Source organism: Chromobacterium sp. CCUG 30098, from assembly GCF_059916605.1.
Genome location: NZ_JAUCGS010000003.1, coordinates 55,692 through 111,072, shown reverse-complemented (window position 1 = coordinate 111,072; position 55,381 = coordinate 55,692). Strand labels below are relative to the sequence as shown.

At 63.5% G+C, this 55,381-nt stretch carries 56 protein-coding genes (2 of these 56 only partly in view); 21 read left to right on the top strand and 35 right to left on the bottom strand.

The genetic code is table 11. From position 1 onward, the window contains the following. Both ubiG and QUG03_RS08680 read left to right on the top strand, forming a co-directional pair. Window positions 1-694: the 3' portion of a bifunctional 2-polyprenyl-6-hydroxyphenol methylase/3-demethylubiquinol 3-O-methyltransferase UbiG gene (gene ubiG, locus QUG03_RS08685; protein WP_107798156.1), read on the top strand. It extends 5 nt beyond the left edge of the window; the window shows 694 of its 699 coding nt (coding positions 6-699); its start codon lies beyond the left edge, outside the window; its stop codon occupies window positions 692-694. 497 nt (window positions 695-1,191) lie between these two features. Next, window positions 1,192-1,860 (top strand): GntR family transcriptional regulator, encoded by a 669-nt coding sequence (locus QUG03_RS08680; protein ID WP_107798155.1) that lies wholly within the window; start codon window positions 1,192-1,194, stop codon window positions 1,858-1,860. Here the strand turns inward: QUG03_RS08680 and QUG03_RS08675 are convergent. Beyond that, window positions 1,843-2,748 carry a LysR family transcriptional regulator gene (locus QUG03_RS08675; RefSeq protein WP_500819850.1) on the bottom strand — a complete coding sequence of 302 codons (906 nt, stop codon included), beginning with the start codon at window positions 2,746-2,748 and terminating at the stop codon, window positions 1,843-1,845. The two genes, QUG03_RS08680 and QUG03_RS08675, sit on opposite strands and share 18 nt — an antisense overlap. Window positions 2,749-2,835: 87 nt before the next feature. Between QUG03_RS08675 and mdtH the strand changes: the two genes are divergently transcribed. Then, window positions 2,836-4,038 (top strand): multidrug efflux MFS transporter MdtH, encoded by a 1,203-nt coding sequence (gene mdtH / locus QUG03_RS08670; protein ID WP_500819849.1) that lies wholly within the window; start codon window positions 2,836-2,838, stop codon window positions 4,036-4,038. Window positions 4,039-4,123: 85 nt separating this feature from the next. Here mdtH and QUG03_RS08665 read toward each other — a convergent pair whose 3' ends face one another. After that, window positions 4,124-4,327, bottom strand: coding sequence for a cold-shock protein (locus QUG03_RS08665; RefSeq protein ID WP_019101271.1), 204 nt, complete (start codon window positions 4,325-4,327; stop codon window positions 4,124-4,126). A 231-nt stretch (window positions 4,328-4,558) separates the two neighbouring features. Here QUG03_RS08665 and clpS point away from each other — a divergent pair, with 231 nt between their 5' ends. Further along, window positions 4,559-4,867: an ATP-dependent Clp protease adapter ClpS gene (clpS, locus tag QUG03_RS08660; protein WP_019101854.1), complete on the top strand. Its 309-nt coding sequence runs from the start codon at window positions 4,559-4,561 to the stop codon at window positions 4,865-4,867. Further along, window positions 4,867-7,143, top strand: coding sequence for an ATP-dependent Clp protease ATP-binding subunit ClpA (gene clpA / locus QUG03_RS08655; RefSeq protein WP_227106924.1), 2,277 nt, complete (start codon window positions 4,867-4,869; stop codon window positions 7,141-7,143). Before clpS ends, clpA begins: the two co-directional genes overlap by 1 nt. A gap of 53 nt (window positions 7,144-7,196) precedes the next feature. Here the strand turns inward: clpA and xerD are convergent, their stop codons facing one another. The 8 genes from xerD to QUG03_RS08615 all read right to left on the bottom strand — a co-directional run bounded on the left by xerD (window position 7,197) and on the right by QUG03_RS08615 (window position 14,573). Continuing rightward, window positions 7,197-8,105, bottom strand: coding sequence for a site-specific tyrosine recombinase XerD (gene xerD, locus QUG03_RS08650; protein ID WP_486636544.1), 909 nt, complete (start codon window positions 8,103-8,105; stop codon window positions 7,197-7,199). Window positions 8,106-8,301: 196 nt separating this feature from the next. Continuing rightward, window positions 8,302-8,769 (bottom strand): methylated-DNA--[protein]-cysteine S-methyltransferase, encoded by a 468-nt coding sequence (locus QUG03_RS08645; protein ID WP_107798150.1) that lies wholly within the window; start codon window positions 8,767-8,769, stop codon window positions 8,302-8,304. An 85-nt stretch (window positions 8,770-8,854) separates the two neighbouring features. Next, on the bottom strand, window positions 8,855-9,223 hold the full coding sequence (gene rplS / locus QUG03_RS08640) for a 50S ribosomal protein L19 (protein WP_019102875.1): 369 nt from the start codon (window positions 9,221-9,223) through the stop codon (window positions 8,855-8,857). Between the two features lie 3 nt (window positions 9,224-9,226). Continuing rightward, window positions 9,227-9,994, bottom strand: coding sequence for a tRNA (guanosine(37)-N1)-methyltransferase TrmD (gene trmD / locus QUG03_RS08635; RefSeq protein ID WP_048415670.1), 768 nt, complete (start codon window positions 9,992-9,994; stop codon window positions 9,227-9,229). Beyond that, a complete protein-coding gene (rimM, locus tag QUG03_RS08630; protein ID WP_253313803.1) occupies window positions 9,994-10,500 on the bottom strand; it encodes a ribosome maturation factor RimM in 507 nt (168 codons plus the stop codon). Before rimM ends, trmD begins: the two co-directional genes overlap by 1 nt. A 35-nt stretch (window positions 10,501-10,535) precedes the next feature. Continuing rightward, on the bottom strand, window positions 10,536-10,784 hold the full coding sequence (rpsP, locus tag QUG03_RS08625; RefSeq protein WP_019102878.1) for a 30S ribosomal protein S16: 249 nt from the start codon (window positions 10,782-10,784) through the stop codon (window positions 10,536-10,538). Window positions 10,785-10,890: 106 nt separating this feature from the next. Further along, on the bottom strand, window positions 10,891-13,566 hold the full coding sequence (locus QUG03_RS08620; RefSeq protein WP_500819848.1) for a bifunctional acetate--CoA ligase family protein/GNAT family N-acetyltransferase: 2,676 nt from the start codon (window positions 13,564-13,566) through the stop codon (window positions 10,891-10,893). Continuing rightward, on the bottom strand, window positions 13,563-14,573 hold the full coding sequence (locus QUG03_RS08615) for a cation diffusion facilitator family transporter (RefSeq protein ID WP_227106919.1): 1,011 nt from the start codon (window positions 14,571-14,573) through the stop codon (window positions 13,563-13,565). Before QUG03_RS08615 ends, QUG03_RS08620 begins: the two co-directional genes overlap by 4 nt. A gap of 188 nt (window positions 14,574-14,761) precedes the next feature. Here QUG03_RS08615 and nadA point away from each other — a divergent pair, with 188 nt between their 5' ends. From nadA to rpoS, 5 genes are all read left to right on the top strand, one after another. Continuing rightward, window positions 14,762-15,679, top strand: coding sequence for a quinolinate synthase NadA (gene nadA, locus QUG03_RS08610; protein ID WP_107798147.1), 918 nt, complete (start codon window positions 14,762-14,764; stop codon window positions 15,677-15,679). A gap of 130 nt (window positions 15,680-15,809) precedes the next feature. Continuing rightward, window positions 15,810-16,556 carry a 5'/3'-nucleotidase SurE gene (gene surE, locus QUG03_RS08605; protein ID WP_500819847.1) on the top strand — a complete coding sequence of 249 codons (747 nt, stop codon included), beginning with the start codon at window positions 15,810-15,812 and terminating at the stop codon, window positions 16,554-16,556. Beyond that, the gene (locus QUG03_RS08600) at window positions 16,538-17,209 is read left to right on the top strand and encodes a protein-L-isoaspartate(D-aspartate) O-methyltransferase (RefSeq protein ID WP_019102883.1); all 672 of its coding nucleotides are present in this window, start codon (window positions 16,538-16,540) and stop codon (window positions 17,207-17,209) included. Before surE ends, QUG03_RS08600 begins: the two co-directional genes overlap by 19 nt. After that, window positions 17,122-18,381 carry a peptidoglycan DD-metalloendopeptidase family protein gene (locus QUG03_RS08595; protein ID WP_227106917.1) on the top strand — a complete coding sequence of 420 codons (1,260 nt, stop codon included), beginning with the start codon at window positions 17,122-17,124 and terminating at the stop codon, window positions 18,379-18,381. Before QUG03_RS08600 ends, QUG03_RS08595 begins: the two co-directional genes overlap by 88 nt. A 49-nt stretch (window positions 18,382-18,430) precedes the next feature. Then, a complete protein-coding gene (gene rpoS / locus QUG03_RS08590) occupies window positions 18,431-19,378 on the top strand; it encodes an RNA polymerase sigma factor RpoS (RefSeq protein WP_019102885.1) in 948 nt (315 codons plus the stop codon). A 52-nt stretch (window positions 19,379-19,430) separates the two neighbouring features. Here the strand turns inward: rpoS and QUG03_RS08585 are convergent, their stop codons facing one another. Genes QUG03_RS08585 through QUG03_RS08575 form a run of 3 tightly spaced genes read right to left on the bottom strand, consistent with a single transcriptional unit; the run spans window position 19,431 to window position 23,203 of the window. Then, a complete protein-coding gene (locus QUG03_RS08585) occupies window positions 19,431-21,368 on the bottom strand; it encodes a transglutaminase TgpA family protein (protein ID WP_500819846.1) in 1,938 nt (645 codons plus the stop codon). After that, a complete protein-coding gene (locus QUG03_RS08580; RefSeq protein ID WP_500819845.1) occupies window positions 21,355-22,323 on the bottom strand; it encodes a DUF58 domain-containing protein in 969 nt (322 codons plus the stop codon). The genes QUG03_RS08585 and QUG03_RS08580 overlap by 14 nt, the downstream gene beginning before the upstream one ends. Beyond that, entirely contained in the window at window positions 22,307-23,203 is an 897-nt protein-coding gene (locus QUG03_RS08575) for an AAA family ATPase (RefSeq protein WP_500819844.1), read from the bottom strand. Before QUG03_RS08575 ends, QUG03_RS08580 begins: the two co-directional genes overlap by 17 nt. A 73-nt stretch (window positions 23,204-23,276) precedes the next feature. Here QUG03_RS08575 and QUG03_RS08570 point away from each other — a divergent pair, with 73 nt between their 5' ends. Then, window positions 23,277-24,236 (top strand): histone deacetylase family protein, encoded by a 960-nt coding sequence (locus tag QUG03_RS08570; protein ID WP_107798142.1) that lies wholly within the window; start codon window positions 23,277-23,279, stop codon window positions 24,234-24,236. A gap of 62 nt (window positions 24,237-24,298) precedes the next feature. On the opposite strand, the gene plsY is transcribed toward QUG03_RS08570, so the two are convergent. After that, entirely contained in the window at window positions 24,299-24,928 is a 630-nt protein-coding gene (gene plsY, locus QUG03_RS08565) for a glycerol-3-phosphate 1-O-acyltransferase PlsY (protein ID WP_500819843.1), read from the bottom strand. Window positions 24,929-25,001: 73 nt separating this feature from the next. Between plsY and QUG03_RS08560 the strand changes: the two genes are divergently transcribed. Beyond that, complete coding sequence (locus QUG03_RS08560) at window positions 25,002-25,361, top strand: dihydroneopterin aldolase (protein ID WP_048415680.1); 360 nt, start codon at window positions 25,002-25,004, stop codon at window positions 25,359-25,361. A 73-nt stretch (window positions 25,362-25,434) separates the two neighbouring features. Beyond that, window positions 25,435-25,860 (top strand): PaaI family thioesterase, encoded by a 426-nt coding sequence (locus QUG03_RS08555; protein ID WP_488905118.1) that lies wholly within the window; start codon window positions 25,435-25,437, stop codon window positions 25,858-25,860. 62 nt (window positions 25,861-25,922) lie between these two features. Here the strand turns inward: QUG03_RS08555 and QUG03_RS08550 are convergent, their stop codons facing one another. The 15 genes from QUG03_RS08550 to mutY form a co-directional block, all read right to left on the bottom strand. Beyond that, the gene (locus QUG03_RS08550) at window positions 25,923-26,213 is read right to left on the bottom strand and encodes a hypothetical protein (RefSeq protein ID WP_488905117.1); all 291 of its coding nucleotides are present in this window, start codon (window positions 26,211-26,213) and stop codon (window positions 25,923-25,925) included. A gap of 74 nt (window positions 26,214-26,287) precedes the next feature. After that, window positions 26,288-26,680 carry a group II truncated hemoglobin gene (locus QUG03_RS08545; protein ID WP_227106904.1) on the bottom strand — a complete coding sequence of 131 codons (393 nt, stop codon included), beginning with the start codon at window positions 26,678-26,680 and terminating at the stop codon, window positions 26,288-26,290. Continuing rightward, the gene (purT, locus tag QUG03_RS08540) at window positions 26,677-27,885 is read right to left on the bottom strand and encodes a formate-dependent phosphoribosylglycinamide formyltransferase (protein WP_253313797.1); all 1,209 of its coding nucleotides are present in this window, start codon (window positions 27,883-27,885) and stop codon (window positions 26,677-26,679) included. The genes QUG03_RS08545 and purT overlap by 4 nt, the downstream gene beginning before the upstream one ends. A 115-nt stretch (window positions 27,886-28,000) precedes the next feature. Next, the gene (locus tag QUG03_RS08535) at window positions 28,001-29,257 is read right to left on the bottom strand and encodes a D-amino acid dehydrogenase (RefSeq protein WP_500819842.1); all 1,257 of its coding nucleotides are present in this window, start codon (window positions 29,255-29,257) and stop codon (window positions 28,001-28,003) included. Between the two features lie 67 nt (window positions 29,258-29,324). After that, window positions 29,325-30,176 (bottom strand): CheR family methyltransferase, encoded by an 852-nt coding sequence (locus QUG03_RS08530; protein WP_107798136.1) that lies wholly within the window; start codon window positions 30,174-30,176, stop codon window positions 29,325-29,327. A gap of 62 nt (window positions 30,177-30,238) precedes the next feature. Further along, complete coding sequence (gene erpA, locus QUG03_RS08525; protein ID WP_197083112.1) at window positions 30,239-30,571, bottom strand: iron-sulfur cluster insertion protein ErpA; 333 nt, start codon at window positions 30,569-30,571, stop codon at window positions 30,239-30,241. Between the two features lie 219 nt (window positions 30,572-30,790). After that, on the bottom strand, window positions 30,791-31,819 hold the full coding sequence (argC, locus tag QUG03_RS08520) for an N-acetyl-gamma-glutamyl-phosphate reductase (RefSeq protein ID WP_488905116.1): 1,029 nt from the start codon (window positions 31,817-31,819) through the stop codon (window positions 30,791-30,793). A 156-nt stretch (window positions 31,820-31,975) separates the two neighbouring features. After that, on the bottom strand, window positions 31,976-32,368 hold the full coding sequence (gene rpsI, locus QUG03_RS08515; RefSeq protein ID WP_019102900.1) for a 30S ribosomal protein S9: 393 nt from the start codon (window positions 32,366-32,368) through the stop codon (window positions 31,976-31,978). A gap of 15 nt (window positions 32,369-32,383) precedes the next feature. Further along, window positions 32,384-32,812, bottom strand: a complete 429-nt coding sequence (gene rplM / locus QUG03_RS08510; RefSeq protein ID WP_019102901.1) for a 50S ribosomal protein L13 — start codon at window positions 32,810-32,812, stop codon at window positions 32,384-32,386. Between the two features lie 499 nt (window positions 32,813-33,311). Beyond that, window positions 33,312-34,022 (bottom strand): purine-nucleoside phosphorylase, encoded by a 711-nt coding sequence (gene deoD / locus QUG03_RS08505; protein ID WP_043632219.1) that lies wholly within the window; start codon window positions 34,020-34,022, stop codon window positions 33,312-33,314. A 70-nt stretch (window positions 34,023-34,092) separates the two neighbouring features. Beyond that, window positions 34,093-35,307: a phosphopentomutase gene (locus QUG03_RS08500; RefSeq protein WP_107798134.1), complete on the bottom strand. Its 1,215-nt coding sequence runs from the start codon at window positions 35,305-35,307 to the stop codon at window positions 34,093-34,095. A 15-nt stretch (window positions 35,308-35,322) separates the two neighbouring features. After that, window positions 35,323-36,648, bottom strand: coding sequence for a thymidine phosphorylase (deoA, locus tag QUG03_RS08495; RefSeq protein ID WP_500819841.1), 1,326 nt, complete (start codon window positions 36,646-36,648; stop codon window positions 35,323-35,325). A 100-nt stretch (window positions 36,649-36,748) separates the two neighbouring features. Continuing rightward, window positions 36,749-37,516, bottom strand: coding sequence for a deoxyribose-phosphate aldolase (gene deoC / locus QUG03_RS08490; protein WP_107798132.1), 768 nt, complete (start codon window positions 37,514-37,516; stop codon window positions 36,749-36,751). Between the two features lie 318 nt (window positions 37,517-37,834). Further along, the gene (locus QUG03_RS08485) at window positions 37,835-40,039 is read right to left on the bottom strand and encodes a RelA/SpoT family protein (protein ID WP_107798131.1); all 2,205 of its coding nucleotides are present in this window, start codon (window positions 40,037-40,039) and stop codon (window positions 37,835-37,837) included. 44 nt (window positions 40,040-40,083) lie between these two features. Beyond that, on the bottom strand, window positions 40,084-41,124 hold the full coding sequence (mutY, locus tag QUG03_RS08480) for an A/G-specific adenine glycosylase (protein WP_500819943.1): 1,041 nt from the start codon (window positions 41,122-41,124) through the stop codon (window positions 40,084-40,086). A 126-nt stretch (window positions 41,125-41,250) separates the two neighbouring features. Here mutY and QUG03_RS08475 point away from each other — a divergent pair, with 126 nt between their 5' ends. Then, window positions 41,251-43,986, top strand: a complete 2,736-nt coding sequence (locus QUG03_RS08475; protein ID WP_500819840.1) for a THUMP domain-containing class I SAM-dependent RNA methyltransferase — start codon at window positions 41,251-41,253, stop codon at window positions 43,984-43,986. 91 nt (window positions 43,987-44,077) lie between these two features. Here the strand turns inward: QUG03_RS08475 and QUG03_RS08470 are convergent, their stop codons facing one another. Then, window positions 44,078-44,431 carry a type II toxin-antitoxin system HicB family antitoxin gene (locus QUG03_RS08470; protein WP_081544270.1) on the bottom strand — a complete coding sequence of 118 codons (354 nt, stop codon included), beginning with the start codon at window positions 44,429-44,431 and terminating at the stop codon, window positions 44,078-44,080. Then, entirely contained in the window at window positions 44,428-44,667 is a 240-nt protein-coding gene (locus tag QUG03_RS08465; protein WP_254894453.1) for a type II toxin-antitoxin system HicA family toxin, read from the bottom strand. Before QUG03_RS08465 ends, QUG03_RS08470 begins: the two co-directional genes overlap by 4 nt. A gap of 439 nt (window positions 44,668-45,106) precedes the next feature. Here QUG03_RS08465 and QUG03_RS08460 point away from each other — a divergent pair, with 439 nt between their 5' ends. After that, complete coding sequence (locus QUG03_RS08460) at window positions 45,107-45,400, top strand: DUF1484 family protein (protein WP_500819839.1); 294 nt, start codon at window positions 45,107-45,109, stop codon at window positions 45,398-45,400. A gap of 196 nt (window positions 45,401-45,596) precedes the next feature. Beyond that, entirely contained in the window at window positions 45,597-46,199 is a 603-nt protein-coding gene (locus QUG03_RS08455; RefSeq protein ID WP_019100349.1) for a MarC family protein, read from the top strand. A gap of 25 nt (window positions 46,200-46,224) precedes the next feature. On the opposite strand, the gene QUG03_RS08450 is transcribed toward QUG03_RS08455, so the two are convergent. Continuing rightward, window positions 46,225-46,950, bottom strand: coding sequence for a substrate-binding periplasmic protein (locus QUG03_RS08450; RefSeq protein WP_107798129.1), 726 nt, complete (start codon window positions 46,948-46,950; stop codon window positions 46,225-46,227). Window positions 46,951-47,189: 239 nt separating this feature from the next. Here QUG03_RS08450 and QUG03_RS08445 point away from each other — a divergent pair, with 239 nt between their 5' ends. Beyond that, window positions 47,190-48,524 (top strand): dicarboxylate/amino acid:cation symporter, encoded by a 1,335-nt coding sequence (locus QUG03_RS08445; protein WP_227106888.1) that lies wholly within the window; start codon window positions 47,190-47,192, stop codon window positions 48,522-48,524. Window positions 48,525-48,649: 125 nt separating this feature from the next. Further along, entirely contained in the window at window positions 48,650-49,240 is a 591-nt protein-coding gene (locus QUG03_RS08440) for a thiol peroxidase (protein WP_199225794.1), read from the top strand. A gap of 73 nt (window positions 49,241-49,313) precedes the next feature. Here QUG03_RS08440 and QUG03_RS08435 read toward each other — a convergent pair whose 3' ends face one another. From QUG03_RS08435 to ppsA, 3 genes are all read right to left on the bottom strand, one after another. Next, window positions 49,314-49,661, bottom strand: a complete 348-nt coding sequence (locus QUG03_RS08435) for a NirD/YgiW/YdeI family stress tolerance protein (RefSeq protein ID WP_235084381.1) — start codon at window positions 49,659-49,661, stop codon at window positions 49,314-49,316. Between the two features lie 49 nt (window positions 49,662-49,710). Continuing rightward, complete coding sequence (locus QUG03_RS08430; RefSeq protein WP_146176563.1) at window positions 49,711-50,133, bottom strand: hypothetical protein; 423 nt, start codon at window positions 50,131-50,133, stop codon at window positions 49,711-49,713. Window positions 50,134-50,268: 135 nt separating this feature from the next. Next, a complete protein-coding gene (gene ppsA / locus QUG03_RS08425; protein WP_107798125.1) occupies window positions 50,269-52,656 on the bottom strand; it encodes a phosphoenolpyruvate synthase in 2,388 nt (795 codons plus the stop codon). 322 nt (window positions 52,657-52,978) lie between these two features. Between ppsA and ppsR the strand changes: the two genes are divergently transcribed. From ppsR to trpS, 3 genes are all read left to right on the top strand, one after another. Continuing rightward, on the top strand, window positions 52,979-53,803 hold the full coding sequence (gene ppsR, locus QUG03_RS08420) for a posphoenolpyruvate synthetase regulatory kinase/phosphorylase PpsR (protein WP_048415701.1): 825 nt from the start codon (window positions 52,979-52,981) through the stop codon (window positions 53,801-53,803). A 332-nt stretch (window positions 53,804-54,135) separates the two neighbouring features. Next, complete coding sequence (locus QUG03_RS08415) at window positions 54,136-54,435, top strand: hypothetical protein (RefSeq protein WP_486636534.1); 300 nt, start codon at window positions 54,136-54,138, stop codon at window positions 54,433-54,435. A 227-nt stretch (window positions 54,436-54,662) separates the two neighbouring features. Beyond that, window positions 54,663-55,381 carry the 5' portion of a tryptophan--tRNA ligase gene (gene trpS, locus QUG03_RS08410; protein ID WP_227106884.1) on the top strand. It continues 304 nt past the right edge of the window, so the window shows 719 of its 1,023 coding nt (coding positions 1-719); it begins with the start codon at window positions 54,663-54,665; its stop codon lies off the right edge, out of view.

Genomic DNA, 55,381 nt, shown 5'->3' with positions numbered 1-55,381 from the left:
TAATGTAGACGAAACCGAAATCGACAAATTCAGCCAGCTGGCGCACAAGTGGTGGGACATGAGCGGCGAGTTCAAGCCGCTGCATGAAATCAATCCGCTGCGCCTGGACTTCATCGACGCGCGCGCGGCCATCGCCGGCAAGCAAGTGCTGGACGTGGGCTGCGGCGGCGGCATCCTGGCGGAAAGCATGGCCGCGCGCGGCGCCGGCGTCACCGGCATCGACCTGGCCAAGAAATCGCTGAAAGTGGCTCAGCTGCACAGCCTGGAGTCCGGCGTGGCGGTGGATTACCGCTGCGTGGCGGTGGAAGAACTGGCGGAGGAAGCGCCGGCCAGCTTCGACGTGGTCACCTGCATGGAAATGCTGGAACACGTGCCGGACCCGCAAAGCGTGGTGCGCAGCTGCGCCAGCCTGGTCAAACCCGGCGGCTGGGTGTTTTTCTCCACGCTCAACCGCAACGCCAAGTCCTATCTGCTGGCGGTGATCGGCGCCGAATACGTGCTGAACATGCTGCCGCGCGGCACCCATGAATACGCGCGCTTCCTCAAGCCTTCGGAATTGTCGCGCATGGCCCGCAACGCCGGTCTGGAGCTGGATGTCGTCCGCGGCATGAGTTACAACCCGCTGACGCGCATCTACGCGCTGGGCGACGACACCGCCGTCAATTATCTGATGGCCTGCCGTCGTCCCGAATAAGCGGCAAGAAAAAAGGCCTTCGCCATGGGCGAAGGCCTGAATCACACTCCCGGTTCCACACCGGACACAACCCGCTAAAGTTCGCAAACGCCGCGCCGGCTTCGACGCCCTCACGGGACGGCCCGCTTACGGCGGCGTTCGGCTTGCGCCGCTCGTCGCCTGCGAGGCTACTGTTCCCGCTCGGGCCGGCCGCCGGCCGGGTCCGCAAGACGGCGGAAATGCCTCTCCGTCGCCTCTCGCCTATTTTGATAGCCCCTCTCGTGTCAGCCATTTCAAACAAGCGTTTTAATCGTATGATTGATATGATGAATGCGCAAGTAAAACCTTCGCAACGCTTGTCTAGTGCGGCAAGTTGACAACAGTCGACGCCAAAACCGCTGATAATGTTTTGATAACAACAATCTGTCGGACAAACTACTGCCAGACAAACGTTGCAGTTTGATTGCCGGCGCATATCAAACATAGGAAAATAATAATATTCTATTCCGGAGAGCAAGATGACGTTCAAAGCGAACGACTCACTGACCGAACAAATTGCCCAATACCTGGGCAAACAAATCATACAAGGCACGATGCAAGCCGGAGAGCGCATCCAGGAATTGCGCATTGCGTCGGAACTGGAAGTCAGCCGCGGGTCCGTACGCGAAGCTTTATTGATTTTGCAACGCCGCCATCTGGTGGAGATTTTCCCGCGTCGCGGCGCGGTGGTGTCCAGCATCACCGGCCAAGATGTGCGCCATTTCTTCGAACTGTGGTTCCTGCTGCTGGATCAAGCGGTCTGTAACCTCGCCACTTCCTGGCAAAACGACGACCTGGCCCACTTCTTCGAAGTCACCACCCAGTTGGCCGAATGCAACCGCAAAGACGATTTGCACGGCTTTTACGACCACGGCGTCGATTTTCTCGACACCCTGTACCGCTACGCCGGCAACCGCTATCTGGAACACACGCTGAAGGACTTACTGCCGCTGACTCAGCGCTGCCTGTTCGCCATTCTGCGCGCCGGCAAGAGCCAGATGGACCAGACCCAACTCTTCCTGGAAAACCTGCTCAAGACCATCATCGCCCGCGACACCGCCAGATTGCGCCAGATGGTGGCCGAATTCGGTCAGCAATACAGCCAACTGGCGCAAAGCGCCGCCGAATCGCTAGCCGGACGCCATTGAGGCCCACCGCCCGGCCAAAGCCCGGGCGGCGTCCAGCACCAGCTCCTTCCCCGCATCCCTGCGCTTGCCGGCGCGCCAGGCCATGGTGACCTCCCACTGCCAGGCCGGCAGGTCGGCAATGCTCAGCCGTCGCAAAACCCCGTCGGCCAGATCGGACTGAATCGACAGCTCCGGCATGAAACACAGAAAACCGTGACGCAAGGCCAACTCCCTGGCCGCCGACGCCGGCTGGATCGCATGGATGGGCTGGGCCACGGTGCGCGCCAGCCGCAGCCGGCGTATCAACTCATCGCACTCCACGCCCCAGTATTGGGGCGCGATCCGGTAGGCCGCCACCTCCTCCAGACTCAGCGGCTGCTCCCGCTCCGCCAAGGGATGCCCGGCCGCCGCCACCGCCACGATGGGAGAGCGCCACAGCGTTTCCATCTGAATGCCCGCCATCGCCGGACACCGCAACACAAAGCCGACCTGCACCAGGCCGGACAACAGGTTCTGCATGATCAGCGGCGAGTGATCGGTGTCGCAGCGGATTTCCAGCGGCGCCTCGGCCAGGTCCAGCAATAAAGGGCCGAAAACCGCCGAAGTCAGCGACGGCAGGCAAGACAGCCGCAGGCAGGGCAAGGCCGGCGTGCCCTGCAGGATCTCCCTCCCCTGCTCCAAGGCCGACACCGCCTGCTGCGCCGATGGCAAAAAGGCCAGGCAGGCCGCTGTGGGTTCCGCGCCACGACGGTGGCGATGAAACAGGCAAGTCCCCAGCTCCTGCTCCAGCAATTGCACCCGCTGACTGACCTGGGGCTGCGACCAGCCGCGCTTGGCGGCGGCCTGGCTGAAGCTGCCCAGCTCGGCGATATCCAGCAATAGGCGCAAATCGGAGAGCGCGATAGACATAAGAAAATCCAATATTAACTATTACGGATTAGTCAGTTTCAGAATATCAGGAGCCTTCATAGAATGACATGAAAATAAGGAGATTTCATGGCGCTGCTAAAGCGGGCCCGGACCTTGGGCAAAGGCTTCATCCTGCTGGACAACTTGATCGTGGTATTTGGTTTCTTCATGGTCTTTCCGCTGATCAGCCTGCATTTCGTCGATCAACTGGGCTGGACCGCGGCCGCGGTGGGCTTTGGGTTGGGTTTGCGCCAGTTCACCCAGCAAGGACTGGGCTTGTTCGGCGGCTCCCTGGCCGACCGTTTCGGCGCCAAACCGCTGATCGTGGCCGGCATGCTGCTGCGAGCCGCCGGCTTTGCCGCCATGGCGCTGGCGAACGCGCCGTGGCAGCTCTGGCTGTCCTGCCTGCTCTCCGGCCTGGGCGGCACGCTGTTCGATCCGCCGCGCTCCGCGCTGGTGGCCAAATTGACGCGGCCGCGCGAACGCAACCGCTTCTATTCGCTGCTGATGATGCAGGACAGCGCCGGCGCGGTGGGCGGCGCCTTGTTCGGCTCCTGGCTGCTGCAATTCGACTTCCGCTGGGTATGCCTGGGCGGCGCCGTCGCATTTTTGGCGGCGGCGGCGGCAAACGCCTGCCTGCTGCCGAACTACCGCGTCGCCGCCCGGCGGGCACCCGCGCTGGCCTCCATCCGCATCGTGCTGAACGATCATCGTTTCCTGAAGCTGGTGCTCACGCTCAGCGGTTATTACCTGCTCAGCGTGCAGATCATGCTGTTGCTGCCCATCGCCATCAAGCAATTGACCGGCACCGCCCAGGCCGTGGGCTGGATGTACGGCCTGGAAACCGCCTTGTCGCTGAGCCTGCTCTATCCTTTGGCGCGGCTGGGCGAACGCCATTTCCGCCTGGAAACCCGGGTACTGGCCGGCATCGCGTTGATGAGCCTCAGCCTCGCCTGCATGGCCGTGGCGCGGCAGCCGCTGACCGCCTTCCTCATCCTGGCCGCCTTCTTTCTCGGCACCCTCATCACCGAACCGGCGCGGGAAACCCTGGTGGCCAGCCTGGCCCGTCCGGAAGCCAGAGCCAGCTATATGGGCGCCAGCCGGCTGGGCCTGGCCCTGGGCGGCGGCGGCGGCTTTCTCGCCGGCGGCTGGCTCTACGACTTTGCCCAAAGCCGGCATCAAGCCGGCCTGCCCTGGCTGCTGCTGGCCGCCGCGGGCGCGCTCACCTTCATCGCGCTGGCGCGCCAGTTTGGCCCCGCCGCGCCGCGGACGCTCAAACAAGCGGCCTGACAACAACAAAAGCCCGCCGGATGGCGGGCTTTTCATCAATCAGCTGGGCTGTTTGCCTTGCGACAAACAGACAGTAAAACCGGTGTTACGCGTTCTGAATATTGGACGCTTGCTTGCCCTTCGGACCGGACACCACTTCAAAGCTTACACGTTGCCCTTCTTTCAGGGTTTTGAAGCCTTGCATGTTGATGGCCGAGAAGTGAGCGAACAAATCCTCGCCGCCTTCATCCGGAGTAATGAAGCCAAAGCCTTTAGCGTCATTGAACCACTTAACGGTACCTAATGCCATTCTTACTTCCTTGCAAAAAAAGGCTGGTGAAGCCGACCAACTTAGAGCTTAATAAGAGTTGTCTGGCTTGCCTAGCGCAAAAAAATGCCAAACAGTTAAGCCAAGCACCAGCTGCATTTCTACGCAACCCGCCGCTCATCGTCAAGTCGTAGAGGAAAAGTGCCAGTCCCCTTGAAAAAAACTCTCGGGGAACCCAAATTGAAGTAAGACGCAGATTCCACGAAAGCCGACATGTCTACGCAGTTCAAGGACGATGCCATACAAGAGGCGTCCCGGGTTAGGGAAAACCCACCCCCGATGTATAAGGTCTTGTTATTGAACGATGATTTTACCCCGATGGATTTTGTGATCCAGGTCCTCCAGCAGTTCTTCTACATGAACCGCGAAAAGGCCACTCACATCATGCTGCAAGTCCACACGCAAGGTCACGGCGTGTGTGGCGTTTATACCAAAGACGTGGCTGCAACAAAGGTCGAGCAGGTGTTGCAATATGCGAAAGCGCACCAGCATCCGCTCCAGTGCGTTATGGAGGAAAACTGATGATTGCCCAGGAGCTTGAAGTAAGCCTGCACATGGCGTTCATGGACGCAAGGCGCAAGCGCCACGAGTTCATCAGCGTGGAGCATCTGTTACTCGCGATGACCGACAACCCGTCGGCCGCCGAAGTACTGCGCGCATGTGGAGCCAACATCGACCAGCTGAAAAAACAGCTGGGCGATTTCATCGATGAGCACACCCCCACCGTGCCCGGGGAGGCGGAGGTGGAAACTCAACCCACTCTCGGCTTCCAGCGCGTGATACAGCGCGCGATCCTGCACGTGCAGTCTTCCGGCAAAAAAGAGGTGACCGGGGCTAACATCCTGGTGGCCATCTTCGGCGAGAAGGACTCCCACGCGGTGTACTATCTGCACCAGCAAGGCATTTCGCGGCTGGACGTGGTGAATTTCATTTCTCACGGAATCACCAAGCAGCGCTCGCAGCAGCAGCCGCAGGAGCCGCGCGACAGCAGCGGCGAAGCGGAGAGCGAGGAGCAGGCCACCGGTCCGGGCGGCGCGCTGGAAAACTACACGCTGAACCTCAACCAGCAGGCGCGCGACGGCAGGATAGATCCGCTGATCGGCCGCGAGTCCGAGCTGGAGCGCACCGTGCAGATTCTGTGCCGTCGCCGCAAGAACAACCCCTTGCTGGTGGGCGAGGCCGGCGTGGGCAAGACAGCCATCGCCGAAGGCCTGGCGCGCCGCATCGTCAACGGCGAAGTGCCGGAGATTCTGGGCAAGTCCACCGTCTACGCGCTGGACATGGGGGCGCTGCTGGCCGGCACCAAATACCGCGGCGATTTCGAACAGCGGCTGAAGGCGGTGATCAAGCAATTGACCGAGGACAGCAACGCCATTCTGTTCATCGACGAGATTCACACGCTGATCGGCGCCGGGGCGGCCTCGGGCGGCACGCTGGACGCGTCCAACCTGCTGAAGCCGGCCTTGTCCAACGGCAGCCTGCGCTGTATCGGGGCGACCACCTACAACGAATACCGCAGCATCTTCGAGAAGGACAACGCGCTGTCGCGTCGTTTCCAGAAGATCGACGTCAACGAGCCGACGGTGGAGCAGACCGTGGAAATCCTCAAGGGGCTGAAATCCCGCTTCGAGGCCCACCACGGCGTCAAGTACACCCAGTCCGCGCTGTCCACCGCGGCGGAGCTGTCGGCGCGCTTCATCAACGACCGCCATCTGCCGGACAAGGCCATCGACGTGATCGACGAGGCCGGCGCCGCGCAGAAGATTCTGCCCAAGTCCAAGCAGAAGAAGGTCATCAACAAGACCGAGATCGAGGACATCGTCGCCAAGATCGCGCGCATTCCGCCCAAGACCGTGTCGTCCGACGACAAGAACGTGCTGAAGAACCTGGAGCGCGATCTGAAAAACGTGGTCTTCGGTCAGGAAAAAGCCATCGAAGGGCTGGCCAGCGCCATCAAGATGACGCGTTCCGGCCTGGGCAATCCGCAAAAGCCGATCGGTTCCTTCCTGTTCTCCGGTCCCACCGGTGTCGGCAAGACCGAAGTGGCGCGGCAGCTGGCCTATATCCTGGGCGTGGAGCTGATCCGCTTCGACATGTCCGAGTACATGGAGCGCCATGCGGTGTCTCGGCTGATCGGCGCGCCTCCGGGCTATGTCGGCTTCGAACAGGGCGGCCAGCTGACCGAGGCGGTCAACAAGCATCCGTACGCGGTGGTCTTGCTAGATGAGATCGAAAAAGCGCATCCGGACATCTACAACGTGCTGTTGCAGGTGATGGACCACGGCACCCTGACCGACAACAACGGCCGCAAGGCGGACTTCCGCAACGTGGTGATCATCATGACCACCAACGCGGGCGCGGAGTCCCTGTCCAAGCCGACGCTGGGCTTCACCCAGACCAAGGCGGCCGGCGACGAGATGGGCGACATCAAGAAACAGTTCAGTCCGGAATTCCGCAACCGCCTGGACGCCATCATCCCGTTCAAGATGCTGGACGAGCAGATCATCCTGCAAGTGGTGGACAAGTTCCTGATGCAGCTGGAGCAGCAGTTGGCGGAGAAGCGGGTGGACATCCACTTCACCGACGAGCTGCGGCGCTACCTGGCGAAGAACGGCTTCGACCCGCTGATGGGCGCCCGCCCGATGGCGCGTCTAATCCAGGACACGCTGCGCAAGGCGCTGGCCGACGAGTTGCTGTTCGGCCGTCTGGTCACCGGCGGCGAAGTCACCGTCACCGTGGTGGACGACAAGGTGGAGCTGCAGTTCGACCACCAGGCCTTAGCGCCCGAACCGGCCTGATCTTGATACGGCAATACGCAACGCCCGCTGACGCGGGCGTTTTTCTTTTCATCTCAACCGCGAGGATGATGTTTGGCGTGCAGCTGTTTCAAGCGCTCGCGCGCCACATGGGTATAGATCTGCGTGGTGGAAATGTCAGAATGCCCCAGCAGCAGCTGCACCACGCGCAAATCCGCGCCGTGGTTGACCAGATGAGTGGCGAAGGCATGACGCAACACGTGCGGGCTCACCGCCGGCAAGCCCTGGCGCTTGGCGTACTGCGAGATCAGATGCCAGGCCATCTGTCGCGTCATGCCCGCCTTGCGCTGGGTCACGAACACCGTGTCGCAGACCGCGCCCGCCAGCAAAACCGGCCTCGCCTCGGCCAGATAACGCTGCAGCCACTCCTGGGCCAGCTCGCCCAAGGGCACCAGTCTCTCCTTATTGCCCTTGCCCATGGTCTTGACCAGGCCGTCCAGCAAATTCACTTGTTGCAGAGTCAAGCCCACCAGCTCCGACACGCGCAAGCCGCTGGCGTAAAGCAGCTCCAGCATCGCGCGGTCGCGCAGGCCCAGCGGCGTGCCCACGTCCGGCGCTTCCAGCAAAGCTTCCACATGCCGCTCGGACAGGGATTTGGGCAAGCGCGGCCCCTGTTTGGGCGCGCGCAAGCGCGCGCATGGGTCGTCGTCGCGCAAACCCGCCTGCGCCAGATATTGATAAAAGCGCTTCATCGCCGACACCATCCGCGCCCGGGTCGCCGGCTTCTCTCGGTCCACGCCCAGCAAAAGCGCCTGCTCCAGGTGCCCAGAAGCGGCCTCCGTCAGGCTAACGCCCTCGTCTCCCAGTCTCGCTGCCAGCTTGCCCAGATCGCGCCGATACGCGGCCAGGGTGTTCTTGGACAGGCCGTCGCTCAACCATAGCTGGTCCAGAAACGCGTCGATGGCCTCCTCGGCCGCCTTTACTGCTTCGCTGCTCGCATCCATTATTGTCGTCGTCCGCCGATATGCGCGTCAGGCCGCCGCCCGCGCGAAACATCCATACTGAATAATCCTCAGTCTTTGTCCGCCTCGCGGGCAAAACATTCCCCTGCTCCCCTTAAAGGCGAGCCCGGGCCTCGCGCAATGACCTCGACTCGCGCCTCAACAGACGCAAAGCGGCGCCTTGCGCGCGTCCCTCCGCTCAACAACCGAACTCATGCGCCAGCAGCCACTGCTTGATGTCCACGGTTTCCCGGCCCAAGGAGCGATTGAAGCCGCCCAGGCTGTTGCGGGCCACCACGCGGTGGCAAGGCACGATGATGGGCACCGGATTGCGCCCGCAGGCATTGCCCACCGCCCGCGCCGACGAGCCCAGCGCCGTGGCGATATCCTGATAGCGCGCCATCTGCCCGCAGGGAATCCGTTCTATCTCGCGCCAGACGCGCTGCTGGTGCTCGCTGCCCCGCAAACGATAAGGCAGGCTGAAGCCAAAGCGCGGATCGACGAAATAAGCGCGCAGCTGTTCCGCCACCTCCTGCTCCAGACTGCGCGGCTCCGGCGGCCTGAGGGCTTGCCGCTCGGCCAGGAATTCCAGATTCACCAGCGCGCCGTCGAGACATACCATGCCCAACTGCCCGAACGGCGCGTCGATCACCGCGCTGTATTCCATGTGTCCGCCTCCGGATAATAAAAAAGCGCAAGGCATCGCCTTGCGCTTTGAACTGTCATCAAGCCTAAGCCTGACTCGACAAGGCTTAGCCTTGCTTGCGAGCCGGCAGTTTTTCCTTGATGCGTGCGGATTTGCCGGTACGGCCGCGCAGGTAGTACAGCTTGGCGCGACGCACGTCACCACGGCGCTTCACTTCAACGGAAGCCACCAGCGGGGAGTAGGTTTGGAAAGTACGCTCTACGCCTTCGCCGGCGGACATCTTGCGCACGGTGAAAGCGCTGTTCAGGCCAGCGTTTTTCTTGGCGATAACCACGCCTTCGTAAGCCTGCAGACGTTCGCGGTTGCCTTCCTTAACCTTCACCTGAACGACGATGGTGTCGCCCGGGGCGAATTCCGGCAGGGTTTTGCCCAGGCGGGCGATTTCTTCTTGCTCGAGTTTCTGGATCAGATCCATGATTCACTCCTGGTTTTTCTGGAGATCTTGTTCCTGCTGGTACTCCGCCAGCAGCCGAGATTCCTGTTTTGTCAAAATACGGCCTTGCAGCAAATCCGGGCGACGTTGCATCGTCCTGCCCAGAGCCTGTTTCAGCCGCCATTTAGCGATCAGCGCATGATTACCGGACAACAGCACGTCCGGCACCCGCATGCCCTGATAGTCTTCGGGTCGGGTATAGTGCGGACAATCAAGAAGCCCGTCCACAAATGAATCTTCGTAAGCCGACTGCGCGTCGTTCAGGACGCCGGGCAGCAAACGCACCACCGCGTCCATCAGCACCATGGCCGGCAGCTCGCCGCCGGACAGCACGTAGTCGCCGATGGAAATCTCCTCGTCGACCTCGCGCTGGATCAACCTCTCGTCCACGCCCTCGTAGCGGCCGCACAGCAGGATCAGGCCCGCTCTTTGCGACAGCTCCGCCGCCTTCGCATGCGTCAGCGGACGGCCTTGCGGCGAAAGATAAATCACATGGCTGCGCTCGGCTCCGGCTTGCGCCTGCCTCGCCCTGGCCGCCGCGATGGACTGCGCCAGGGGCTCGATCTGCATCACCATGCCGGGGCCGCCGCCATAAGGCCGGTCGTCTACCCGGCGGTAGTTGTCATGCGTGAAATCGCGAGGATTCCAAGCCTGAAAACCCCAAATGCCCAAATCAAGCGCCCGCTGGCTAACGCCAAAGCGGGCGATGGAATCGAACATCTCCGGAAACAGCGTTACCGCGTCGATCTGCATCAGTAGTCCAGACCCCAGTCCACCTGGATCTTGCCTGCGGCAAGCTGAACTTCCAGCACATACTGATCCACGAAGGGAATCATGCGCTGGCCGTCCGCGCCTTGCACCACCAACACATCGTGCGCGCCGGTTTCCATCAATTCGCTGACTTTGCCCAGCACTTCGCCTTGCTGATTGACGACTTCCAGACCGATCAGATCGGCCCAGTAGTATTCGCCTTCTTCGGCGGCCGGCAACTCTTCGCGCGGCACGGCGATTTGCATGCCGCGCAGGGCTTCGGCCGCGTCGCGGTCTTCCACGCCTTCCAGCTTGGCGGCAAGCGCCTTGGGCTGGAGAGCGCCGTTTTCAAATGTGTACGGCTTCCAGTCGTTCTCCTTGCCCAGCCACCAGACCGGGTAGTCGAACAGACCGTCAGCGTATTCGGTGTCGGCCTGGACTTTCACCCAGCCCTTGACACCAAAGGCGCCACGCACAAACCCCATCACTACGAGATCTTCGTTGCGCATGCGCCTAGTCCGTCAGTTGATGTGTCAACGAACGCTTAGGCAGCGGCCTTCTGCTCTTTCAGCAGCTTGGCAACGGCGTCGGAAACTTGAGCGCCAACGCCAACCCAGTGGTTCAGGCGGTCCATGGTGAAACGGACGCGCTCTTGCTTCTCGTTGGCAACCGGGTTGTAGAAGCCAACGCGCTCGATGAAGCGACCGTCACGACGGTTACGGGAATCGGTCACCACGATGTTGTAGAACGGACGGTTCTTGGCGCCGCCACGTGCCAGACGAATCACTACCATTGTCGATTGTCCTTGAATAAAAACGGTATGAGAAAAGCCCACGATTTTAGGTCAGTTTTCCCTTATCTTGCAAGCGCTTAATGCAAGACGCCTGTCAAGCCCGCCGTTACAAGCTCTTGGACACCATGGTCAGGGCCCGGTCTTCCGGGTGCGGCTCCACGGAAAAGCCCAGCTTGTGCATCAGTTTCAACATGCCCTTATTGCCGGCCAACACCTCGCCGCGCATCACTTTCAGGCCCTGCTCTCGCGCCGCGTCGAACAAGGCGCTCATCAGAAGATAGCCTATGCCCTTGCCTTGCCAGTGGTCGGCCACCTCCAGCGCAAACTCGCAGCCCTCATTGTCCGGATCGGTGATGAAACGCGCCACCGCCAGCATTTCCTCGCCGTCTTTTTGTTCTCGCGTCATCGCCAGCGCCATCTCGCGGTCGTAATCCAGCTGGGTGAAACGCACCAACATGCTTTGCGACAATTGCTTGATGCTGGACAGGTAGCGGTTGTAGCGGCTCTCCTCGGACAGATTGCGCACGAACTCCTGTTGCATATCCGCATCTTCCGGACGCACCGGCCGCACCATCACATTGGTGCCGTCCTTCAATTTGGCGCACACCACCATATGGCTGGGATAAGGCATGATGGCCATATGGGCGTAGCGCTTCAAGTCCGGCCGCCGCGGCCTGACGATGATGCGGGCGTCCAGCGCGATCACGCCCTGCTCGTCGGCCACCAACGGATTGATGTCCATCTCGCGCAGCTCGGGCAGCTCGCACACCATTTCCGACACATGCAGCAGCACATCCTCCAGCTCGTCCTGATCCACCGCCGGCAGGTTCTTGAACGCGCCCAGCAATTGGCCGATGCGGGTATGGCGGATCATGCTGGCCACCAGATAGCCGTTGAGCGGCGGCAGGGATAGCGCGCGGTCGTGCATCACCTCCACCGCGATGCCCCCGGCGCCGAAAGTGATCACCGGCCCGAAGGCTTCGTCGTGGGTGACGCCCACCATCACTTCGCGGGCGAAGCGGCGCTTGCGCATGGGCTGCACCGACACCCCGTCGATGCGCGCCTCCGGCCGCGCCTGGCGCGTGCGGCCGATGATGGCGTCGAACGCTTCGCGCAGCGTCGCCTCATTGCTGATGTTCAGCTCCACGCCGCCAACGTCCGACTTATAAATGATGTCCGGCGAATCGATCTTCAGCACCACCGGGTAGCCGATCTTGTCGGCCTGCTTGACCGCCTCGTTGGCGGTGCGCGCCAGCCGGGTGGGATTGACCGGAATCTGGAAGGCGGCCAGCACTTCCTTGGATTCGCGCTCGGACAGAATGTCGCGGCCGTCCTTCAACGCCGAGGCGATCACCTTGCGCGCCTTGGCCACGTCCGGGTCGGCGCGCTTGCCCTCCAGCGGCCCCGGCGTCTGCAACAGCAACTGCTGGTTGCGCTGATAAGCCGCCAGATTGCGGAACACTTCGATGCCGTACTCCGGCGCGCGGAAGTGAGCGCACTTGGCTTTGGAAAACAGTTCGCGGCTTTCCGACACCTTGGCGTCGCCCAGCCAGGACAGAAACAGCGGCTTGGCGGATTCGCGCTGCAAGCCGATCATCAACTGCGCCGTGGTCAGGTGGTCGGTGCCGGCCTGCGGGGTGAACACCACCATCACGCCATCCACATTGGGGTCGTCCAGACAGGCCTTCACCGCGGTGCGAAAACGCGAGGGACTGGCGTCGCCTATGATGTCCAGCGGGTTGCCATGCGACCAATTGCGCGGCAAGACCCCGTTGAGCAGTTCCACGGTGGAATCAGACAGCTTGGCCAGCTCCACCCGGTTGGAATAGGCGCTGTCGGCGGCCAGCACGCCGGGGCCGATGCCGTTGGTGACGATGGCCAGCCGCTTGCCGCCCACCCGGTAGTTGGCTGCCAGCACCTTGGCCGCCGTGAACAGCTGGGCGATGGTGTCGACCCGCAGCACGCCGGCGCGCGCCAGCGCGGCGTCGAACACATCGCCGCTCTCCACCAGATTGCTGGAATGCGTGACCCCGGTCACCGCGTCTTCATAGCGGCCGGACTTGATCACCACCACCGGCTTGGTGCGCGCCGCGGCGCGCAGCGCCGACATGAAGCGGCGCGCGTCGTGAATGTGGTGGACATGCAACAGAATGCCCTGGGTGAAGTTGTCCGCCACCAGGTAATCCAGAATTTCGCCGAAGCCGACGTCCAGCGCGTTGCCCACGGAAATCACGCTGGAAAAACCGATGCCCTTGCTGTCCGCCCAATCCAGCATCGCCGTGCACAGCGCCGACGACTGCGACACCAGCGCCAGATTGCCCGGCCTCACCTTGCTGGTGTAGTTGCTGGCGTTGAAGCCGGCCACCGGCCGCATCAGGCCCAGCACGTTCGGCCCCAGGATGCGGATGCCGAAATGGCGGCTGATGGACAGCGTCTCGTTGATGATCTCCCGCTCCAGCTGCTCGCTGTCGGCGAACTCCTTGGCCAGCAGCACCGCCTTGATGCCCTTCTTGCCGCAGTCTTTCATGATCGCCGGCAGGGTGCGGGTGGCGGTCACCACCACCGCCAGATCCACGGGCTCGCTGATCTGACGCACCGAGGCCACCGCGGGTACCCCGGCCACCACCTTGTGGTTGAGGTTGACCGGAAACAGCTTGCCCTGGAAGTTGCCCGCCAGCAGATTGGCGAACACCGCCTGCCCGATCGAGCCCGGCGTGTCGCTGGCGCCGATCACGGCGACGCTGCGCGGCGAAAACAACGGTGTCAGGTAATGCGGCCTCATTGATGCTTATCCTCGGAAATAATGGTAACCGGCACGGTTTTCCCCGCCGGCGGCGGCAACGGCCACTCCGGCTGCAAAGTCACATGATCAATGCCGTACTCGCGCGACAGCATGCGCTGGCAAGCCGCCAGAATGCGCGGCCAATCCTGCGGCGCGGCCACCTGCAAATGCGCGGACAAGGCCACGCGGTCCGCGGCCATGGTCCAAACGTGCAGATCGTGCACCGATCTCACCCCGGCGATGCCGCCCAGGGCGCGGCCGATGCGGTTGAAATCCAGCTCCGCCGGCACCTCCTCCATCAACACCGCCAGCGACTTGCGCAGCAGCCGCCAGGTAGACGACAGAATCAGACAGGCCACCAGCATGGACAAGATCGGGTCCGCCGGCGTCCAGCCGGTCCAGTACACGATGGCCCCGGAAGCGATCGCCGCCAGCGAGCCCAGCAAATCCCCCATCACGTGCAGCAGCGCCGCCTTGCTGTTAAGGCTGTGCGCGCCGCGGCTCAGAATCCACACGGCCAGCACATTGACCAGCAGGCCGGCCACGGCGATGCCCATCACCCCCAGACCGTTGACCGCGTGCGGCTCCAGCAAGCGCCGCACCGCCTCCACCGCGATGAAGACGATGACGCCGAACATGAACAGGCTGTTCAGAAACGCGCCTATCACCTCCGCGCGGCCATGGCCGAAAGAATGCGACTCGTCCGCCGGGCGGCGGCCGATATGCGCCACCCACAAGGCCAGCAACAGCGAAATGGAATCGGTCAGCATATGGCCGGCGTCCGACAACAAGGCCAGCGATCCCGTCGCCCAGCCGCCCACCGCCTCCACGCAGGCGAAGCCTATCGTCAGCAGCGCCACCCAGCGCAAGGCGCGCATGCTGGCGGCGCGCGCCGCCGCGCCCGTCACCCCGCCGTGGGGATGGCGATGCGGGTGATTGTAATCGTGCTCGTCGTCATGCTCACCGCCCGCCGAGCCATCATCATGCAGACTGAACCTTGACGTCATCTTGACCTCCGGCAAGCCGAATCCATCGCGCCCCGCTTCGCCTCAAGGGCCTAACAAGAATGGACTGGCGCGGACACTACAATATTGTTAATCTTTGCTGTTTAGCAATAGCTCTTTACTGCACCGCACAAAGTCGCCACGCGCCCCTTGCTCCAACAAGGCCGGATGGCGGCGGGAGTCGATCCATCATGACGAAACGCGTCGTCACGCTTGCCCATTACTATACCCAGCCTGAAATCCAGAAAATGGCCGACAAGGTTGGCGACAGCCTGGAACTTTCTTTGTACGCCAAGGAAGCCAATGCCGACATCATCGTTTTTGCCGGCGTGCGCTTCATGGCGGAAACCGCGAAAATCCTCAATCCCCAGGCGGAAGTGATTCTGCCCGACGCCGGTTCCACCTGTTCGCTGGTGACACAGACCGACGTCGCCGCGCTGGCCAAATGGCGCAAGCAGCACCCGGACCACGTGCACGTTTCCTATATCAACTCCAGCGCCGAGCACAAAGCGCTGTCCGACTGGATCGTCACCAGCCGCAATGTGGACGACATCATTGCCCACCTGTACGCCGAAGGCAAAAAAGTGATCTTCTCGCCGGACCGCAATATGGGCGGCTACCTCAACTATCAGTACGGCTACGACATGCCGCTGTGGTCGGCGGTGTGCGAGGTGCACGACAAATTCAACGAAGCGGCGCTGGACGAGGCCTTCGCGGTCGCCGGCGCGGAGAAATACCTGATCGCCCATCCGGAAAGCCCGCTGCCGGTGCTGAAGAAGGCCGATTACGTCGGCTCCACCTCCGGCATGCTCAACTGGGTCAAGCAATTCTCCGGCAGCCCGGACGCGGTGATCTTCGTCGCCACCGAAGACGGCATCCTCTACAACATGGGACTGGCCCGTCCGGATCTGGACCTGCGTCAGGCGCCGATCTACGCCGGCTGCCAATGCAACTCCTGTCCGTACATGAAGATGAACACCATAGAAGCGGTCAAGCGCGCCCAGCAGGGCGTGGGCTTGCGCATCGACTACCTCAGCCGGGAACAGATGGACGCGGCGCGGCTGCCGATCGAGCGCATGCTGGAATTCAGCCAGCGTTACTACGCCTGAGCCGCTTTCCCCAACCCGCCCACCGGCGGGTTTTGTTTGTCCGTCTTCCACGCCGGACTTTTCCGCGTCATCGTTGGAGCGATACAATCAGCCGGGCCACCTTTGCCGGCAAGAACAATAGAAAGACAGCATGAAGTTTCTCATCAGCAACGACGACGGTTATTTCGCTCCGGGACTGGCCATGCTGGCGCAAACCCTGTCCCGCCACGGCGAAGTCGTCGTTGTCGCGCCGGAGCGGGACCGCAGCGGCGCCAGCAACTCCCTGACCCTGGATCGCCCCTTGACCGTGCGCAAGGCCGCCAACGGCTTTCACTACGTCAACGGCACCCCCACCGACTGCGTGCACCTCGCGGTGACCGGCATGCTGAACTTCAAGCCGGACATGGTGTTCAGCGGCATCAACCACGGCCCCAATATGGGCGACGACACCCTGTACTCCGGCACCGTGGCCGCCGCCACCGAAGGCTTCATGCTGGGCATTCCCTCCATCGCGGTGTCGCTGGCCGGCTATAGCGGCCAGCACTTCGCCAGCGCCGGCCTGGTCGTCGATCAACTGGTGGAACGCTGCAAGCGCAACCCCTTCCGCGAGCCGGTGCTGCTCAACGTCAACGTGCCCGACATCGCTCCGGAAGCGCTGGGCCAATTGACCGTCACCCGCCTGGGCCGCCGCCACTGCGCGCAGCCGGTGATCAAGTCTCAGAATCCTCGCGGCGAGACGATATACTGGGTAGGACCGGTCGGCAATGTGCAGGACGCCGGCGCGGGCACGGACTTCGGCGCGCTGGCCAACAACGATATTTCAGTGACGCCGCTGATGCTGGATTTAACCGCCTATGGCCAACTAGACGGAATCAAAACATGGCTACACCACAGCTGACGCCGGGCCAGCCGGCCTACGGCATGCTTTCCGACCGCACCCGACGCCGCATGGTCGAGCGCCTGCGCCAGAACGGCGTGGCCGACGAACGCGTGCTGACCGCGATGTCGGACGTGCCGCGTCACCTGTTTGTAGACCAGGCGCTGGCCACCCGCGCCTACGACGACGTGTCGCTGCCCATAGGTCACGGCCAGACCATCTCCCAGCCTTTCACCGTGGCGCGGATGACGGAAATCCTGTTGAATGGCAAGAAACCGGGCAAAGTATTGGAGATAGGCACCGGCTGCGGCTATCAGACCGCGGTGCTGCTGAAGACCGGCGCCGAGGTCTACTCCATTGAACGCTTGGGCGTCATTCTTGACAAAGCCAGACGCAATTTGCGCGCCGCCAAGCTGGTGCACGCCCGCCTGGTCCACGGCGACGGCCATTTCGGCCTGGCCGAGGCCGCGCCCTTCGACGGCATCATCATGACCGCCGCCGCGCGCAACATCCCCCAGGCCCTGGTCGAACAACTCAACGACGGCGGCCGCATGATCATGCCGATAGGCGAAGAGGAACAGTACTTGTGGCTGATAGAGAAAACCGCGCAAGGCCTGCAGAAAAGCCGGCTGGACCCGGTGAAATTCGTACCCTTGCTTGCCGGACGCAGTTAAAACTGCAAAAACACAACAGTTTCTTTGTCCGACAATTTATCAAATCACTTAAACAGACTATAAAAAACAAAAGTATGCTAAAAATGCATTGCAGCTATGCATATATATTCACGGCTTCGATCGGCATCGCCCTGAGCGGATGCAGCAGCATCGCCCAGCAACCGGCCCCCGTGGAAAGCGCAACGCCGGCCGTCGCGCGCAGCGCGCCGCCTTCGGCGCCCGTCGCGACAGGCGGCAACAGTGCGGCGGTGACGACGCCGTACCAGGATAACGGAGGAGTGTCCGCCGCGCCGATAGGCTCCGCCTCGGCGGCGGGCGCAACAACAAAAGAAAAGACCCATGTGGTTCAGCCGGGGGAAAACCTGTTCCGCATCTCTCTGAACAACGGCCTGAAATACAAGGACGTCGCGGCCTGGAACAACCTGCCGGACAACAACATCAAAGTAGGACAAGTACTGCGCTTGACCCCGCCCGGCGGCGATGCCCCTCCGGCGGCCAACGCCGGTCAGCCAACGGCCGGCGCCGCGCCGGTTCAGCCCAGCGCGCCGGTGGAAAGCGCAACTGTCCAAGCAGGCGGTGTCAAGGCCTACCCCAAAGCCCTGAAACTGCCATACAGCGCAGAAGCAGCAAAAACCCTGTCCGCCCAGAGCGAGGGAGGACCGGGCAACAACAAGAACGCTCAAGCCCCGATCAGCGCCGCCGGCTCGCCGGCGACGGCAAGCGCTCCGGCCAAGACCGAAGCGCCGGCGGCAACGCCGTCCAGCAAGCCCGAGGCCAGCAAGCCCGTGGCGAAAACGGACGAAGACGCGGTGCCGTGGCTGTGGCCGACCGAAGGCAAGATGATCCGGGGATATTCCGATAGCAGCAAGGGCATAGACATCAGCGGCCGCAGCGGCCAGCCGGTGTTGGCGGCGGGAGACGGCAAAGTGGTGTACAGCGGCACCGGCCTGCGTGGCTACGGCAAGCTGATCATCATCAAGCACAATAAATCCTTCCTGTCGGCCTACGCCCACAATAGCCAGTTGCTCGTAAAGGAGGGCCAGTCTGTCAAGCGAGGGCAGAAGATTGCCGAAATGGGCAATTCCGACGCCGACCAAGTGAAACTGCACTTTGAAATCCGCCGCCTCGGCAAGCCGGTGGATCCGATGCAGTACCTTGACCATAAGTCCTGACGGGCGGCCGGGGCCCCCGTCCAGGATCAGAAAGAGACGGGGGTAGAACATGAGTAGCGAACTCGACATTCTCGAAGAGCAAGAAATTCTCGACGAGGAAAGCAATGAGGAAGCCGTTGCCGAAGTGGAGGCAGAGGAGGTCGGCGAAGCGCAGCCGGTATACGAAGAAGTTGCCGACGTCACCCAAATCTACCTCAACGATATCGGCAACAACGCCCTGTTGACGCCGCAGGAAGAACTGGCTCTGGCCCGCCGCGTGGTGGCCGGAGAGTTCGAAGCGCGGCAGAAGATGATCGAACACAATCTGCGGCTGGTGGTGAACATCGCCAAGCATTACATCAACCGCGGCCTGGCGCTGTTGGATCTGATCGAGGAAGGCAATATCGGTCTGATGCACGCGCTGGAGAAGTTCGACCCCGAGCGCGGCTTCCGCTTCTCCACCTATGCCACCTGGTGGATACGCCAGAGCATAGAGCGCGCCATCATGAACCAATCTCGCACCATCCGCCTGCCGGTGCACGTGATCAAGGAGCTCAACGTTTATCTGCGCGCTTCGCGCCACCTGGAAAGCCAGATCGGCCGCGAGCCGACGCTGGACGAAATCGCCCACCTGGTGGGCAAGCCGGTGGACGATGTGCGCAAGGTGATGAACCTCAACGAGCGCATGGCCTCGCTGGACGCGCCTCTGGACATCGATCCGATGTTGTCTATCGGCGAGTCCATCCCGGACGAGCAGCACGACGAGCCGGAAATCCAGTTGCACAACAGCCAGCTGGAGCACTTCGTCCATGAATGGCTGGGCCAGTTGAACGAGAAGCAGAAACTGGTGATCGAACGCCGTTACGGTCTGAACGGCTACGAGATCTGCACGCTGGAGGAATTGGCCGCCGCGCTGAGCCTGACCCGCGAACGCGTGCGCCAGATCCAGATCGAAGGCCTGGAACAGCTGCGCCGCATCCTGCGCCGCAAGGGCATCTCCAAGGACTTCCTGCTGTAGCGCGCGCCAGCGTCGACCGCAGCCAGCAGCCCCCGGCTCCCCGGGGGCTTCGTCATTTCCGCGCCAGACGGAAACGACGGCTACGACGCAGCCAGTCCCGCTGCCGGGCGGCGTCCGCGGCGCGCGAACGATAACGCAAGGCCACGTATTCGCTCACCAGGGTTTTCAACTGCGCGTATTCCGCGGCCGCCAGGTCGGGCTTGGCGCGACGCAACAGCTCCAAGGGCCCGTCGCAAGGACCGGCCTCTATCCGCCGCCGGCGCAATTGCGCCAATAACAGCCGCCAGCCCCTCGCCATCGGCTCCTCGCGTCCACGCCCCCGCCGCCACCACCAGGCCAGCGGCAAACCCGCCAGCAAGACGCCGACGAACAGGGCCTGCAACACGCTGCTCGCGCTCACGCTCTCGCCCAGGCCCAAGCGGTGAAACACATTGCGCTGCCGCGCAGCGTCGTAGCCCACCACCCATTGCTGCCAGGCGAAACCCGCGGCCTGCCAGTTCTGGCGCAGATTGCGCAACCAGGCCGGCGGCAAACCCGCCATCCCGCGCTCCCTCAAGGCCGGCACGCTCTGCTCCGCCCCATCCGCCAGGCGCAGCGGCGCCACCGCGCTGGTGGGATCGACGCGCAGCCATTGCCGGCTTTCCGCCAGCCAAACCTCCACCCAGGCGTGCGCGTCGGACGACTTCACCTGCCAGAAACGCCCCACCGGATTGTATTCTCCGCCCTGATAACCGACGACAATCCGCGCCGGCATGCCCGCGGCGCGCGCCAGAAACGCCAGTGCCGACGCGTAATGCTCGCAAAAGCCCTGCCGGCTGGAAAACAGGAATTGATCGACCTCGTCTTGCCGGTCCAGCAAGGGCGGATTCAGCGTATAGCGAAAGCCCTGGCTTCGAAACGCTTGCAAGGCGGCCTGCGCGAAAGCGCCCTCCCCCCGCGCCGCCAGCTCTCGCGCCCAAGCGCGCGCGCGTGGATTGCCGGGCGGCAAGCGCAGGTAAAACGCGCGCTCGGACTCGGACAAAACCGCCTGATAACGCGCGCCTAAGCGGCTGACGGCGTAAAAACGCTGAGTCCTCCTATCCTTGGCGTCCCCGCGCAACACCATGCCGTACCGCAAACGCGACGCCTCGTCCGGCAGCGGCACATCCAGCGCCGGCAAGCGCCCCTTGTCCGGCTCCAGCGTAACCGCGTACTCCACCGTCTCCCCGCCGCTGACGCCCTCCGCTCCCGCGCCGCTCGCCTCCCCGTCGCCGCTCCAACGGCTGCCGTCGAAGCGGTCCAGCAACAAGACCCGCCAGTACATCTGCTCCCGCGGCGGCGCCCGCTGCGGGAACACCGCGGAAAACGCCGGTTCCCGGCTCAGAATCAGCTGGCTGACGCTGCCCGGCTCCAGGCTGTCGCCCAGGCCGCTGACCGCCTGCCTGCCCGGTTCGCTGGGCATGCTCCACAAGGGGCCGGACAGCCGCGGCATGATCACGAACAAGACCAGCATCAAGGGCAGCGCCAAGCCCAGGGCCGACGCGGCGGAGCGCAAGCTGCCGCGCCATGGCGCGCCCTCCAGCGCCGCCATCGCGCCGGTCAGCGCCAACAAACTCACGGCCAGCCAGGCCGCGGCCAACGGCGACTGGTCGAACAGCAAGGGCATGGCGGCCAGAAACACCCCCAGGGCGATCAACACTCGCCAATCCCGCAACTGAGCGCACTCCTGCGCCTTGAACCCCAGCAGCAACAGCAAAATGCCGACGCCGCCCTCGCGCCCCACCAGGGTGCCCAGCGTGCGCCAGGACAGCCAGGCGGCCAGCAGCAAGGGGGGCAACAACCACCAGAACGCCGGAGGCGCTCTTCGCCGCCAGACCAAGGCCGCCTTGCCCAGCAATAAGGCGAAAGCCAAGGCGACCAGCCAAAACGGCAGATGCAGCCATAGCGGCGCGGCGCTCAAGGCCACCGCGGCCAGCGCCGGCCACACTCTGGCGCGATCAGGAACGCTCATCGCCGCGCTCCAGATACAGGGCCAGAGCCGTCAGCGCCAATAAACGCTGCTGCGGCTGCGGCCCCACGCTGCGCGCCGGCAGCTTCAGCACATAGGGCTGGCGCTGGCGCTCGCACTGCTCCACGCGCCAGGCCAGGCGCGACAGCTTGAGCTCCACATCGCCGCCTCGGCCGTAATCCTGCCAGTCCAAGGCCAGCAAACCGGCCCGCCCTTCCCCGGCGAACTGCTTGCTGACCAGCGCGCCGCGGCGCGCCAGCACTTTCCAGGCGATGCGGCGCGGCGAATCCCCGACTCGATACGCGTCCAGATGGGAGAAGTCCTCCTCCTCGCCCGGCAGCTCGCAGGGCTGATCCCCGCCGCCCTGGCTGCGGCCGCGCTGGCCGTCCTGCAAAGGCGCGGGAAACAACAGCACCTGGGCCCTCAGCCTGACCCAGGCGCTGGCGCGCACCAGGCCGAACGGCGCCTCGCTCCAGACCAGGCAAGCCGGCAGGGCCATATAGCCGCGCCGGCTGCCGCAAACGCTCAGCTCCACCTCGAACTCCGCTCCGCCGGGCAGACGGTCAATCCGGGTTTCCATCCCCTCCTCCAGCGCCAGGCTCAGTTGACGCTCGCCCTCGTCCTCATGCTTCAACAAGACGCGGAAACGCGCGGCGTCGCCGGCGAAGACCGGCTCCGCGTCCAGCGCGCGCAGCTGCAGGCCGGCCAGCTGCCGGTAAGCCAAGAGCACGGCCACCAGCAATAAACCGGCCACCCAGAACGACAGCGCGTAAGCAAGGCTGACGTCGTAGTTCAAGGCGCCTATCCATACCGCCAGCGCCACCAGGCCCAGCGTCATGCCGAAACGGGTGGGCAGCAGATAGATACGGTTTTGCTCCAGCCGGCAATGCGGCTGCGGCATCGCGCGGCGCAACATCCATTGCCGCAGACGGCGACGCGGATCAAGGAATGGGAACATGAGCGAGCAGGCCGCTGGCGACGTCGCCGCCGTTGCCGCCGAGCAGGCGATGGCCGGCCACGCTGGGAAAAACCGCTTTCACGTCCTCCGGCAACACGTGATCGCGCCCTTCCAGCAAGGCCCAGGCGCGCGCCGCAGCCGCCAGCGCCAGACCGGCGCGCGGGCTCAGCCCCGAGGCGAAGCGGCTGTCGCGGCGCGTGGCTTCGACCAAGGCCAGCACATAGCCGGCCAAGGCGGGACTGACGGTCAGCTCCGCGGCCTGGCGCTGCAGCGCGATCAACTCTCCGGGACGCAGGGCCGGCACCAGCTTGGCCAGCAGCTGACGGCGGTCTTCGCCTTGCAGCAAGGCCAGTTCGGCCTCGCGCGGCGGGTAGCCCAGGGAGATGCGCATCAAGAAGCGGTCCTGCTGCGACTCCGGCAACGGAAAAGTGCCGGCCTGCTCCGCCGGGTTCTGGGTGGCGATGACGAAGAAGGGCTCGGGCAAGGGATAGGTGGCGCCGTCGACCGAAACCTGGCGCTCCTCCATTGCCTCCAGCAAGGCGGACTGGACCTTGGGCGAGGCGCGATTGATCTCATCGGCCAGCAGCACCTGGGAAAACACCGGGCCTTGATGGAAGTGGAAGGAGGCGGAATCGCGCTGATAGATATTGACGCCGAGAATGTCCGAAGGCAGCAGATCGCTGGTGAACTGCACCCGGCGATATTCCAGGCCCAAGACCCCGGCCAGACCGTGAGCCAACGTGGTCTTGCCCACGCCGGGCACGTCCTCGATCAATAAATGACCCCGGGCGATCAGACAGGTCAAGGCCAGGCGGATCGCCTGCGGCTTGCCCAGGATCAGCTGATTCAGTTGACGATACGCAATGGAGAGAGATTGCATTTGCACCTGCTAACGCGCACTATTTATCGATATCGGATATCCTGCGTTCATTGTACGCAACAAGGAATCGCACGTGTTGACCTGGCTGAAAAAACGCTTGCAGCGTTCAGGCCTCACCGCCTACATCTCCCATCCCGAATGCCTGCAACACAATATGGGCGTCGGCCACCCGGAATGCCCCGAGCGCCTGATCGCCATCCGCGATCAATTGATGGCCTCGCAGATTCTGGACGGGCTGCAAGAGATCGAAGCGCCGGAGGTCACCGAACAGCAACTGGCCCGCGTGCATCCGCCCCACTATCTCGAATACCTGGAATCCTGCTCTCCCAGCATAGGCACTTTTCGCGTGGACCCGGACACCGCGATGTCCGCCGGCACGCTGCAAGCCGCCCGGCGCGCCGCCGGCGCCGTGGTCAAGGCGGTGGAACTGGTGGCGGAGGACAAGGCGCCCAACGCCTTCTGCGCGATCCGCCCGCCCGGCCATCACGCCGAAAGCGGCAAGGCGATGGGTTTCTGCTTCTTCAACAATCTGGCGATCGGCGTCACCCACGCGCTGGCCCATTATCAGTTTGAACGGGTGGCGGTGATAGATTTCGACGTCCACCACGGCAACGGCACCGAGGAAATCCTGCGCGACGATCCCAGAGTGCTGATGGTGTCCATCTTCCAGCACCCCTTCTATCCCTATAGCGGCGACGAGCCGCTGGGCCCGAACATGCACAATGTGCCGCTCAAGGCCGGCAGCGGCGGCCGCGAGTTCCGCGAGGCGGTGGAAACGGTGTGGCTGCCGCTATTGCACGACTTCCAGCCGCAGATTCTTTTCATTTCCGCCGGCTTCGACGCTCATCGCGAAGACGATATGGGTTCGCTGGGGCTGGTGGAGGCCGACTACGAGTGGGTGACCCGCCACCTGATGCAGATCGCCGACCTCTACGCCGACGGCCGCGTCGTTTCGGTGCTGGAGGGCGGCTACGATCTGTCCGCGCTGGGCCGCAGCGTGGCCGCCCATCTGCGAGTGCTGTCCGACGGCTGAAACAGGCCGCGCCAAAACAAAAGGCCGTCCAAGAGACGGCCTTTTCATGGGCTAAGCAAGGCTCAGGAAGAACTCTTGTCCGTCCCCTTGTCGCCTATCTTGTCCTCTTGACCGGTCAAGAGCTTGATCAGATTGGACTTGTGGCGATGCACCACCAGGATGGCGATGATGATGCAGCTGCCGAAGTAAACGCTCTGCGGCCCGACGATGAAGTAGGCGTACACCGGCGTCAGCACGCAGGCGACGATGGCGGACAGCGAGGAAATCTTCAGCACGAAGGCGACGAACAGCCAGGTGGCCAGCGCCGCCAGCGCCAGCCACGGGCTGAAGCCCAACAGCACGCCCACCGCGGTGGCCACGCCCTTGCCGCCCTTGAAGCCGAAGAACACCGGCCACATGTGGCCGATCAGCACCGCCAGCGCCGCCAGCGCGATCGCCTGCTCGCCCAGGCCGTATCGCGACCCGAACCAGGCGGTCAGCGCCACCGCCACCCAGCCCTTGATCCCGTCGCCGAGCAGGGTCAGCGCCGCCGCCAGCTTCTTGCCGCTGCGCAGCACATTGGTGGCGCCGGGGTTGCCGGAACCGTAACTGCGCGGGTCGGCCATGCCCATGGCCTTGCTGACAATCACCGCGAACGAGAGCGAGCCGATCAGATAGGCCGCAACAACAAAGGCAAAAGCTGTCGTGGTCATGGTGTATCCATTAGAATAGAAGGCTTCGGATTTTACGGTATCGGGCGGCAAACCCCAACTCCCAGACAGACTGATGGACATCATATTCCTGCGCGAAGTGCGCGCCGACACCATTATCGGTGTCTACGAATGGGAGCGGAAAGCCCCGCAAACCATTGAAATCGACCTGGAAATCGGCATTCCCAGCGAAGCGCCCTGTCACAGCGACAATATCGGCGACACCATACACTACGGCGTGGTGGTGGAGCGGCTGCGCAAGGCGCTGTCCGAACAGCATTTCCTGCTGCTGGAAGCGCTGGCCGAATACATCGCCAAGGTGATCCGCGAAGACTTCGGCGCGCCCTGGGCGCGCGTCTCGGTCACCAAGCTGGGCATCCTGCCCGGCGTCAAGCGCGTCGGCGTCTTGATCGAACGCGGCCACCGCCCGCGCTGAAGCCGAGCCGCCGGGCATTGACGCCCGCGCCCCGGCGCTTGATGATGTTTAGATCACAGCGCCGGAGCGCCTCATGTCTCGCTTATCCGTCCCGGAATTCCAGAACCTGATCGATCAGGAACTGCCCTTGGTCCGCCTGTTCGGCATCCAAACCGAATCCATCGCCGACGGCGGCGCGGTGTTGCGCATGCGCTTCAACCCGGATTTGATCCGGCCGGGCGGCACGATCGCAGGCCCCGCCTTGATGGCGCTGGCGGACGCCACGCTGTACGCGGTGGTGCTGGGGATGATAGGTCGGGTGGAGCTGGCGGTGACCACCAGCCTCAACATCAACTTCCTGCGCAAGCCGCCGCCGGCGGACGTGATCGCGGAAGGCCGCATTCTGAAGCTGGGCAAACGTTTGGCGGTGGGGGAAGTCTTGCTGCTGTCGGCCGAGCTGGAAGAAGCGGTGGCCCATGTCACCGGCACCTACTCAATCCCGCCTGCGCCCGGACGCTGAAGCGACGCCTTATTTTAGGGCGCATTAGACAGTCTCGCGGGCAAGCGCGGGGGAACACGCACTCAGTCGGTGTTCACTTTCAAACGCAAGCCGAACTGCTTGGGCGTCAGACGCAAAGACAACTGGGCTTGCTTGTTCAGGTCCAGCACCGGAGATAGCGACAAACGGTTGCTGACCGCCTCCCGCTCAAAGCGCAGACCGCCGATGGTAATGTCCTTGCCGGCGTCCCGGGGCGCGGATTTGATCTCCCCGTCGGACGGAGAGGCGCAGGCCCAGGCTTGCGGCAGACACGCCGCCGCCGCGCCCGCACCCGCCCACAGTCCCAGCCACAACAGCAACAGCTTGCACGCCATGCGCTCCATCTCCGCCAGATGAAATGCGAGAACCTTCTCTCATCATGGACAATGGCGCGCCGGCCGCAAGTTTTTTATTGATTGCGCATGAAGTCGGCGGTGTTGTGAAAAGCCTCGATCAGTTTTTGCTTCAACCAATCTTCGGCCACCAGTTCATCCACCGCGCGGCGCATGCAGGACATCCATTGATCGCGCGCCGCCTCGTCCACCGCAAACGGCATATGGCGCATGCGCAGCCGCGGGTGGCCAAAGGCCTCCATGTACAAGGACGGGCCGCCCAGCCAGCCGGACAGGAACATGAACAGCTTCTGGCGCGAACCGGCCAGATCCTGCGGATGCATGTCGCGCAGCGGCTTGACCGACGGGTCGCTGTCCATGATGTCGTAAAAGCGGTCCGTCAGCCAACGCACCACGCCTTCGCCGCCCAATAATTGGTAGGGCGTCATTTCCCGCACTTCATCGCTCACGCTTCATTCCCCGTCGTCGGCCGCACCAGCGCGGCCGCTGTCCTGGCCCGCTCGCGGGCCTGTTCCACCGTCTCGGCCGTGGCCAGCGCCACGCCCATGCGGCGCTTCAAATAACTTTCAGGCTTGCCGAACAAGCGCAGGTCCGCGCCCGGCACCCGCAAAGCCTGGTCCACGCCGTCAAAGACGATGCCGGCCTCGTCCAGGCCGCCGTATATCACCGCCGACGCGCCGGCGCTGGAGATCTCCGCGTCCACCGGCAGGCCCAGGATGGCGCGCGCGTGCAGCTCGAACTCGGACCAGCGTTGGGTGGCCAGCGTCACCAAGCCGGTATCGTGCGGCCGCGGGCTCACCTCGGAGAACCACACTTGTTCGCCCTTGATGAACAGTTCGACGCCGAACAGGCCGCGGCCGCCCAGCGCGTCGGTCACCGCCTTGGCCACTTCGCGCGCGCGCAGCAAGGCCAGTTCGCTCATGGGCTGGGGCTGCCAGCTCTCCACGTAATCGCCGCTGCGCTGCAAATGGCCGACCGGCGCGCAGAAATGCGTGGCGATGCCGCCCGCGCCGTCCGCCGCGCGCACGGTCAGCTGGGTGATTTCGTAATCGAAATCGATGAAGCCCTCGACGATCACCCGGCCCTTGTCCACCCGGCCGCTGCTGGCGGCGTATTGCCAAGCCTGAGCCACGTCCTCCGGCCCGCGCAACAGCGACTGGCCCTTGCCACTGGACGACATCACCGGCTTCACCAGGCAGGGGTAGCCGATGCCGTCGTCGATTGCGGCTTGCAGTTCTTCCAAGCTGGAGGCGAAGGCGTACGGCGAGGTGGGCAGGCCCAGCTCCTCCGCCGCCAGCCGCCGTATCCCTTCGCGGTTCATCGTCAGATGGGCGGCGCGCGCGGTGGGTATCACCTCGGCCAGACCGTCCGCCTCGATGCGCAACAGCTCGTCGGTGGCGATGGCCTCGATCTCCGGCACGATCAGATGCGGGCGCACTTGCTCCACCAGCCGGCGCAAAGCCGCGGCGTCCGACATGTCGATCACGTGGCTGGCGTGGGCGACCTGCATCGCCGGCGCGCCGGCGTAGCGGTCCACGGCGATGGTTTCCACGCCCAGCCGCTGCAAGGCGATCACCACCTCCTTGCCCAGCTCCCCGCTGCCCAACAACATCACCCTGACGGCACTGCGACTTTGCGGCGTTCCGATACGCATGACGATCTTCCTTGCAAATGAATGGCTTGGCCCGCCGGCGGCGGACGATGGGAATCCGAATCGGCGCGATTTTACCATGCGTCGGGCATCGGCTCGCTTCAGTTCAACCTATCGCTCAGGCGCGGCAGAACGCGAAATCCAGCGCCGGCGTTTCGCCGCTGATGATCTCGGCCAGCGCCCGCCCGGAGCCGGCGCCCTCGGTCCAGCCCAAGGTGCCGTGGCCGGTGTTCAGATACAAGCGCCGCAAGCGGCTGGGGCCGATCAGCGGCACATTGCCCGGGGTGGCCGGCCGCAGGCCGCTCCAGAAACGCGCGCGCTCCCAGTCGCAGGCGTCGCCGAACAAGGCGCGGCCGCGCTGCAGCAGCAAGTCGCAACGCCGCGGCTCCAGATGGGTGGAATAACCGGACAATTCTGCGGTGCCGGCGATGCGCAGCTCGTCGCCCAGCCGCGACACCACCACCTTGTGGGCTTCGTCGGTAATGCTGGTCAGCGGCGCGGCGGCGGCGTCCAGAATCGGCAGGGTGGCGGAATAACCCTTGGCCGGGTACACCGGCAAGCGCAAGCCGGCCTGCGCCGCCAACAAGGGAGAATAAGAACCCAGCGCCAAGACATAGACGTCCGCCTCTAGCCGCTCGTAAGCGCCGTCGGCAGCGGTGACGGAGACGCCGCTCACCTCCCCGTCCGCGCGCTCCAGCGCGTTGACCCGGGTCTGAAAGCGGAACTCCACGCCCCGCATAGCGCAAGCCTGGGCCAGGGCGACGGTGAAGAGATGGACATTGCCGGATTCGTCGTCCGGGCTCCAGCACGCCCCGCTCAGTTCAGGCAGAATGCGCGCCAAGGCCGGCTCCCGCTCCAGCGCCTGCAACGGCGTCAGCAGGCTTTTCTCCACGCCCAGCGCTTGCAGCCGCGCGCAGCCGGCCTGGGCCTGGGCCCGTTCCGCATCGGAGAACAGCAGGGTCAGAATGCCCCGCTGCAATTGCTGGTAATCGATGCCCAGTTCCCGGCGCAAACCGCGCAGCGTGTCGCGGCTGTACAAGCCCAGCGCCACCATCTGGCGCATATTGCGCTGGCTGCGTCCCGGCAGGCATTCGCGCAGGAAATCCAGGCCCCAGCGCCATTGCTGCGCGTCCAGCCGCGGCCGGAACAGCAGCGGCGCGTCGTCGCGCAACAGCCAGCGCAACACTCGCCACGGCGCACGCGGATTGGCCCAAGGCTCGGACTGGCTGACTGAAATCTGGCCGCCGTTGGCGAAACTGGTTTCTCTCGCCGCGCCGCTGGCGCGGTCCACCACCACCACCTGGTGGCCCTTCTCTGCCAAAAACCAGGCGGTGGATACGCCGATGACGCCGGCGCCCAGGACAACTACTCGCATCGACTCTCCACAAAAGCCAATGGGCAAGACCCGCTTGCCCATTGGCCGTGCCAGCCGCGATCCGCCGTTACGGCTTCTTCGCGTGCTCGTAAACCGTCTTGCCGCGCAGATGGAAATAGTCCGACGCGAAATAGAAATTCTCGGAATGACCGACGAAGAGCAGGCCGTCCGGCTTCAACAGCGGCGCAAAGCGCTTGAGCACGCCGAACTGAGTGTCGCGGTCGAAATAAATCATCACGTTGCGGCAGAAAATGGCGTCGAACTGGCGCTTGACCGACCAGTTGCTCTCCACCAGGTTCAAACGCTGGAAGGTGATCATATTGCGCAGCTGGGCCTTGGCCTGGAAGCTGCCGTCCGGCTGCTTGTCGAAATACTTGGCGGCGTAGCCCGGCGGCAGGCGCGCCACCTTGTCGGCGGCGTAAATGCCCTTGCGGCCGGTTTCCAGCACGCTGGTGTCCAAGTCCGTGGCCAACACGCTGATGCGCGCGCCCGGCACCGCCTCCAGCGCGGTGATCGCCAGCGAGTACGGTTCTTCGCCGGTGGACGAGGCCGCGCACCAGATCGCCAGTTCTCCGCCGGCCGTCGCTTTTTTCTTAAGATGCTCGGCCAGCAGCGGGAAATGGTGTTCTTCGCGGAAGAAGAAAGTCAGATTGGTGGTCAGCGCGTTGACGAACTGTTCGAACTCGCGCTTGCCGCTGATCGACTCCAGGAAATCGACGTAGGCGGCGAAGCCGGGCAGCTTCAGTTCGCGAATGCGACGCACCAGGCGGCCGTAAACCATGTCTTTCTTCGACGGGTTCAACGAAATGCCCGCTTCCTTGTAGATCAGTTTGCGAATGCGCTCGAAGTCGGCGTCGCTAAACGCGAACTCACGGGTGAATTCGATCTTCGGCAAGACGACGGGTGGCGGCTTATTCATTTTGTTGTCCCCATAAAAAAGGCCCGGGCAAAAGCCCGAGCCTGTATTCTACCGCGTCCGGATCACACCGAGAACGATGAACCACAACCGCAGGTGGTGGTGGCGTTCGGATTGCGGATCACGAACTGGGAGCCCTCCAGGCTTTCCTGATAATCGATTTCGGCGCCGACCAGGTACTGGTAGCTCATCGGATCCACCAGGAAGGTCACGCCTTGTCTCTCTATAGCGGTATCGTCTTCATTTGCAATTTCGTCAAATGTGAAACCGTATTGGAAGCCGGAGCAGCCGCCGCCGGTCACGAAGACGCGCAGTTTCAGATCGGGATTGCCTTCCTCGGCGATCAGCTCCTGCACCTTGGAACAAGCGCTTGCGCTGAAGTTGATCGGGGACGGCATTTCAGTTGCAGCAGTAGTCATGTCAAACCTCGCAATTCAGTTCCGGGGCCTTGAGAAACCCGCCAACGGTCCGCTAGCGGCCTGGCTGCGTGCGCGCTGCGGTTTCTCAAACCCCTTCTAAAGCCGGCAGAGCGGCATTCACCCACTATTTTAGTCGGATATTGGGGCCGATGGCGAGTCTTCAAGCGAACTAGTTCTTTCCGCGCATGCGCCGACGCCTCAAGGCAGCAAGGGAACGATGTCCAGTCCGGCCCGCTCCGGCTGGCCGAACATCAGGTTCATGTTCTGCACCGCCTGGCCGGCCGCGCCCTTGACCAGATTGTCTATCACCGACAACACCACCACGGTATCCCCGCCCTGCGGCCTGTGCGCGGCGATGCGGCAGACATTGGCGCCGCGCACCGAACGCGTCTCCGGATGGCTGCCGGCCGGCAGCACGTCGACGAAGTGCTCGCCCTCGTAGCGGCGCTCGAACAACGCCTGCACGTCCACGTCGGCCTTCAGCCGCGCGTAAAGCGTGGCGTGGATGCCGCGTATCATCGGCGTCAGGTGCGGCACGAAGGTCAGGCCCACCGGCTGCGCGGCCGCCCGGCCCAGGCCCTGGCGGATTTCAGGCAAATGCCGGTGACCGGACACGCCGTAAGCCTTGAAGGAATCTCCCGCCTCGGCCAGCAAGGCGCCCACCTCCGCCTTGCGCCCTGCGCCGGACACGCCCGACTTGCAATCGGCGATCAGGCTGGAAAGCTCCACCGCGCCGGCTTCGATCAAGGGCAGGAAGCCCAATTGCACCGCGGTCGGATAGCAGCCCGGATTCGCCACCAGCCGCGCGCCGCGGATGGCCTCGCGGTTGATTTCCGGCAGACCGTACACCGCTTCGGCCACCAGGTCCGGCGAACCATGGCTCATGCCGTACCATTTTTCCCATTCGGCGACGTCCCGGATCCGGTAATCGGCGGCCAGATCCACCACCCGCACGCCGGCGGCCAGCAATTCTCGCGCCTCGTTCATCGCTATGCCGTTGGGTGTGGCGAAAAACACCACATCGCAATCCCGCAAGCGCGCTTCGTCGGGCGTGGAGAAGGCCAGATCGATGCGGCCTCGCAAGCTGGGGAACAGGTCGGCCACTTTCATGCCGGCCTCCTTGCGCGAGGTGACCGCGGTCACGCGCGCCGACGGATGGCCCGCCAGCAAGCGCAGCAGTTCGACACCCGTGTAGCCGGTGCCCCCGACGATTCCCACCTTGATCATGCCCATTCCTTTATGTAAAAGCGCGTCGCAAAAACGACAGTGTAGGCACTGCGATGCTGCCTTGCAATATGGATGGGATGGAAGCGGAGAAACGACAGGCAAGAAAAAACCGCCTGGCAAACGCAGGCGGTTTTCTTGAAAACAGAATTCGGCGAATTAACGCTTGGAGAACTGCTTGGCGCGGCGAGCTTTGCGCAGGCCGACTTTTTTACGCTCAACTTCACGAGCGTCGCGGGTCACGTAACCAGCAGCGGACAGAGCCGGCTTCAACGCGGTGTCGAAGTCGATCAGTGCGCGGGTGATGCCGTGACGGATCGCGCCGGCTTGGCCGGTTTCGCCGCCGCCGACAACGTTCACCTTGATGTCGAAGGACTCGAGGTTTTCGGTCAGCGCCAGCGGCTGACGGATTACCATGCGGCCGGTTTCACGAGCGAAATATTCATCAACGGGCTTGCCGTTAACGATGATTTGGCCCGAGCCCTTTTGCATGAACACGCGAGCAACGGAGCTCTTGCGACGGCCGGTGCCGTAGTAGTATTTACCGTTCATTTCTACGCCTTAAAATCAGATTTCCAGCACTTTCGGCTGTTGAGCAGTGTGCGGATGCTCGGAACCGGAGTACACCTTGAGCTTCTTGATCATGGCGTAACCCAGCGGGCCCTTCGGCAGCATGCCTTTAACGGCTTTTTCCAGAACGCGCTCAGGGAACTTGTCTTGCAGTTCGGTGAAGCTGCGCTCGTAGATACCACCCGGGTAGCCGGAGTGACGGTAGTACTTCTTGTCTTGTGCCTTGGCACCGGTAACGCGCAGCTTCTCGACGTTGACCACGACGATGAAATCGCCGGTATCTACGTGCGGGGTGTATTCCGGCTTGTGCTTGCCACGCAGGCGACGGGCGATCTCAGCGGCGAGGCGGCCCAAAACCTTGTCGTTGGCATCGACCACAAACCAGTCGCGTTTAACCTCATGCGGCTTGGCAGAAAAGGTCTTCATGGAACTCTTCCATCGTAATTCTTGAAAGTTACGGATTCTATTACAGCCCCGATCCAGCTGTCAAACCCTTGTGAGACAACAGAAATCCGGCTACTTGACGGCGGTGCTCGCGCAGAGGGGAAAATGCAGGCGGAATAAGGGGATTAGCGGCGGCGGGGCAAAAAAAAAGCGCAACATCTAGCTTTGTTGCGCCAAGTTCCACCTAAAGAAGGAGGATGGAGGAGACAACACCAAAACGCACACTTTGCATGCCACGTCCTGATGCAGGTTTCATTATCTGCATAGGTTTGCTTCATTGCAAGGCTTTTTGTGCATTGCACTATAAAGCGTGGCTTTTTACGCCACATCAGGCTGGAGTCTCTGTTAAATCAAGGACAAAAGCACTGCGGCACTGCAAGGAAAAAATAAGGCGATTTCATTTTTCGCCCTGATTTCCCCGCCTGGCAACGCTATGGCGGGAGCCCAGCCCCCGCCATGCTGTCTGACAATCGGTAAAGGCTTACAGCTTGATCGCCGCCGCCAAAGCCACTTCCATCATGTCGCGGAAAGTGGTTTGACGCTCTTCGGCGCTGGTGGCCTCGCCGGTGGGGATGATGTCGGACACGGTCAGAATGCCCACCGCGCGCGCGCCGTATTGCGCAGCCACACTGTAGATGCCGGCCAGTTCCATCTCGATCACCTTGACCTGCATCTTGTCCAGCACTTCCAGCATATTGGGCTGAACGCCGTAGAACAGGTCGGCGGAGAACACATTGCCCACCGTCACCGGCTTGCCCTGCTCCGCCGCGGTGTCCACCACGGCGCGCAGCAGGCCGTAATCGGCGATGGCGGCGTAGTCGTGGTCGTTGAAGCGCATGCGGTTGACCTTGCTGTCGGTGGACGCGCCCATGGCGACGAACAGTTCGCGCAGCTTGATGTCCGGCGTCACCGCGCCGCAGGAACCGATGCGGATGATGTTCTTGACGCCGTAGTCCTTGATCAGCTCGGTGGTGTAGATGCTGGCGGACGGAATGCCCATGCCGTGGGCCATCACCGACAGACGCTTGCCCTGGTAAGTGCCGGTGTAGCCGAACACATTGCGCACCGTGGTCACCAGCTTGGCGTCTTCCAGGAAGGTTTCCGCGATCATCTTGGCGCGCAGCGGATCGCCGGGCATCAATACGGTTTCGGCAAAATCGCCCGGCTGGGCGTTGATATGCGGGGTCGCCATCGTCTTTAGTCTCCAGATTCAAAAGAGCCCCGGCGCACAGACGCCGGGGCGTGCGTCATTCAGCCTCGCCTCACAGGAAGGACTGGCCGTAATCCATAGGGCTCAGGCCCAGGTGGGCCGCCACGGTCTGGCCGATGTCGGCGAAGGTGGCGCGCTCGCCCAGCGAGCCCGCCGGCACCTTCTTGCCGTAGCACAGCACCGGAATATGTTCGCGGGTATGGTCCGTGCCTTCCCAGGTGGGGTCGCAACCGTGGTCGGCGGACAGGATCAGGATATCGTCGTCGCCCAGCGCCGCCATCACTTCCGGCAGCCGCGCGTCGAACTCCTCCAGCGCGCGGGCGTAGCCGGCGGTGTCGCGGCGGTGGCCGTAGCTGGAGTCGAAGTCGACGAAGTTGGCCATGATGATGGCCGGGCGTTCGCCATGGTCGCGCATCGCGCCCAAGGTGGCGTCCCACAGCTGGTCGAAGCCGGTGGCCTTGTGCTTGTGGGTGATGCCGACATGGGCGTAGATGTCGGCGATCTTGCCGATGGACACCACGTCGCCGCCGGCCTTGGCCAGCTTTTCCAGCACCGTGGTCGCCGGCGGTTCCACCGCCAGGTCCTTGCGGTTGCCGGTGCGCACGAACTGGCCCTTGCCCTCGCCCACAAAGGGCCGCGCGATGACGCGGCCGATATTGTAGGGCTCCAGCAGTTCGCGGGTGATCTTGCACAGCTGATACAGCCGTTCCAGCCCGAACGTCTCTTCATGACAGGCGATCTGGAACACCGAATCCGCCGAGGTGTAGAAGATGGGCTTGCCGCTCTTCATATGCTCCTCGCCCAGACGGTCCAGAATCTCGGTGCCGGAGGCGTGGCAGTTGCCCAGATAGCCGGGCAGCTCCGCCTTGGCGACGATGGCGTCCAGCAGCTCCTGCGGGAAGCTGTTGTCGTGATCGCTGAAATAGCCCCAGTCGAACAGCACCGGCACGCCGGCGATTTCCCAATGGCCGGACGGCGTGTCCTTGCCGCTGGACAGCTCGCGCGCATAGCCGTAAGCCGCCACCGGCTCGGCCGGGTCCATGCCTTCCGGGAAATAGCCGGAGGACAAGCGGCAGGCGTGGCCCAAGCCCATGCGGGACAGATTGGGCAGGGTCAGCGCGCCGTGGCGGCCGACGTTGGCGCGGCCGGCGGCCGCCTCCATGGCGATGTGGCCCAGCGTATTGCTGCCGGCGTCGCCGAACTGCGGGGCGTCGGCGGCGGCGCCGATGCCCAGCGAGTCCAGAATCAGAATGATGGCTCGTTTCATATTGCCGCTCCGGGATTACTGCTGGCGAATCTTCTGATAGACCAGCGGCAGCGCGGAAGGTGCCGCGTCTGCCAGTTGGATCGCCGCCTTGAGGCGGCGCTCCGCGTCGGCGAAGCTGTTTTCGTCGGCCGCATGAATATAAGCCAAGGGCGCGCCGGCGTCGATGCGCTGGCCCAGCTCGACGAAGCGGGACAGACCAACGCGGAAGTCCAGCTCGTCGCTGGGCAGGCGGCGTCCGCCGCCCAGCGCGCACACCGCCATGCCGATGCCGCGGGTGTCCATGCCGCCGACGAAGCCGGCGCGTTCCGCAAACACCGGGCGCACGATGGGCGCGGCCGCCATATGGGAATCATAGTTCTCCATGAAGTCGGCCGGGCCGCCCAGCGCGGCCACCATGCGGCCGAAGATCTCGGCGGCGCGGCCGGAATCCAATGCGGTCTGCAGCTTGTCGCGCGCCTCGGCCTCGTCCTTGGCCAGCTTGCCCACCACCAGCATTTCGGCGCACAGCGCCATGGTGACCTCATGCAAACGCGGATTGCGCTCGTCGCCCTTCAGATAACGCACCGCCTCGCGGGTTTCTATGCTGTTGCCGGCGGTCCAGGCCAGGGGCTGGCTCATCTCGGTGATCAGCGCGCTGGTGGCCACGCCGGCGCCGTTGCCCACCTTGACAATGCGCTCGGCCAGCTCCACGGATTTCTCCATGGTTGGCATGAAAGCGCCGGTGCCGGCCTTCACATCCATCACCAGGGCGTCCAGACCGGCTGCCAGTTTCTTGGACAGGATGGACGCGGTGATCATCGCCACCGATTCCACCGTCGCGGTCACGTCGCGCACCGCGTAAACGCGGCGGTCGGCCGGCGCCAGGTCAGAAGTCTGACCGATGATGGCCACGCCCACTTCCTTGACCACGCGGCGGAACTCGTCCGGGCTGGGGAAGGGGTTGTAGCCGGGGATCGCCGACAGCTTGTCCAGCGTGCCGCCGGTATGGCCCAGACCGCGGCCGGAGATCATCGGCACGAAGCCGCCGCAGGCGGCCACCATGGGCCCCAACATCAGCGACACCACGTCGCCGACGCCGCCGGTGGAATGCTTGTCCACCACCGGGCCGGGCAGATTGAGATCGCCCCAGTGCATGCGGCGGCCGGAGTCGCGCATCGCCAGCGCCATGTGCACGTTTTCTTCCAGCGCCATGCCGTTGAAGTACACCGCCATGGTCAGCGCGGAGATTTGGCTGTCCGCCACGCTGCCGTCGGTAATGCCGGCGACGAACTGCTGGATGTCCTGTTGCGACAGCGCCTGGCCGTCGCGTTTCTTGCGAATGATTTCCTGAGGCAAAAACATGGCATTCTCCCTGCCTTGCGCCTGCCGCGGCGAAACCCGCCGCGAGCAATAAATAATGGCCGGGACCCACGCCACGGCCATTGTTTGAAACAGCGAGCGATCAATAGCCGCTGATCGGCTTGACCTCGCCCCCTTCAATCTCCGCCTGCAAATTGCCCAGCAGGCCGGAAGCGCCGAAACGGAAGCGCTCGGCGCTCACCCAGCCCGCGCCCAGCAGATGCTCGGCCAAGTCCAGGTATTCCGCCGCCTCGGCCGCGGTGCGCACGCCGCCTGCGGCCTTGAAGCCGCAAGCGCCGCCGGTTTCGCGGATGGCGGACAGCATCACGCCGGCCGCTTCCAGCGTGGCGTTCACCGGCACCTTGCCGGTGGAGGTCTTGATGAAGTCGGCGCCGGCCTGGATGGAAATCAGGCTGGCCTCGCGGATCAGCGCCTCGTCCTTCAGCTCGCCGCTTTCGATGATGACTTTCAGCGTTTTGCCTTCGCAGGCGTCCTTGCAGGCCGCCACCAGTTGCGCGCCCACTTCGCGGTTGCCGGCCATCAGCGCGCGGTACGGGAACACCACGTCGACTTCGTCCGCGCCGTAGGCGATCGCGGCGCGGGTTTCCGCCACCGCGACGGCGATGTCCTCATCGCCGGCCGGGAAGTTGGTGACGGTGGCCACTTTGACCTCGGGGCAGCCGGCCTCGCGCAGGGTTTTCTTGGCGATGGGCACGAAGCGCGGATACACGCAGACCGCGGCCACGGTGCCGGCGTCGCTCTTGGCCTTGCGGCACAGTGCGGCGACCTTGTCGTTGGTGTCGTCGTCGTTCAGCGTGGTGAGATCCATCAGGGACAGGGCGCGGCGGGCCGCGGCGATCAGTTCGGACATGAGCTAACAAACCTTTCAAAATTGAACGGCCAGGCGCGCTCGCCAAGCGTTCCAAAACCTCAGCGCCGCCGGCGGGCGGCGGCGCAAAAAAACCATTATGAAAATTTCTTTAAGTCAAAGCAATGCACAGCCACAGTGAACTTGTGCCAACGCAAACTCGGCCGCGCCGGAAATGAGAGGACCTCGAAAATCGTAGCGAGCGGTTCGAGAGCAAGGCGCACCGCGCGCAGCGACCGAGATAGTACAAACGGTACAGCGAGGGAGCGAGCACGGAGCAACGCAGCTATCGAACCGCGCAGTAGGTTTGCGAGGTCCCCTCTACAAACGCCGCGCCTCCTGCACCCCGCTCAACTCCATCATCCGCGACAGCACCCGGCTGATGTCCTGCACCTGGCGCACCTCCACGGTGAAACGCATGCGGGCGCGAGTGTCTCGCGACAGGGTGTTGACGCCGATCAGGTTCAGCTTCTCGCGCGACAGCACGTCGGACAGATCGCGCAGCAGGCCGGGCCGGTCCATGGCGATGATTTCGATGTCGATGGGGAAGACGCTGCTGCGCTGGTCGCCCCATTCCGCGGCGATCAGCCGCTCCGGCGCTTCCACCGACAGTTTTTTCAGCGTCAGGCAGCTCGTGCGGTGAATGGAAATGCCGCGCCCCTTGGTGACGAAGCCCATCACCCCGTCCGGCGGCGCCGGCTTGCAGCACTTGGCCAGCACCGTCATCAGATTGTCCACGCCCTCGATCAACACGCCGCCCGCGTCGTGGCCGCCCTTGCTGGCCTTGACCAGGCTTTCCGGCGCCACGTCCGCCGGCGGCGGCGGCGCGAAGCTGACGATGGCGTTGGACACCACGCGCGTGGTCAGCTCGCCGTGGCCCAGCGCGCCGTACACTTCCTCCAGCTTGTCGTAGCCCAGCTTCTCCGCCAACGCGCCCAGATTGGGCTGCATATGGCTGTGGCGCGCCAGCTCGCGCTCGAACAACATCTTGCCGGTCTCGCGCACGGTGTCGGCGTTGAGCAGGCGGATGTGCTGGCGGATCTTGGAAATGGCGCGATGGCTCTTCACCCAGCCGTCGTGCAGCCAGTTCACCGACGGCCCGCCTTCCTTGGCGGTGATGATCTCCACCCGCTGGCCGTTTTGCAGCGGCGTGGACAAGGGCACGATCTGCCCTTCCACCTTGGCGCCGCGGCAGCGATGGCCCAGATTGGTGTGCACCGAATAGGCGAAATCGATGGGGGTGGCGCCAAACGGCAAGGCCATCACCCGGCCCTGCGGCGTCAGCACATAAATGGTGTCGGCGAACAGCTCGGTCTTGAACGCCTCGGCCAGGCCCTCGCGGTCCGACATCTCCTCGCGCCAGTCCAGCAACTGGCGCAACCAGGAGATTTTCTCCTCATAGGCCGCGTCGCCCTTGCCGCCCTCCTTGTAGCGCCAATGCGCGGCCACGCCGAACTCGGCGTGCTCGTGCATCTCGAAGGTGCGGATCTGCACCTCCACCGCCTTGTCCTCCGGCCCGATCACCGCGGTGTGCAGGCTGCGGTAATTATTGGCCTTGGGATGGGAGATGTAGTCGTCGAACTCGCCGGGAATCGGCTGCCAGGTGCCGTGAATGATGCCCAGCGCCGTATAGCAGTCCGGCAGCCGCTCCACCAGGATGCGCACCGCGCGGATGTCGTAGAGCTCGGAGAAATCCAGCTTTTTCTTCTTCATCTTCTTCCAGATGGAGAAGATGTGCTTGGGCCGGCCGGCCACTTCCGCCTTGACGCCGGCGTTTTTCAGCTCCGCGCGCAGGGTATCCAGCAGCCGGTCGATATAGTCGATGCGCTCCAGCCGGCGCTCGTCCAGCAGCTTGGCGATGCGCTTGTAGCTGTCCGGCTCGGTATGGCGGAAGCCCAGGTCCTCCAGCTCCCACTTGATCTGCCACACCCCCAGGCGGTTGGCCAGCGGCGCGAACAGATCCAGGGTCTCGGTGGCGATGCGGCGGCGCACCGTCTCGTCCTCCACCTCGGCCAGGTAGTGCATGGTCTGGGTGCGCCAGGCCAGCTTGATCAGCACCACGCGGATGTCGGCCACCATGGCCAGCAGCATCTTGCGCATGGTTTCCGCCTGGCGCGCGCGCTCTTCCGGCGTGGACAGCTTGTCGATGCGCGCCAGCTCGGTGATGCGGCGCACGCCGTTGACCCCCTCCACCAGCACCGCCACCGTGGGATTGAAGGTTTCGCAGAGCCAGGGCTGCCAGTCCTCGCGGTAATCCGAAGCGGCGAACATCAAGGTGGCGACGATGGCGTCCGGCAACAGGTTCAGATCCGCCACGATGGCGGCGGCGGCCACCGCGTGACTGAACAAGTCCTCGCCGGTCTGGGCCATGGTCTTGCCGCAGTACAAGGCGCGCGCCTCGTCCAAGGCGCGAGTGAGCATCGCCTGCTCTTCTCCGCTCAGCGAAGAAGACAAGCCCTCCAGCCAGCGTTGCGGATTAGCCGCGTCTGCCAGGGTGTCAGCCATCGAACGAACTACGGAAACCATATCAACCCAGTAACTCAATCAAATCGTGTTTCGACAGCGCTCGGCTACTCGGCCAAACGCAACAACAGCCGGCGCACCGGCGCCGGCACCCCGGCGTCCGGGGCGGCGGACAAGGGCAGCCACTGCCCGCTGTCCTCCATCGCCGCCTCCGCGCGCAACGCGTCCAAGCGCAGCGGCACCGGCGTAATGATCAATCGGTAATGCGTAAACACATGCTCCAGTTCCGGCCAGGCCGGCAACACGTCGCCGTGGCCGTTGCGCGCCAGCCAGTCCTCGATCTGCAACGAAGTCTCAAACTCCGGCAAGGACAGCAAACCGCCCCAGATGCCGCTGGGCGGCCGCCGCAGCAGCCACACCTTGTCGCCATGGGTGGCCAGCAACATCACCGTATGGCGCGTGGGCACCGTCTTCTTCGGCCGCGGCGTCGGCAGCTCGCCGGTGCGGCCCTCGCGCGCCGCCGCGCAGCCGTCCACCATCGGACAGACGGTACAGGCCGGTTTGCCGCGGCTGCACACCGTGGCGCCCAGGTCCATCAAACCTTGAGTGTAGGCGCTCATCAGCGCCGCATCCTGCGGCAACAACGCTTCGGCCAATCGCCACAAACGCTGTTCCACCGGCTTCTCGCCGGGGAAGCCGTCGATGCCGAAGCAACGGGTCAGCACGCGCTTGACGTTGCCGTCCAGAATGGTTTCCCGCTGGCCGAAAGCGAAAGAAGCAATCGCCGCGGCGGTGGAACGCCCCACGCCGGGCAGGCGCTCCAGTTGCTGGCGCTCGGCCGGAAAGCGGCCGCCAAACTCGGCCATCACCATTTGCGCCGCCTTGTGCAGATTGCGCGCCCGGCTGTAATAGCCCAGGCCGCCCCACAAGGCCAGCACATCCTCCTGCGGCGCGGCGGCCAGCGCCGTCACGTCCGGAAAGCGGGCGAGGAAGCGCGGGTAATATTCCAGCACGCTTTTGACCTGAGTCTGTTGCAGCATGATCTCGGACAGCCAGATCCGGTACGGGTCGCTGACCTGCCACGGCAGATCATGGCGTCCATGCGTTTTTTGCCAGGCGGTCAGGCGCGCGGCGAAGGAGCTGTGCAGCATCGTCTATCATCTTGAATCGAACCGGATATGGTAGCGGAAAGCCTCGCTGTCACCAAGCAGCCTCCGGACAAATAAGTTAAAATCAAAGAATTGCTTAAAAGTCTGCTTACTCAAGGAAGTTCCATGTCCAGTTTCCGTTCCCGCCAGCGTGCCAATATGCGCCGCGAATTCAATAGCCGCGACAATGAGGCCAGTTCGCCGGCAGGCGGAGACAGCCCGGCCGGCAAAAGCCCCGTGATCCAGAAGAAAGCGCCTTCGGCCGACGCCGCGCCGCGCGCGCCTTATTCCGGCCCGCGTCCGGGCAACGCCAAGCCCAATTGGCAAGACCGCGGCCCAGGACAGGGACAAGGCCCGCGCGACGGCGGCAAGCGCGGCCCCTACCAGGGACGCGACCAACAGGCCGGGCGCGACAAGCCGTATGGCAACGACCGCCGGCCGCAAGGCCAGCAGCGCTTTGAGCGCAACGAAGGCCAAGACAGCTTCAATAAGGATCGCTTCAATAAAGAGCGCGGCAACAACTGGCAGCCGCGCAGCTTCGCCCGCGACGGCGAAGAACGCCCGCAAGGCAGCGGCCCCAAGAAGCCCTTCCATCACCGCGAAGACCGCGAACCGCGCGACTACAGCCGCGACCGCGGCCCATCCGGCCGCAAGCCGCTGAACGCCGCCGCGGACGTGGAGCCGGAACGCAAACCGTATAGCCGCGACCGCAGCCCGTCCGGCCGCAAACCGCTGCATCTGGAGCGGGACGGCGAACAAGGCGCGCCGCAGGGCAAGCCGCGCTGGCAGCAACGCGACGGCGAACGCCATGTCGATCAGCCGCGCAAGCCGTTCAACCCGTCCGCCGACCGCGAACAGCGCTTCCGCCGCGACGACGCCGAACAGGCGCCGCGCAAGCCGTGGCAGGAACGCCAGCACAGCGAGCAGCGCGAAGAGGGGCCACGCAAACTGTTCGGCAAGCCGGCCAATCGCGACAACAACTTCCGCCGCGACGACGCCGAGCAGGCGCCGCGCAAACCGTGGCAAGAACGCCAGCACGGCGACCGCGACCAGCGCTTCCAGCGCGACGACGCCGAACACGCGCCGCGCAAACCCTGGCAGGAACGCCAGCACGGCGACCGCGACAACCGTTTCCGCCGCGACGACGCCGAGCAAGCGCCGCGCAAACCGTGGCAGGAACGCGAGCACGGCGACCGCGACAACCGTTTCCGCCGCGACGACGCCGAGCAAGCGCCGCGCAAGCCGTGGCAGCAAAACGAGCCCGCTGAACGCGGCGAGGGCGGCCCGCGCAAACTGTTCGGCAAATCCGCCGAACGCGACAACCGCAGCCGCCGCGACGATGCCGAAGCAGCGCCGCGCCAGGACCGTCCGCAAGGCGAACCGGCCGAGCGTAGCGAAGGCGGCACGCGCAAGCTGTTCAGCAAGCCGTCCTATCGCGACGACGCCGAACGCGCGCCGCGCCAAAGCTGGCAACAGGAAGAACGCCCGCGCCACGAGCGTCGCGAAGGCGAAGCCCGTCAGTTGTTCGGCAAGCCGGGCGCCGGCAGCCTGAAACCGCTGGGCGACCAGCACCGCGTGGAAACCCGCGGCGAGCATCGCCACGCCGACGCGCCGCGTCATGCGCCGACCGAACGCCAGGCCCCGAGCCTGACCCAGGTGCGCGACAGCGTGCTGTCCTTGTTCGCCCCCTGCCCGCGCGGCCTGGAAGCCATCCTGGCCGACGAGTTGCGCGGCCTGGGCGCGCGCGACATCGCCACCGCCGACGGCGGCGTGGCCTTCGCCGGCGACCGCGATCTGCTGATGGCGGCCAACCTGCACAGCCGCACCGCCAGCCGCGTGCTGCTGCAACTGGCCCAGGGCGGCTACCGCAATGAACAAGACATCTACCGCCTGGCGATGAATGTGGACTGGCCGCGCTGGTTCGACGTATCCAACAGCATCAAGCTGAAGACCGACGCCATCCGCTGCCACTTCAAGAGCCTGGACTTCATCTCGCTGAAGGTGAAGGACGCGATCTGCGACCGCTTCCGCCAGGCTCAGCTGGGCCGGCCCAATGTCGACACCCGCCACCCGGACGTGCGCGTCCACGTCTTCCTGACCGAAGACAGCGCCACCATCTACCTGGACACCAGCGGCGAACCGCTGTTCAAGCGCGGCTGGCGCCAGGAAACCGGCGACGCGCCGCTGCGTGAAAACCTGGCCGCCGGCATCCTGATGCTGACCGGCTACAACGGCAGCCAGCCGCTGCTGGACCCGATGTGCGGCAGCGGCACCTTCCTGGTGGAAGCCGCCGACATCGCGCTGAACCGCGCGCCGGGCCGCCAACGCAAATTCGCCTTCCAGAAACTGCGCGGCTTCGATTCCGCCAGCTGGGAAGCGCTGCTGCTGGACGCCCAGCACGCGGAAAAACCGCTGGCCAAGCTGGCGATCAACGGCTCCGACCGCGACCAGGCCATCATCAACGTCGCCAAGGACAACCTGGAACGCGCCGGCCTCTCCGGCCTGGTGGAACTGCAAGCGATGGACGTGCTGGACGCCCGCCCCAACGGCGAAAACGGCATCCTGGTGGCCAACCCGCCCTACGGCGTGCGCATGGACGAACTGGACCAGCTGGCCGAGTGGTATCCGCTGCTGGGCGACTGGCTGAAGGCCCACTTCGCCGGCTGGCACGCCAACCTGTTCAGCGGCGACCTGCGCCTGGCCAAGCTGATCCATCTGTCGCCCAAGCGCCGCACCCCGCTGTACAACGGCTCGCTGCAATGCCGGCTGTTCGTCATCAATATGGTGGAAGGCAGCGCCCGCAAGGAAAAACCGGGTGAGCAGGCCGAAACCATCGAGCAGGACGATCACGCCGCGGAGTAACACCGCGCGCGGACAGCAAAACGGCGAGCCATGGCTCGCCGTTTTTTATGGAGCACTCCCGCGGAGGCCCCAAGATTGAACCATGCGGTGTTTAAGCCGTTTTGAGGTCCATGGCCTCCGCCCGCTCCTCGATCGCCGCCTCCACCCATTCGTTCAAGCTCTTGGACTCGGCCGACGCCGCTGCCGCCGCCATTTCATGCAAGCGCGGCGCAATGCGCACATTGAATTTTCCCGAATAGGTTTTAAGAGGCTGCAGCCCCTTCTCGCGGCATGCGTCCAGATACACGCGCAGCGATATTTCGGCTTCTCGTTTGAGGCTTGCGACATCGCCTGCATAAAAATCCGCTCCGCCGCTCAAGCCCAGAAACTCGCCGCGAAACATGTCGATTTCCGGGTCATAGCTGATCACAGCTCGGTAGCCTTCAATCTGTAGAATATTCTTCATGGTGTCACCCCGTTGGTTTCCAGCCATTTTCTAATTGCGGCCACCGCTCCCTTGTCCGTATCCGGAGAAGGATGGGGCCGATGAAACACCCTCACCACACCGAATAAGGCAACGCAGATACGCGACCCTTCGCGCTCCTCGATCTCCGCGCCAAGCTCCAAAAACAAAGCCTCAATATCGCTCCACCGGATATTGGCGCTGATTGGACGCGTGAAGATCAACTGCAAGGTGATCAAGTGTTTTCGTTTCACACTCAATTGGTACCATAAATCAGTACCAAAATCAATGTTATCGGATAAGACCGACAACACAGCACAGCTGGACGCTGCCGCTTGACCCCACCCAGCCCATCGGCAACAATCGCCGCGTGCCGTTTCACTTAACGGCGCTTGGGCTTAGCAGCCAAATTGGAATTAGGGCGGGCGCCGCTGCTTAGCAGCCGCGTCCGGAATGCCATTGTCTTGCCATCCGGCGGGCCGTGGCGGGGAGGCCTAGTGCCTGCCGGTTCCCTTTTTCCCGGTCTGCTAACCTCGTCACGCGCCTGCCTGCCCGTTTAGCAGCGAGCAGACAAGCAGGCCACGAAAAAGGAGCGTTCCCCATGTTGGTTCTACCCTTGTTCAGCTATCCCCCGCCCCGCGACACGCCGGCCCGCGCCCCGCTTCCGGAGGCTCAGCCATGAATCCCGTCCCCAGCCTCATCGAACTAGACCGCCTGATCCAACAGCTGCACGCGCAGCGCCTCTGCGAACCCGAACTGGAACGGCCGGCGCAATGTAGCCGACACGTCCACGACATCTGTCACACCGCCTCGCTGGAGTTGGGCCAGATCAGCAGCGCGCTGGCCGGACTGCTGACGCTGCTGGACCAGTCCGAGATCGAGCATCTGGCGCGCGAGCAGATGTATTGTCTGCTCGAGCCCTTCGCTCGTCGTTTGCAACAAGCTTATGAAGCCTTGCAGGAACTGAGCTGATCTCGTCAACGCCCGCCAGCCCCGCCTGGCGGGCAGACTGAGGCGGCAGGCCAAACGAATAAAACCGTCGCAATCCGGACTAACCCATTCGGCATCTCCGTGAGATAATCCCGCCCGGACGCGCGCTTAAAAATCCAGAGCCTTACGCACAGGGCCTGCGCGCCATTGACACCACTCAACGCTGCAAGCACACACCATGCAAACCTCTTTCCTGTCCGCCACCGTCCTGCTGATCCTGATCACCGATCCGCTGGGCAATATTCCGCTGTTCATCGCCGCGCTCAAGCAGGTCAAGCCGGAGCGCCGCCGCCGCGTGGTCTACCGCGAATGCCTGATCGCCTTCCTGGTGCTGTCCGCCTTCATGTTCTTTGGCCGCAACTTCCTGGACTTGATGCATCTGACCGACGATTCGATGCGGGTGGCCGGCGGCGTGATCCTGTTCCTGATCGCCATCAAGATGATCTTCCCCGGCGAGGGCAGCGTGTTCGGCGGCGACAAGATGCACGGCGAGCCCTTCATCGTGCCGATCGCCGTGCCGCTGATCGCCGGCCCGTCGGCAATGGCCACCGTGCTGCTGATGTCCACCCGCGAACCGGAGCGGATGCTGGAATGGCTGGGGGCGCTGACCATCTGCATGCTGGTGACGCTGCTGGTGTTTCTCTTCTCCGGCAAGCTGCAAAAGCTGCTGGGCGAGCAGGCGATCACCGCGCTGGAGCGGCTGATGGGCCTGGTGCTGACCGCGATCTCGATCGAGATGCTGCTGGGCGGCGTGGCGTCCTACATCAAACAATTCCACTGAGCTTCGCGCTCCTAGGCGGCCCAGCCTAACGGTAATGTTTGCGCAGCGCGTCCACCACGCCGTCGCGCTGCATATTGAGCAGCGTCTTGTTGAGCTTCAGCACGATGCGCTCATCCATTCCCGGGTTGCAGGCCAGATACATCTGCACCGTGTTGAAGCTGAACAGCAGTCGGATGGGCAGCCGGTTGGCGGAGGCGATGTAGGCACCGCTGAACTCGCCGCTGGCCCAAAAGTCGATATGGCCGGCCACCAGCTTTCTGGCGTTCAAATCGTCCGCTCTCGCCAGCTCCAGCTTGAAACCCAGATCGGCCAGATACTGCGACATCCCCGAGCCCTTGTAGCTGCCTATGGTGAAGCCGCGCGCGTCGTCCAGCGCGGCCACCCCCGCCGGGCTGTGAGGGCCGGCGAACAGGCTCCAGGAGTTGCTGACCAGCGGCCCCACCCATTTGAACTGACTCTCCCGGCTGGGCGTGCGCGAAGTCGAGTAAACGCAGCTATTGTCTTCCTGCTGGGCGATGGCGTAGGCGCGCAGCCAGGGCAGCAACTCCATGCTGTACGGGATGCCCGCGCGCTGGAACATCTCGCGCAGGATGTCGGTGGACAAGCCGCCGATCTTGCCCTCCTCCAGCGCGATGTTGAACGGCGGGTAATCCTCGGTCAGCAAACGGATGCGGGGCGATGTCGACTCCGCCCGGCCGCAGACGGCGAGCGCGCCCAGCAACAGGGCGGCGTGGACAAAGGCGAGCTTCATGGCGGCATACCTCCCGCGGAATTCTGACGACGCGTCTTACCAAGCATAGAAGCTGACGGCTGGCCAACAGCGGCGATTTACTTCGTGTTGGGGTTATCCCGCATAGGGATATCGGCAATTCGTCCCCGCGCTTCCTCTTGCTAGCATCCGCAATCATGGGCCGTTAAGAGCCCGCTTTTGATTGCATAACAACTTCGGCCCGCCCCGAGCCGAAGTCAGACAACGCTACAGGGACCGCGATGCAGACCAAAACCCCCCTCTACCAGCGCCTTTATTTCCAGGTGCTGCTGGCCATTTTCCTCGGCGTGATGCTCGGCGCCTTCGTTCCCGACCTGGGCGCGAAGATGAAACCGCTGGGCGACGCCTTCATCAAACTGATCAAGATGATGATCGCCCCCATCATCTTCGCCACCGTGGTGGTGGGTATCGCCAAGATGGGCGATATGAAGGAAGTGGGCCGCGTGGGCGTGAAAGCGCTGTTCTACTTTGAAGCCGTCACCACGCTGGCGCTGGTGATCGGCCTGGTGGTGGTCAATGTGCTCAAGCCCGGCGCCGGCCTCAATGTGGACCCCAGCACGCTGGACGCGCACTCGGTGGCCAAGTACGCCGCCAACGCCAAGGAGATGAGCAGCATTGATTTCCTGATGCACATCATTCCGGATACGGTGGTGGGCGCGTTCGCCAACGGCGAAATCCTGCAAGTGCTGACCTTCTCGGTGCTGCTGGGCCTGGCGCTGACCAAGATGGGCGACAACGGCAAGACCATCGTCCACATCCTGGACGAGTTCTCCCATGCTTTGTTCGGCGTGATCAATATGCTGATGAAGCTGGCCCCCATCGGCGCCTTCGGCGCGATGGCCTTCACCATCGGCAAATACGGCGTGGGTTCGCTGAAACAGCTGGGTTTCCTGATGCTCTGCGTCTACCTGACCTGTTTCGCCTTCGTCTTCGTGGTGCTGGGCACCATCGCCAAGCTCAACGGCTTCAGCCTGTGGCGCTTCCTGATTTACATCAAGGAGGAGTTGCTGCTGGTATTGGGCACCTCTTCATCCGAGTCCGCGCTGCCGGGCATCATGAAGAAGCTGGAAAACCTGGGCTGCTCCAAACCGGTGGTGGGCATGGTGATTCCCACCGGCTACTCCTTCAATCTGGACGGCACCTCCATCTATCTGACCATGGCCGCCATCTTCATCGCCCAAGCCACCAATGTGGAGCTGACGCTGGCGGAGGAGCTGGGCCTGCTGGGCGTGCTGCTGCTCACGTCCAAGGGCGCGGCGGCGGTGACCGGCGGCGGCTTCATCACCCTGGCCGCCACGCTGGCCACGCTGGGCGGCAAGCTGCCGGTGTCCGGCCTGGCCCTGCTGATCGGCATCGACCGCTTCATGTCCGAGGCCCGCGCCATCACCAATCTGATCGGCAACGGCGTGGCCACCATCGTGGTGGCGCGCTGGGAGAAGGCGCTGGACGAAGAACGCATGCGCCGCGTGCTGGCCGGCGAGCCGGTGCTGCCGGAGGAGCCGGCCGTCGCGCCGCTGCCGGCGCAACTGGCCGCCGCGGAAGCAGCCCGATCCTAAGCTTTTGTTTTCCCAGCCCTTACAGCCTGCGTTCGCGCAGGCTTTTTTTATGCTCTTAGCACAGCGGCGGCTTGATTTTGCCGCTGCGTGGTCCACGATAGAAGCATGGGCATTGGGAGACGAGAATGAGCGACTTCATGTTGCAATACGGCGATGAGTTGTTGCCGGTGGAGGGGGACTTTCCCGAAGTGGGCGCCTATCTGCCCAGCTTCATGCTGGTGGGCGACGGCAAGCAGGACGTGTCGCTGGAAGGCCTGGGCGGCGTGCCCAAGCTGATTTTGACCCTGCTGTCGCTGGACGAATACGAGCATGGCGGCCAATACCTGCTGCAGGAGACGCGGCGTTTCCTGGAGCGCTGGCCGCAAATCAGCCTGGCGGTGATCACCGTGGATTCGCCGTCTTCTCTGGCGCGGGCCCGGCGCGAGCACGGCCTGCCCCACGTCACCCTGCTGTCCACGCTGCGCGGCCGCGATTTCCACAAACATTACGGGGTGCTGATCCGCGAATATCCGCTCAGCGGCTACACCGCGCCCGCCCTGCTGCTGGCCGACGGCAGCAACACCATTCATTACGCCGAGCGGCTGCGCAACACCCAGGATCTGTTCGACTTCGACAAGATCAACCACTTGCTGCGCGAAGCCGAGGAACAGGCGCTGGAGGCGCAGCAGGAACTGGAGCATGAGGAGCAGTTGAAGGACGAAGGGCCGTCACAGTAAGCCCCCAATAACGACACGGGCCCGGCCTGCTTGCGCAGCGCCGGGCCCGTTCGCGTTGCAGGGGGACAACGGTTTACGGCAGCACTTCCACCAGCTTGGCGTCCACCTTGGTCGACGTCAGTTCCTTGTCCACTTCGCCGACGATGCGCAGCTTGCTGTTCTGGTCGATCTTTTGCGCCGGCAGGCGTTTCTGGCTGATCTTCACCGTCATGGTGCCGGTGGCGTCGCGGAATTCGTAACGCTTGTGGTCGATCTGGCGCACGATCTTGCCTTCCAGCGTCACCGGGGTGTCATCGGCGGCTTTTTGCGCGGCGGCCACGGTGGTGACGGCGGCCGGCACGCCGGGGCCGGTGAATTCCGCCTGGGCGGCGAAGGGCAGGGACAGCGCGGCGGCGGTGAGCAGAACGGTGATGGTTTTCATGTTTGGACTCCTAGTGTGTTGTCGATGTCTGGATTACAACACGGCAGCCTTAACCGAAACTTAAAGCCAGCTTGTCGCCCAATACGCGCCGGGAAGGCTCCAGATCCACCGCGTAGCCTTGCTTGGCCAATTGCAGCCTATCGCCGTAATGCCGGCCTTCAGCCTGAATCCGTTGTTCAATCCCTTGCAAGGATTGCTTGAGCGCCGCGCCCAGGCGATCCAGCTTCCCATCCAGCTCCGCGCCTTGGCGATTATTGAATTGCCGGCTGCCCGCGACAATGGCGCCCCAGCGCTGGCAATCGGCGCGCAAAGCGCCCAGATCCGGATACACGCCTTGTTCCAACGCGCGATTGGAGCAGGCGGTCAGCACCTGAGCCAGCGCGGAGGCCTCCTTGGCCGGCCTGGCGTCCAGGTAACGCGGAATGACGATGTCCAACGAGGCTTTGACGGGAGTGCTACGAAATAACTGCATGACGGGCTTCCTATTGGCGTTCATGAATCGATGCGCTCAAGCATAGCCCCGCGTCCGCGTCCGCCGCTTGCAAGAAGCGCCGGACAAAACAAAACCGCCCGGCAAGCGGGCGGTTTGAAAGCGGTGAAACAGGGATTAGCTGTTCAGTTCACGCGCCAGGTACAGCCAGGTTTCCACCACGGTGTCCGGGTTCAGGGACACGGTTTCGATGCCCTCTTCCACCAGCCACTTGGCGAAGTCCGGATGGTCCGACGGGCCTTGGCCGCAGATGCCGATGTACTTGCCCTGCTTGCGGCAGGCCTGGATCGCCATGTGCAGCATGACCTTGACCGCTTCGTTGCGCTCGTCGAAGGTGGAGGCGATCGGGCCGCCGGAGTCGCGGTCCACGCCCAGCGTCAGCTGGGTCATGTCGTTGGAGCCGATGGAGAAACCGTCGAAATGCTGCAGGAACTTGTCGGCCAACACGGCGTTGGTCGGCAGTTCGCACATCATGATCAGGCGCAGGCCGTTTTCGCCGCGCTTGAGGCCGTTGGCGGCCAGGATCTCCACCACTTGCTCGGCTTCGGACAGGGTGCGCACAAAGGGAATCATCACTTCCACATTGGTCAGACCCATCACGTCGCGCACTTTCTTGATGGCGCGGCATTCCAGTTCAAAGCAATCGCGGAAGGATTCGGCCACATAGCGGGCGGCGCCGCGGAAACCGATCATCGGGTTTTCTTCGTGCGGCTCGTACAGCTGGCCGCCGATCAGGTTGGCGTACTCGTTCGACTTGAAGTCGGACATGCGCACGATGACCTTTTTCGGATAGAAAGCCGCGGCCAGGGTGGACACGCCTTCGGCGATCTTGTCCACGTAGAAGTCCACCGGGCTGGCGTAACCGGCGATGCGGTCGCTGATGGTGGCTTTCAGATCCGCCGGCAGCTTGTCGAACTCCAACAGCGCTTTCGGGTGGATGCCGATCTGACGGTTGATCACGAACTCCATGCGCGCCAGGCCCACGCCTTCGTTCGGCAGCTGCGCGAAGTCGAAAGCCAGTTCCGGATTGCCCACGTTCATCATGATCTTGACCGGGGCCTTGGGCATCTTGTCCAGTTCCAGGTCGATCACTTCCACGTCCAGCAGGCCGTCGTAGATATTGCCGGTGTCGCCTTCGGCGCAGGACACGGTCACCTGCATGCCTTCGGACAGCACCTGGGTGGCGTCTCCGCAGCCCACCACGGCCGGGATGCCCAGCTCGCGCGCGATGATGGCCGCGTGGCAGGTACGGCCGCCGCGGTTGGTGACGATGGCGGCGGCGCGTTTCATCACCGGTTCCCAATCCGGGTCGGTCATGTCGGTCACCAGCACGTCGCCCGGCTTGACGCGGTCCATCTCGGACGCGTCCTTGATGGTGCGCACCACGCCCTGGCCGATCTTCTGACCAATGGCGCGGCCTTCGCACAGCACTTGCGATTTGCTGTTCAGGCGATAGCGGCGCAGCGTGTCCTTGCGGTCTTCCTGCGACTTCACCGTTTCCGGACGCGCCTGCAGGATGTAGAGCTTGCCGTCGTGGCCGTCGCGGCCCCATTCGATGTCCATCGGGCGGCCATAGTGCTTCTCGATGATCAGCGCGTATTCGGCCAGTTCAGCCACTTCGGCGTCGCTGATGGAGAATTGCTGGCGCTCCGCCGGGGACACGTCCACGGTCTTGACCGAGCGGCCGGCTTGCGAGGCGTCGGTGAACTCCATCTTGATCAGCTTGGAGCCCATGGTCTTGCGCAGCACCGCCGGACGGCCGGCTTTCAGCGTCGGCTTGTGCACATAGAATTCGTCGGGGTTTACCGCGCCCTGCACCACGGTTTCGCCCAGGCCGTAGGACGCGGTGATGAACACCACGTCGTCAAAGCCGGATTCGGTGTCGATGGTGAACATCACGCCGGCCGCGCCGCAGTCGGAACGCACCATGCGCTGCACGCCGGCGGACAAAGCCACTACGTCGTGCTCAAAGCCTTTGTGCACGCGGTAGGAAATGGCGCGGTCGTTATAGAGGGAGGCGAAAACGTGTTTCATCGCATCCTTGACATTGTCAAGGCCGCGGATATTCAGGAAGGTTTCTTGCTGGCCTGCGAACGAGGCGTCGGGGAGGTCTTCTGCGGTGGCGGAGGAACGGACTGCAACGGAGATGTCGGCGCCGCCGGCATCGGCCACCATCTGATCCCAGGCCTCTTTGATATCGGCGTCAAGCTTGGCGGGGAACGGGGTATCGATGATCCATTGCCGGATTTCCTTGCCGATTCGGGCCAGTTCGCTGACATCGTCGATGTCCAGCTTGGCCAGCGCGGCGCTGATCTTTTCGGCCAGGCCGTTGTGCTGCAGAAAATCCCGGTAAGCCTGCGCCGTGGTGGCAAAGCCCCCCGGGACGCGAACCCCGGAGCCAGCCAGTTGGCTGATCATTTCACCAAGGGAGGCGTTCTTGCCGCCTACCTGCTCCACATCGGTCATGCGCAGTTTCTCGAACCAGATGACGTAGTTCTCAGCCATCACTTCACTTCCTGTGTTGGATTGGGACGATAGGGCCGCATTCTAGCCGAATTACGTGCCAGATGCGTAGCGTCTTTTGCAGCGCAACACGGGTTTTCGGCCGAACGAGGACAAGCATTGCAACAGAATCAATAAGTTGACGGACATTCCTGATGAAAATGATTGTCAAAACCGTGTAATTTACGCACTACATGATTGGCCGGCTCTCGCCGCGGGTTTCTTCGCGGCCTTTCAGAGTATAGAATCCCTTGAACCCCGGGCGCCTCAGCAATGCGCGGCAGGCGCGGTTCCGGCCTCGTTCACTCGCAATACAGGTGTTTGCATGCCCCACCATCTCCGCTCCGCCTTCTTCGTTTCCGATCGCACCGGCATCACCGCCGAATCGCTGGGGCACACGCTGCTGACCCAGTTCGACACCGTGGAATTCAAGCGCGAGACCATTCCCTTCGTCGACACCGTGGAAAAGGCGCAGGCGCTGGCCGAGGTCATCCGCCAGGTGTCGGAAACCGATCACCTGAAGCCGCTGGTGTTCACCAGCATCATCAACCCGGACGTGCGCAGCGCGCTGCAGGTTGAGAACGCGGTGATGATAGATTTCTTCGATACCTTCATCGGCCAGTTGGAGCAGGAAATCGGTCAGCGCGCCTCGCTGAGCGTGGGCAAGGCCCACGGCATGGTCAACGAGGAGAAGTACGATCACCGCATCGAAGCGGTCAACTTCTCGCTGAACCACGACGACGGCGTCAAATTGAAGGACTTGCACGAGGCGGACGTGATCCTGGTGGGCGTGTCCCGTTCCGGCAAGACGCCGACCTGCCTGTATCTGGCGCTGCAATACGGCATCCGCGCCGCCAACTACCCGCTGACGCCGGAAGACCTGGGCAGCCCGACCTTGCCCAAGCTGCTGCTGCCGTTCAAGGACAAGATCTTCGGCCTGACCATCGATCCGGCGCGCTTGCATCACATCCGCTCCGAGCGCCGGCCGGACTCCAAATACGCCAGCATGGACAATTGCCGCCGCGAGGTGAATGAGGCCGAATCCATGTTCCGCCACCACGGCGTGCCCTTCATCAGCACCACCCACAAGTCCATCGAAGAAATCGCCTCCACCATCATGCATAAGGCGGCGCTGGGCCGACGCTTCTAAGCACCTGTTCACTGCCTGCCGCGCTTCGTGAGACGGGGCGCGGTGGGCGCCGCTTCGAAATGCTCACGTAGCACCGATACATTCCGCTTCCTCAGCGGTTTTCCCTTGTCTCGCTCTTGCTCGCGAGACTTTGAACCGACGCAAAGCCCAGCCTTCAAGCCCCGAAAACAGCCGGCATCGTCCGGCTTTTTTCATGCCATCGCGCTACTTCACCTACGACCAATATCCATATAGCACTTTGTTTATTATCACTTTTTTACAATTCAGGCCGGAACATATAGCAAGCAAGCGCTCTCCAACAGGCATCTTGAATCCACTGCCGGACTATTCCGATGCATATCGTCGCCATCGCCGCCCCGCCCAGATCCGCCGTCTCGCCGTTGAAGGAAGTGGGCGCCGTCGCCGCCAAGACCGACAGCCGCGCCGCCGCCAGCGACCCGCGCAAGGAGATGGCGGAGTTCCTAGCCCCTCATCCGCAATCTCCCGCGCTCAACGGGGACGCCCCGCCCCGCGGCGAGTCTTTCGAGCGGCTGCTGCGCCAGGCCCAGAGCGCGGTCGGACGCAAGGACGCTTCCCCTTATTCCGAAGACCCGATGCCGCCGGCCGGCAGCCTGCTGCACGTGGTGGCGTGAACGCGGCACTTGACGCTGCTTTGCCCGCCGTGCTCTGATAAAGCCCATGAACTACGCAACCGCATCCGCAACCTTCTTTTGGTGGTGGCGCCTGAACTAAGGCGGCGCCGGCGTTTGCATACCCAAAACCCGGAAGCTGCCGATACGGCGGCATAGGGTTTCCAGCAGTACTCCTCCCCCCGGATCGGCAGTTTCCAACAAGCTCAAGCTTACTGGAGACCACTGTTATGAATCTGGACAGCATCACAGCCAAAGACATCATCCTGACCGGCGACCGCACCACCGGACAATTGCATCTGGGCCACTACGTCGGCTCGCTGCGCAACCGCGTGATCCTGCAAGACCGTTGCCGCCAGTTCCTGCTGCTCGCCGACGCCCAGGCGCTGACCGACAATATGGGCAACTATCTGAAGGTCCGCGACAATGTGCTGCAAGTGGCGCTGGACTATCTGGCGGTGGGCATAGACCCGGAAAAAAGCACCATCTTCATCCAGAGCCTGGTGCCGGAACTGACCGAGCTGTCCTCCTACTATCTCAATCTGGTCACCGTGGCGCGGCTGGAGCGCAACCCCACCATCAAGGACGAGATCAAGCAGCGCGGCTACGAGCGCGACATCCCCGCCGGCTTCCTCACCTACCCCGCCGCCCAGGCCGCCGACATCACCGCCTTCAAGGCCAGCATCGTGCCGGTGGGCGAAGACCAGATTCCGATGATTGAGCAGACCAACGAGATCGTGCGCCGCTTCAACGGCAGCGTGGATCGGGCGGTGCTGGTGGAAGCGCGGGCGGTGGTGCCGGAACAAGGCTCGCGTCTGCCCGGCATCGACGGCAAGGCCAAGATGTCCAAATCGCTGGGCAACACCATCACTTTGTCGGCCACGCCGGACGAGATCCGCCAGGCGGTGAAGATGATGTACACCGATCCCAATCACCTGCGCGTCGCCGA

Coding starts and splice junctions, on each gene's coding strand:
- QUG03_RS08680 (WP_107798155.1), top strand. CDS start 1,192: ATGACGTTCAAAGCGAACGACTCACTGACCGAACAAATTGCCCAATAC.
- QUG03_RS08675 (WP_500819850.1), bottom strand. CDS start 2,748: ATGTCTATCGCGCTCTCCGATTTGCGCCTATTGCTGGATATCGCCGAG.
- mdtH (WP_500819849.1), top strand. CDS start 2,836: ATGGCGCTGCTAAAGCGGGCCCGGACCTTGGGCAAAGGCTTCATCCTG.
- QUG03_RS08665 (WP_019101271.1), bottom strand. CDS start 4,327: ATGGCATTAGGTACCGTTAAGTGGTTCAATGACGCTAAAGGCTTTGGC.
- clpS (WP_019101854.1), top strand. CDS start 4,559: ATGTCTACGCAGTTCAAGGACGATGCCATACAAGAGGCGTCCCGGGTT.
- clpA (WP_227106924.1), top strand. CDS start 4,867: ATGATTGCCCAGGAGCTTGAAGTAAGCCTGCACATGGCGTTCATGGAC.
- xerD (WP_486636544.1), bottom strand. CDS start 8,105: ATGGATGCGAGCAGCGAAGCAGTAAAGGCGGCCGAGGAGGCCATCGAC.
- QUG03_RS08645 (WP_107798150.1), bottom strand. CDS start 8,769: ATGGAATACAGCGCGGTGATCGACGCGCCGTTCGGGCAGTTGGGCATG.
- rplS (WP_019102875.1), bottom strand. CDS start 9,223: ATGGATCTGATCCAGAAACTCGAGCAAGAAGAAATCGCCCGCCTGGGC.
- trmD (WP_048415670.1), bottom strand. CDS start 9,994: ATGCAGATCGACGCGGTAACGCTGTTTCCGGAGATGTTCGATTCCATC.
- rimM (WP_253313803.1), bottom strand. CDS start 10,500: ATGCGCAACGAAGATCTCGTAGTGATGGGGTTTGTGCGTGGCGCCTTT.
- rpsP (WP_019102878.1), bottom strand. CDS start 10,784: ATGGTAGTGATTCGTCTGGCACGTGGCGGCGCCAAGAACCGTCCGTTC.
- QUG03_RS08620 (WP_500819848.1), bottom strand. CDS start 13,566: ATGAGGCCGCATTACCTGACACCGTTGTTTTCGCCGCGCAGCGTCGCC.
- QUG03_RS08615 (WP_227106919.1), bottom strand. CDS start 14,573: ATGACGTCAAGGTTCAGTCTGCATGATGATGGCTCGGCGGGCGGTGAG.
- nadA (WP_107798147.1), top strand. CDS start 14,762: ATGACGAAACGCGTCGTCACGCTTGCCCATTACTATACCCAGCCTGAA.
- surE (WP_500819847.1), top strand. CDS start 15,810: ATGAAGTTTCTCATCAGCAACGACGACGGTTATTTCGCTCCGGGACTG.
- QUG03_RS08600 (WP_019102883.1), top strand. CDS start 16,538: ATGGCTACACCACAGCTGACGCCGGGCCAGCCGGCCTACGGCATGCTT.
- rpoS (WP_019102885.1), top strand. CDS start 18,431: ATGAGTAGCGAACTCGACATTCTCGAAGAGCAAGAAATTCTCGACGAG.
- QUG03_RS08585 (WP_500819846.1), bottom strand. CDS start 21,368: ATGAGCGTTCCTGATCGCGCCAGAGTGTGGCCGGCGCTGGCCGCGGTG.
- QUG03_RS08580 (WP_500819845.1), bottom strand. CDS start 22,323: ATGTTCCCATTCCTTGATCCGCGTCGCCGTCTGCGGCAATGGATGTTG.
- QUG03_RS08575 (WP_500819844.1), bottom strand. CDS start 23,203: ATGCAATCTCTCTCCATTGCGTATCGTCAACTGAATCAGCTGATCCTG.
- plsY (WP_500819843.1), bottom strand. CDS start 24,928: ATGACCACGACAGCTTTTGCCTTTGTTGTTGCGGCCTATCTGATCGGC.
- QUG03_RS08560 (WP_048415680.1), top strand. CDS start 25,002: ATGGACATCATATTCCTGCGCGAAGTGCGCGCCGACACCATTATCGGT.
- QUG03_RS08555 (WP_488905118.1), top strand. CDS start 25,435: ATGTCTCGCTTATCCGTCCCGGAATTCCAGAACCTGATCGATCAGGAA.
- QUG03_RS08550 (WP_488905117.1), bottom strand. CDS start 26,213: ATGGCGTGCAAGCTGTTGCTGTTGTGGCTGGGACTGTGGGCGGGTGCG.
- purT (WP_253313797.1), bottom strand. CDS start 27,885: ATGCGTATCGGAACGCCGCAAAGTCGCAGTGCCGTCAGGGTGATGTTG.
- QUG03_RS08535 (WP_500819842.1), bottom strand. CDS start 29,257: ATGCGAGTAGTTGTCCTGGGCGCCGGCGTCATCGGCGTATCCACCGCC.
- QUG03_RS08530 (WP_107798136.1), bottom strand. CDS start 30,176: ATGAATAAGCCGCCACCCGTCGTCTTGCCGAAGATCGAATTCACCCGT.
- erpA (WP_197083112.1), bottom strand. CDS start 30,571: ATGCCGTCCCCGATCAACTTCAGCGCAAGCGCTTGTTCCAAGGTGCAG.
- argC (WP_488905116.1), bottom strand. CDS start 31,819: ATGATCAAGGTGGGAATCGTCGGGGGCACCGGCTACACGGGTGTCGAA.
- rpsI (WP_019102900.1), bottom strand. CDS start 32,368: ATGAACGGTAAATACTACTACGGCACCGGCCGTCGCAAGAGCTCCGTT.
- rplM (WP_019102901.1), bottom strand. CDS start 32,812: ATGAAGACCTTTTCTGCCAAGCCGCATGAGGTTAAACGCGACTGGTTT.
- deoD (WP_043632219.1), bottom strand. CDS start 34,022: ATGGCGACCCCGCATATCAACGCCCAGCCGGGCGATTTTGCCGAAACC.
- QUG03_RS08500 (WP_107798134.1), bottom strand. CDS start 35,307: ATGAAACGAGCCATCATTCTGATTCTGGACTCGCTGGGCATCGGCGCC.
- deoA (WP_500819841.1), bottom strand. CDS start 36,648: ATGTTTTTGCCTCAGGAAATCATTCGCAAGAAACGCGACGGCCAGGCG.
- deoC (WP_107798132.1), bottom strand. CDS start 37,516: ATGTCCGAACTGATCGCCGCGGCCCGCCGCGCCCTGTCCCTGATGGAT.
- QUG03_RS08485 (WP_107798131.1), bottom strand. CDS start 40,039: ATGGTTTCCGTAGTTCGTTCGATGGCTGACACCCTGGCAGACGCGGCT.
- QUG03_RS08475 (WP_500819840.1), top strand. CDS start 41,251: ATGTCCAGTTTCCGTTCCCGCCAGCGTGCCAATATGCGCCGCGAATTC.
- QUG03_RS08470 (WP_081544270.1), bottom strand. CDS start 44,431: ATGAAGAATATTCTACAGATTGAAGGCTACCGAGCTGTGATCAGCTAT.
- QUG03_RS08460 (WP_500819839.1), top strand. CDS start 45,107: ATGAATCCCGTCCCCAGCCTCATCGAACTAGACCGCCTGATCCAACAG.
- QUG03_RS08455 (WP_019100349.1), top strand. CDS start 45,597: ATGCAAACCTCTTTCCTGTCCGCCACCGTCCTGCTGATCCTGATCACC.
- QUG03_RS08450 (WP_107798129.1), bottom strand. CDS start 46,950: ATGAAGCTCGCCTTTGTCCACGCCGCCCTGTTGCTGGGCGCGCTCGCC.
- QUG03_RS08445 (WP_227106888.1), top strand. CDS start 47,190: ATGCAGACCAAAACCCCCCTCTACCAGCGCCTTTATTTCCAGGTGCTG.
- QUG03_RS08440 (WP_199225794.1), top strand. CDS start 48,650: ATGAGCGACTTCATGTTGCAATACGGCGATGAGTTGTTGCCGGTGGAG.
- QUG03_RS08435 (WP_235084381.1), bottom strand. CDS start 49,661: ATGAAAACCATCACCGTTCTGCTCACCGCCGCCGCGCTGTCCCTGCCC.
- QUG03_RS08430 (WP_146176563.1), bottom strand. CDS start 50,133: ATGCAGTTATTTCGTAGCACTCCCGTCAAAGCCTCGTTGGACATCGTC.
- ppsA (WP_107798125.1), bottom strand. CDS start 52,656: ATGGCTGAGAACTACGTCATCTGGTTCGAGAAACTGCGCATGACCGAT.
- ppsR (WP_048415701.1), top strand. CDS start 52,979: ATGCCCCACCATCTCCGCTCCGCCTTCTTCGTTTCCGATCGCACCGGC.
- QUG03_RS08415 (WP_486636534.1), top strand. CDS start 54,136: ATGCATATCGTCGCCATCGCCGCCCCGCCCAGATCCGCCGTCTCGCCG.